Source organism: Actinomyces succiniciruminis, assembly GCF_900002405.1.
Lineage (GTDB): Bacteria > Actinomycetota > Actinomycetes > Actinomycetales > Actinomycetaceae > Actinomyces > Actinomyces succiniciruminis.
This window is the reverse complement of the sequence record NZ_LK995460.1, coordinates 704-54,890: the sequence shown is the minus strand read 5'-3', so window position 1 is coordinate 54,890 and position 54,187 is coordinate 704. Positions and strand designations below refer to the sequence as shown.

General features: G+C 69.1%; 34 protein-coding genes. 16 read left to right on the top strand and 18 right to left on the bottom strand.

What is annotated here, in order from left to right:
• The 3 genes from BN1056_RS00285 to BN1056_RS00275 all read right to left on the bottom strand — a co-directional run.
• On the bottom strand, positions 1 to 234 hold a 234-nt coding region (locus BN1056_RS00285), incomplete at its 3' end, for a hypothetical protein (RefSeq protein ID WP_210578175.1).
• A gap of 12 nt (positions 235 to 246) precedes the next feature.
• Positions 247 to 3,210: an alpha-L-rhamnosidase gene (locus BN1056_RS00280; RefSeq protein WP_210578169.1), complete on the bottom strand. Its 2,964-nt coding sequence runs from the start codon at positions 3,208 to 3,210 to the stop codon at positions 247 to 249.
• A gap of 513 nt (positions 3,211 to 3,723) precedes the next feature.
• Entirely contained in the window at positions 3,724 to 4,545 is an 822-nt protein-coding gene (locus BN1056_RS00275) for a hypothetical protein (RefSeq protein ID WP_210578167.1), read from the bottom strand.
• Positions 4,546 to 5,366: 821 nt separating this feature from the next.
• Between BN1056_RS00275 and BN1056_RS00270 the strand changes: the two genes are divergently transcribed.
• Complete coding sequence (locus BN1056_RS00270) at positions 5,367 to 7,700, top strand: PKD domain-containing protein (RefSeq protein WP_210578165.1); 2,334 nt, start codon at positions 5,367 to 5,369, stop codon at positions 7,698 to 7,700.
• Positions 7,701 to 7,811: 111 nt separating this feature from the next.
• Here BN1056_RS00270 and BN1056_RS00265 read toward each other — a convergent pair whose 3' ends face one another.
• Positions 7,812 to 8,867: a LacI family DNA-binding transcriptional regulator gene (locus BN1056_RS00265; RefSeq protein WP_210578163.1), complete on the bottom strand. Its 1,056-nt coding sequence runs from the start codon at positions 8,865 to 8,867 to the stop codon at positions 7,812 to 7,814.
• A gap of 267 nt (positions 8,868 to 9,134) precedes the next feature.
• Between BN1056_RS00265 and BN1056_RS00260 the strand changes: the two genes are divergently transcribed.
• The 9 genes from BN1056_RS00260 (at position 9,135) to BN1056_RS00220 (ending at position 23,323) form a co-directional block, all read left to right on the top strand.
• A complete protein-coding gene (locus BN1056_RS00260; protein ID WP_210578162.1) occupies positions 9,135 to 10,670 on the top strand; it encodes an ABC transporter substrate-binding protein in 1,536 nt (511 codons plus the stop codon).
• A 40-nt stretch (positions 10,671 to 10,710) separates the two neighbouring features.
• On the top strand, positions 10,711 to 11,658 hold the full coding sequence (locus BN1056_RS00255) for an ABC transporter permease (protein WP_210578161.1): 948 nt from the start codon (positions 10,711 to 10,713) through the stop codon (positions 11,656 to 11,658).
• On the top strand, positions 11,655 to 13,457 hold the full coding sequence (locus BN1056_RS00250) for a dipeptide/oligopeptide/nickel ABC transporter permease/ATP-binding protein (protein WP_210578160.1): 1,803 nt from the start codon (positions 11,655 to 11,657) through the stop codon (positions 13,455 to 13,457). The genes BN1056_RS00255 and BN1056_RS00250 overlap by 4 nt, the downstream gene beginning before the upstream one ends.
• Positions 13,454 to 14,305 (top strand): ABC transporter ATP-binding protein, encoded by an 852-nt coding sequence (locus BN1056_RS00245; RefSeq protein ID WP_073329026.1) that lies wholly within the window; start codon positions 13,454 to 13,456, stop codon positions 14,303 to 14,305. Before BN1056_RS00250 ends, BN1056_RS00245 begins: the two co-directional genes overlap by 4 nt.
• Before the next feature lie 100 nt (positions 14,306 to 14,405).
• Complete coding sequence (locus BN1056_RS00240; RefSeq protein ID WP_210578159.1) at positions 14,406 to 17,357, top strand: alpha-L-rhamnosidase; 2,952 nt, start codon at positions 14,406 to 14,408, stop codon at positions 17,355 to 17,357.
• Entirely contained in the window at positions 17,354 to 18,562 is a 1,209-nt protein-coding gene (locus BN1056_RS00235) for a family 43 glycosylhydrolase (RefSeq protein ID WP_210578158.1), read from the top strand. Before BN1056_RS00240 ends, BN1056_RS00235 begins: the two co-directional genes overlap by 4 nt.
• A 60-nt stretch (positions 18,563 to 18,622) precedes the next feature.
• A complete protein-coding gene (locus BN1056_RS00230; RefSeq protein WP_210578156.1) occupies positions 18,623 to 21,067 on the top strand; it encodes a glycoside hydrolase family 3 N-terminal domain-containing protein in 2,445 nt (814 codons plus the stop codon).
• Positions 21,068 to 21,112: 45 nt separating this feature from the next.
• The gene (locus tag BN1056_RS00225) at positions 21,113 to 22,924 is read left to right on the top strand and encodes a DUF5605 domain-containing protein (RefSeq protein WP_210578154.1); all 1,812 of its coding nucleotides are present in this window, start codon (positions 21,113 to 21,115) and stop codon (positions 22,922 to 22,924) included.
• 60 nt (positions 22,925 to 22,984) lie between these two features.
• The gene (locus BN1056_RS00220; protein WP_210578152.1) at positions 22,985 to 23,323 is read left to right on the top strand and encodes a CopG family transcriptional regulator; all 339 of its coding nucleotides are present in this window, start codon (positions 22,985 to 22,987) and stop codon (positions 23,321 to 23,323) included.
• Positions 23,324 to 23,400: 77 nt separating this feature from the next.
• Here the strand turns inward: BN1056_RS00220 and BN1056_RS00215 are convergent, their stop codons facing one another.
• The 4 genes from BN1056_RS00215 to BN1056_RS00200 form a co-directional block, all read right to left on the bottom strand.
• Positions 23,401 to 24,975 (bottom strand): glycoside hydrolase family 43 protein, encoded by a 1,575-nt coding sequence (locus BN1056_RS00215; protein WP_210578150.1) that lies wholly within the window; start codon positions 24,973 to 24,975, stop codon positions 23,401 to 23,403.
• Positions 24,976 to 25,119: 144 nt separating this feature from the next.
• Positions 25,120 to 28,131: an alpha-L-rhamnosidase gene (locus tag BN1056_RS00210; protein WP_210578148.1), complete on the bottom strand. Its 3,012-nt coding sequence runs from the start codon at positions 28,129 to 28,131 to the stop codon at positions 25,120 to 25,122.
• 164 nt (positions 28,132 to 28,295) lie between these two features.
• Positions 28,296 to 29,075, bottom strand: a complete 780-nt coding sequence (locus BN1056_RS00205; RefSeq protein ID WP_210578147.1) for an NADPH-dependent F420 reductase — start codon at positions 29,073 to 29,075, stop codon at positions 28,296 to 28,298.
• Positions 29,076 to 29,459: 384 nt separating this feature from the next.
• Complete coding sequence (locus BN1056_RS00200) at positions 29,460 to 30,068, bottom strand: TetR/AcrR family transcriptional regulator (RefSeq protein WP_073329043.1); 609 nt, start codon at positions 30,066 to 30,068, stop codon at positions 29,460 to 29,462.
• Positions 30,069 to 30,380: 312 nt separating this feature from the next.
• Between BN1056_RS00200 and BN1056_RS00195 the strand changes: the two genes are divergently transcribed.
• Both BN1056_RS00195 and BN1056_RS00190 read left to right on the top strand, forming a co-directional pair.
• A complete protein-coding gene (locus BN1056_RS00195; protein WP_210578145.1) occupies positions 30,381 to 31,757 on the top strand; it encodes an MFS transporter in 1,377 nt (458 codons plus the stop codon).
• A gap of 124 nt (positions 31,758 to 31,881) precedes the next feature.
• The gene (locus BN1056_RS00190) at positions 31,882 to 33,171 is read left to right on the top strand and encodes a glycoside hydrolase family 1 protein (RefSeq protein ID WP_210578144.1); all 1,290 of its coding nucleotides are present in this window, start codon (positions 31,882 to 31,884) and stop codon (positions 33,169 to 33,171) included.
• A gap of 595 nt (positions 33,172 to 33,766) precedes the next feature.
• Here BN1056_RS00190 and BN1056_RS00185 read toward each other — a convergent pair.
• The 8 genes from BN1056_RS00185 to BN1056_RS00150 form a co-directional block, all read right to left on the bottom strand.
• A complete protein-coding gene (locus BN1056_RS00185; RefSeq protein ID WP_210578143.1) occupies positions 33,767 to 36,694 on the bottom strand; it encodes an alpha-L-rhamnosidase in 2,928 nt (975 codons plus the stop codon).
• Between the two features lie 203 nt (positions 36,695 to 36,897).
• Entirely contained in the window at positions 36,898 to 37,713 is an 816-nt protein-coding gene (locus BN1056_RS00180) for a class II aldolase/adducin family protein (RefSeq protein ID WP_244671412.1), read from the bottom strand.
• 95 nt (positions 37,714 to 37,808) lie between these two features.
• Positions 37,809 to 38,933 (bottom strand): alpha/beta hydrolase, encoded by a 1,125-nt coding sequence (locus tag BN1056_RS00175; protein WP_210578141.1) that lies wholly within the window; start codon positions 38,931 to 38,933, stop codon positions 37,809 to 37,811.
• Positions 38,934 to 38,987: 54 nt separating this feature from the next.
• Positions 38,988 to 40,547, bottom strand: coding sequence for a rhamnulokinase (locus BN1056_RS00170; RefSeq protein ID WP_210578140.1), 1,560 nt, complete (start codon positions 40,545 to 40,547; stop codon positions 38,988 to 38,990).
• 14 nt (positions 40,548 to 40,561) lie between these two features.
• Positions 40,562 to 41,752, bottom strand: coding sequence for an L-rhamnose isomerase (gene rhaI / locus BN1056_RS00165; RefSeq protein ID WP_210578139.1), 1,191 nt, complete (start codon positions 41,750 to 41,752; stop codon positions 40,562 to 40,564).
• A gap of 85 nt (positions 41,753 to 41,837) precedes the next feature.
• On the bottom strand, positions 41,838 to 43,127 hold the full coding sequence (locus BN1056_RS00160; RefSeq protein WP_210578138.1) for an MFS transporter: 1,290 nt from the start codon (positions 43,125 to 43,127) through the stop codon (positions 41,838 to 41,840).
• 45 nt (positions 43,128 to 43,172) lie between these two features.
• On the bottom strand, positions 43,173 to 43,577 hold the full coding sequence (locus BN1056_RS00155; RefSeq protein WP_210578137.1) for an L-rhamnose mutarotase: 405 nt from the start codon (positions 43,575 to 43,577) through the stop codon (positions 43,173 to 43,175).
• A 221-nt stretch (positions 43,578 to 43,798) separates the two neighbouring features.
• Positions 43,799 to 44,311, bottom strand: a complete 513-nt coding sequence (locus BN1056_RS00150) for a flavodoxin (protein WP_210578135.1) — start codon at positions 44,309 to 44,311, stop codon at positions 43,799 to 43,801.
• 187 nt (positions 44,312 to 44,498) lie between these two features.
• Here BN1056_RS00150 and BN1056_RS00145 point away from each other — a divergent pair, with 187 nt between their 5' ends.
• Positions 44,499 to 45,509 carry a LacI family DNA-binding transcriptional regulator gene (locus tag BN1056_RS00145; protein WP_210578133.1) on the top strand — a complete coding sequence of 337 codons (1,011 nt, stop codon included), beginning with the start codon at positions 44,499 to 44,501 and terminating at the stop codon, positions 45,507 to 45,509.
• A gap of 71 nt (positions 45,510 to 45,580) precedes the next feature.
• Here BN1056_RS00145 and BN1056_RS00140 read toward each other — a convergent pair whose 3' ends face one another.
• Positions 45,581 to 46,111, bottom strand: coding sequence for a SprT-like domain-containing protein (locus BN1056_RS00140; protein ID WP_210578131.1), 531 nt, complete (start codon positions 46,109 to 46,111; stop codon positions 45,581 to 45,583).
• Positions 46,112 to 46,218: 107 nt separating this feature from the next.
• On the opposite strand from BN1056_RS00140, the gene BN1056_RS00135 reads away from it, so the two are divergent.
• From BN1056_RS00135 to BN1056_RS14485, 3 genes are all read left to right on the top strand, one after another.
• On the top strand, positions 46,219 to 47,271 hold the full coding sequence (locus BN1056_RS00135) for a hypothetical protein (RefSeq protein WP_244671410.1): 1,053 nt from the start codon (positions 46,219 to 46,221) through the stop codon (positions 47,269 to 47,271).
• A gap of 57 nt (positions 47,272 to 47,328) precedes the next feature.
• On the top strand, positions 47,329 to 48,846 hold the full coding sequence (gene cls, locus BN1056_RS00130; protein WP_210578128.1) for a cardiolipin synthase: 1,518 nt from the start codon (positions 47,329 to 47,331) through the stop codon (positions 48,844 to 48,846).
• A gap of 411 nt (positions 48,847 to 49,257) precedes the next feature.
• Positions 49,258 to 49,740: a hypothetical protein gene (locus BN1056_RS14485; RefSeq protein ID WP_244671409.1), complete on the top strand. Its 483-nt coding sequence runs from the start codon at positions 49,258 to 49,260 to the stop codon at positions 49,738 to 49,740.
• 90 nt (positions 49,741 to 49,830) lie between these two features.
• Here the strand turns inward: BN1056_RS14485 and hrpA are convergent.
• Positions 49,831 to 54,187 (bottom strand): ATP-dependent RNA helicase HrpA (gene hrpA / locus BN1056_RS00120; RefSeq protein ID WP_210578126.1); only part of this gene is annotated, 4,357 nt, incomplete at its 5' end.

Here is a 54,187-nt window from a genome sequence, read left to right as displayed (position 1 = left end):
GGCGACGGCCCCCGCCCGGTCGGCGACGGCCCCCGCCCGGTCGGTGACGGCCCGGCCGGGCCCGCCGGTGCCGGTGGCCGCGCCGTCGCCGCGGGCGGATGCAATGCTGCGCCACACCCCGCGCACCGCCCCGCAAGGCGCGTCGACGACGGGACCGGGCCCGCCCTGCGGGACCGCGATCGGCGTGGAGGCGGGGTGGGCTCCGGGGGACGTCGACTCGCCGTGCGTTCGCATGACGGCAGGACCTCAGGCCACCAGGTGGTGGCGGCCGTGGGACAGTTCGAGGGGCGGCTCCCCCTCGCGTCCCGGCAGGGTCACCCGCGCCCGTGCCCCGACGGGGACGACGACGTCGAGTTCCAGGCGGCCCTGGCCGGCGGCGGCCGCCTGCGGCGTGACCTCGCGGCCGGACTCGTCCACCAGGCGCCAGGAGGAGACCGCCCAGCCGTAGGGGGTGCGGTGCATGGACTCGGCGTGGGTCAGGCCCCCGCCCGGTGCCGGGGCCACCTCGATCACCCGGTAGCCGGGCTCGGCCGGCGCCAGGCCCGCGACACTGCGCTGCAGCCAGGCCGCGACCGCCCCCAGGGCATAGTGGTTGAAACTGGTCATGTCGCCGGGGTTGATGGTCCCGTCCGGCAGCATGGAGTCCCAACGCTCCCAGGTGGTGGTGGCCCCCATGGTGACCGTGTACAGCCAGCTCGGGCAGGAGGTCGTCAGCAGCAGCCGGTAGGCGGCGTCGGCGTGACCGGTCGCCGTCAGCGCCCCGGTGAGCACGGGCGTGCCCGCGAAGCCCGTGGACACATGCCCGCCGGAGGCCTCCACCAGCTCGGCCAGCCGATCCCCGGCCACCTGGCGGTGCTCCTCCGAACCGGTCAGGTCGAAGGTGATCGCCAGGGCGTAGGCGGTCTGCGTGTCGGAGGTCATGTGCCCGGCGCCGTCGGTGAAGCGGGCGCGGAAGCCCTCCCCGATCGCCTCCGCCAGGGCGGTGTAGCGAGCGGCGTCGTCGTTCTTGCCGAGGACGGCCGCCCAGCGGGCGACGATCCGGGCCGACTGGGCGAAGAAGGCGGTGGCCACCAGGTAGGGGTCGGTCATTGCCTGCATGGGGTTGTCCGGCGGGGCGGAGGGGTCCAGCCAGTCGCCCAGCTGCATGCCGGAGTCCCACACGTGATCGTCCGCGGACAGGGAGTCCACCAGGTCCACCCAGGCCTTGGCGGAGTCGTACTGCTGGGCCAGCAGGCCGCGGTCGCCGGTGGCCCGGAACAGCTCCCACGGCACCACGGTGGCGGCGTCGCCCCACACGGCCGCCGGCCGCGGCGGGGTCCAGAGCCCGCCCGGGATCACGGGCACGTACCAGGTGACGGTGCCGTGCGCGGCCTGCTCGAGCGCCAGGTCCGCCAGCCAGGAGGACAGCAGCCCGGTGCAGCCGTAGTGGAAGGCTGCGGTGGGGGCGAAGGCCTGGATGTCGCCGGTCCAGCCCAGGCGCTCGTCGCGCTGCGGGCAGTCGGTGGGCAGGGCGACGAAGTTGTCCCGCATGGACCACCGCGAGTTCTCGTGCAGGCGGTTCACGCGCGCGTCCGAGCAGTCGAAGGCGCCCAGCCGTTCCATGGAGGTGTGTACGACGACGGCGGTGATCGCCCCGGCCTCAATGTCCCGCTTGGCGGCCGCCGCCCCACCCGGCCAGCCGGCCACGTCCGCGTAGCGGAAGCCGTGGATGGTGAAGGCGGGCTCCCACTCCTCCACGCCGTCGCCGGCCAGCGTGAAGCGGTCGGTGGCGGCGGCACCGCGCAGCGGGCGCGTACCCAGCCGACCGTCCTCCAGCACCTCGGCGTGCCGCAGGGTGATGGTGGTGCCCGCCGGGCCGGCCACGCGGATGCGCAGGCGGCCGGACAGGTTCTGCCCGAAGTCGATCAGCACGCGCTCCGGGGCGGTCTCGATCTCCGCCTCCCCGATCGACATCACCTGCCGCTCCTGCACCGTGACCGCCACCGGAAGCAGCGTCTCCTGCGCGCGCACCGGGGCATCCAACGGCATGATCAGCTGCTCGGCGTCCGAGGCGCCCACGGCCACCGGCGACCATTCGGCGTCGTCGAATCCGGGCGCCGACCAGCCCGGAGTGAGCAGACGGGCGTCCACCGTCTCGCCCTCGTACAGGCCGGTGAACAGGATCTCGCCGGCGCCCGCCCGCCAGTCCGGGCCGGTGGCGACCGTGGTGCGGGTGCCGTCTGCGTGGGTGAGCTCGAGCTGAATGATGGCGGCGACGTCGTCGCCATACAGGTTGCGGTAGCCGCCGTCGAAGCCGATGTGTCCGCGGTACCAGCCGTCGGCCAGCTGCGCGCCGAGCGCGTGGCGGCCGACGCCGTCGCCGGCGGGGGATGAGTCCAGCAGTTGAGCGGTGACGTCGTAGGCGCGGGCCACCAGGCGCTGCCCGTATACGGTCCAGCCGGGCACCAGCTCGTCGGTGCCGACGCGGCCGCCGTCGAGCTCGGCGCGGATCAGGCCGTGGGCGCTGACGTAGGCGCGGGCGGCCACCACCGGGCGGTCGACCGTGAACTCGTGGCGCACGCGCGGCGGGCGGCGGTCGCTCTCCGGGTTCTCCGGCCAGGCGGGGCCGACGGGCAGCGCCTCCCAGTCGGCGGCATCCAGCAGGCCGGCCTCGTAGACAACCGGCTCGGACCATTCGGTGGTGGCGGGCACCGCCGTCGACGGCGCGGTGGCGGAGGCGGCCACGGCGACGCTGCCGGTCACGCGCACCCGCACCACCACGCGCTCGCGGGAGACGAGCGGGGCGGCGGGCCAGTCGGTCAGGACGCCGTCGGCTGTGGCCAGGGGAAGAGTTTCAGGGGTGGCGATCGGGATCCCGGCCGGGTCGGTGCGGGTGAGCTCGACCTCGGCGTCGGTGGGGGTCCAGCCGGCGGGTGCGGTGGCGATCTCCCAGGACAGGCGCGGCGCGGGAGCGGCACCGCCCAGGACATCCCCGGGGAGGTATTGCTCGAACTTGAGGTGAGTGGGGGCGGCCAGTTCGCCTACGGGGTCGGGCAGGGCGGCAGCGGTAATGGCGGGCTCGGGGACGGCGGGCCGGGCAGATGGGAGGACGCCGTCGGGCTTGGAGACTGAGACCTCGGGGAGTGGGCCCGGCGCCGGGGGAGACGGGGGCTGGGGCGCGGTGGCGGGCTGCTGCGGTGCGTGAGGTGTTGGTGTTGTCTGCGTTGACACGGTGTGGCTCCGTCTGCGGTGACGTGGGGCGGGCGTTGAAACGACTCAAAGGTTAATTGGAGGGGTGGGGCTGAGTCAATGGGCGGCAATAGGGGGTGATGGGCGGCAATGGGGGTCGCCCCGCGGGCCTCCTGGTTGGCGGCAGCCCGGCAAGCGGTGTCCGAGGCGCGCGTCGAAGGCAACCGGCAGACCCGAGGACGACCTTGGGCGGGCGAACGCGTCCCCTTCGGCTCGAGAACGCCGTCGCAAGCCTCAGAACGGCCCCGCTTGGACGCTAGAGCACGTCGTCCTCATCCCGGGCGCGACCCTGAACGGGCGAACACGTCCTTTTCGTCCCGAGATCGACCTTCACCCGTGCGGGTGTTCGCCGTGCTTGAAACTCGAGCCGCACTACTCCCACAGGCCGGGAACGCGGCGGGCGTGCAGCGTCACGCTTGGCGGCATGTGCGCCATGACTCTTGACGTCAGTCGGGCCTCGTCATTGAGGTCTGCGTACGTCACTCGCATGAACGATCAGCCCATGGCGCCGATGGCGTCCTGCCGGAGCTTCTCCTCCCAGACGTCGTCATTCACGCTGTACTTGCTGCGGCCGTCGAACTCGATCGCCAACCGCAGATCCGACCAGGCGAGGTCGAGGAAGCGCCGGCCGCCGGCTCCGAGCAGGATTTCGTATTGCAGCTCCGGTGGCGGCAGCCCGAGTGCCACAACCAGCCGCCGGGTCAGGCTTTCACCGGGTGACTCCGAGAAGGGGCTCGCCATGGCGACGACGGCGCGGGCGCGCACCGCTCCCCGCCGTGGTCCTTCGGCCTCCACCGCCGCCAGCAACTGGGGGCGAACGTGCTCCCACCGGGACTGGGCCTGCTGCGGGTTGAAGCGATCGGGGCGGCACAGCGCCCGCATGGCCGAATCGACGATCGTGATCGACTCGCGCGCAGGCAGGTCGAAGGCACAGTCGACCGCCGTTCTCAGCAGGGTCGTGACCGGTAGCCCGTTGACCACCTCCACATCTTCGGGCCGCAGGCGGGAGCGACGGCGTCTCAGACTGACGGCACGACCCGGCCCGGAAGGGTGTGGAAGGCTCGCATCCGCGAAGTCGATGGGAGCCAACGGTTGTCGGGCACGCTTGGGATTCGTAGGTACCGCGATGCGAATATCGGTTTCGCCGCGACGCAGCCACAGGCCGTGTACGAGTGCCGCGGCCTCATGGGTGAGTACGACCGCGGATCTGGCTGAGTGAACGGCAGCGACACAGCGGGCCAGGCCAACCTCGCGCTGCTGCGCCCACACCGCCTGCCCGGGAGTCGGAAGCAAGGCGACGCCGGGAGAGATCTGCACGCGGGCGTCCACGGCCCGAGCTCTGCTGGGGCGCCCGGCGTAGGCGAACTCGATGGTCGGTAGCGGAGGCGGTGCGGGTGCGCTGCAACTGAATTGGCAGGTGTTCTTGCACGCAATAGTCGTTGGGGTGAACCCACCCGATACTGAGTTTTCGTTGGTATTATGCGGAATTGTCGGTTGGGTTGGAGTTGGGTGGTGTGGCTCCAGTGTGCAACGGGCGCCTCGTTGCACACTGGAGGCGGCTCATGGCTGCTGGCGGTCTCAGTAGAACCGCGGAATCGTGCGGATTGTGAGATCGGACTCTGAGGAGAAGTGTGCAATGCGGCGGGCTACGGCGCGAGCGCGCACTGTTCCCCGTCACGGCCATCACCGCATAACCAGGTCTACGCCACATCAAGAGACTTGACTCGAGGAGATCGCAGCTTGTCCACGGGCGGCCGGTCGGTCCTGTGGCGAAGAATCGATGCGGGCGGCAGATAGTAAGCAGGTGGCGCCGGAGATAAATCGGGATCGCTAGCGATGGTGCTCCCGTCACTTGCGGTTGACGCATGCCCTAGGTGTTGACAGTATCGCACGGACGGTCTACCTTCCGTATGTAGAACGGTCTACGAACAACTGAAGGGGCGCTGGTGCCTCCTCCGGGTCGACCGTTCACGGTTCGCGCCGTCGATGACGGTGTGCGCGTCTAGGGCCACCCGGCGGGGTGATTGCATGAAGGAAGACCAATGACAGAGAAGCCAATGCCGCCCTCTCAACTACGACCGACATCGTCGCGACGGCGTCGCCCGCTCTGGGGCGGCTGGCGTAGAGGGATACGCCGCATGATTGCGCCACCGGGGCGTCTGCTGTGGCTGGGGGCATTCCTGTGTTGCGCATTGTCGTTGATGGCCGGCGGTATGCCGGTCGCCCGCGCCGCCGCGGCGCCTCTGGGGAGTGGCGAGTTGTGTGCTACTTCGACTACGGGTGCGGTTATTGTCACTGCCGAGTGCCTCGACGCTACCTACGCCGATGCCGTCATCGAATCGGAGGAGGATGTTACCTCGCCGACAACGTTGCACATTGTGCGGGGCTACTTCGAGGGGACGTCATCGCGGTTCGCCGTTTACCTGCCTCCCGCTGGGCAGTGGCAGGGCCGCTTCTTCCAATACACCTACCCGCTCACCGATGAGAACGCCGCGGATGAGACGATCCTGTTCGGTGTTAACTCCGGCGGATACACCGTCCAAGCCTCCGGCTCAAGCGGCTACAGGCACGCGGCGGCGGCCGCCAAAGTGTCCCGTGAGATCGCCGCCTCCTACTACGGCGACGATGGGCGCCATATCTACGGCTACCTGTATGGGCCCTCTGGTGGTTCCTTCCAGACCGTCGGTGCCGTCGAAAACACCACCGGCGTCTGGGACGGCTTTGTCCCCACGGTAATGGGCACGCCCGTGTCCATCCCCAATAACTTCTTCATCCGCGCGATGGGAAGATTGGTTCTCGGTGACGTGCGCCAGCAGATTTCCGGCGCCGTACTCAACGGCTCCGATCCGTACGCCGGTCTGAACGATGCGCAGACCCTGATGCTGGAGGAGATGACTGCCCTGGGCGTCCAGCTCGAGGGCTGGGAGGACCCCGACTACCTTCTTGGCTACAGCTTCGATGACGGTCTGCTCGGTTATGTCGCAATGGTGAAGAGGATGGACCCGACCTACGCCGACGATTTCTGGAATGAGTCCGGCTACCTCGGCACCGAAGACTCCCCGTTGGGTGAAGTCGTCAGAGCGGCACTGGTGGATACGACTCTTTCCGTCACTGCTGTGGAGCGCGACGGTGCCGGGTCCCCGGCCGCGCTCATGACGGAGGGTTTTCCCGCTGGTGCCTTGGATGAAGGCCTCGACATGCAGGTACTGGATAACGATGGCGCCCCCGTGGGAGAGCTTGTCGGCACGCTCGACGCTACAACCGGACGCATTCACCTGGATGAGGGGAGCGATGCGGCGGCGTTGGCGGCGCTGGCGGAAGGTATACAGATCGCTGCCGACAACCGCTGGTCGATAGCGGTGCGCTCTTATTACCGCCACCAACTTCCGCCCCAGGAGGAGGGCTTCACGGTATACAACCGCTTTTACGACGACGCCGGTGAGCCGCTCTATCCGCAGCGGCAGTCGCGCATTGCAGGCATGATGGCGAGTTCAATCTCGGGTGGTGCCACCTACTCGGGCCTGTTCCAGGGGAAAGTCATTCTGATGTCGAACTTGCAGGACGTCGACGCCTACACCTGGCACGCTCCCTGGTATGTCGAGCGCGTGCGTTCAGCCCAGGGCGATGCCGGGGTGGATGAACGGTTGCGGATCTACGTAAACGAGAACGCCGATCACCTTGAAGGCCCGGTAACCGGCGAGAAGTCGACCCGGATCGTCTCCTACGATCCCATGGTGCAACGAGCCCTGCGTGAACTGGTGGCGTGGGTGGAGGAAGACGTCGAGCCGGCGTCTTCCACCTCATACACCGTTGCCGGCGGTCAGGTCGTCCTGCCGTCCACAGCGGCGGAGCGGGCGGGTGTGCAGCCCGTGGTGACTCTTGCTGCCGACACCACCACTGCTGAAGTCGGGCAACCGGTCCGATTCGAGGTGAGTGCCGATATGCCGGCGTCCGCAGGAGAGGTGGTCCGTATCGACTGGGAGTTCACCGGAACCGGTGATTACGTCGAGGCCATGCAGACGTCCGAGGAAAACGTACGTGCGAGTGTCGAGCACGTATTTGCTGAGCCGGGTGCCTACTGGGTCACCGTGCGGGCGACGTCGGCTGCCGCAGAAAACTCCGATTCTTTCGCCCAGGTGCAGAACCTCGCCCGGGTCCGCGTGGTTGTGCGGGAAACCGGGGGCCAGTCGGACCCGACTCCGATGTCGACACCCTCGGCCACCGATGCGGCGCCTACGCCGCTCGCGACCCGCCCCGCAGTGCAGTCGGCCTCCACCATCGCGCCGAGTACCGCAGTGACTGCGAGCGCGACAGTGCCCGGCGCCGCGGTGTCGGCGACCCCGACGCCATCTGCGGCGAGTGGCTCGGCGAAGACATTGGCCCGGACCGGTGTACCGGCAGTAGCGCTGATGGCAGGTGCTGTATCCGTTCTCGCGCTCGGCGCGCTATTGGTGGCTCGACGACGCGCCTGACTGCGTCCGGTCCGGAGGCGTGCCGAGGTCGTTCGCACGCCTCCGGGCCGTGCTGTGGGTGTCGCAGGTCGGGGCTGCCGCGCGCGAGAACAGGATGGCCCCGGCGAGGCGTCACCGGCGGGCAGGGGGAGGCGCGGTTGTGCTACGAGTCACCAACGTGGGCTCGATGATGCGCCGGGTCGGCTCAGCGCGCCCGTTGATCCGTTCCAACAGTAGGTCGATCGCTGCTTTGCCGGTCTGCTCCCCCGATTGGTCGATGGTGGTCAATGAGACGCGCCGCAAGGCCGTGGTGTGGACATTGTCGTAGCCACTCACGCTCATGTCCCCGGGGACGGTCAGGCCTTGTTCTTCGATATAATCAAGTACTCCGAAGGCGACGGCGTCGGTTCCGGCGAATATGGCGGTAGGGCGATGCCGTCGTGTGAGTGCACGTTCGGCGGCGTCACGTCCCCCGGCTTCCGAGTAGTAGGTCTCAATTACGTCCGGGGTGAGCCCGTGGTTTTCCATCGCTCGGACGAATCCTCGGCGCCTCATCGTTTGCGACAGTAGATAACCGTTCTCAACGCTGGAGAGCGGCATGGCGGTGTGAGCGATCCACTCATGTCCCAGCGACACCAAGTGGTCGACCATGAGCTGTGCGCCATGATGCTCGTCGGTGACGACGGTGTCGAAGAGTTCCGGCTCCCCGTGGAGCGCCACCGTGGTCAGGGGCATGGTCTTGGCCAGTCGATTGAGAGACGCCATGTCGAGCCTGGGGGAGATCAGAATGATGCCGTCGACTTGCAGATCCACAAGCGAATCGATGCGTCTGCGGTAGCCTTCAGGTGAAGTGCCGGCGATTGTCAGGATGTCCTGGTACTGGGTCTCGTTGAGTCGAGAGGCGATGGCCTCGGCCACCTCGAATTGGAAGGGTGAGGCGAAGTCGGTCAGCACCAGACCGATCGTCTGCGAGCTGCCACGCATGGTGCGAGCTCCGGTGCGTGGGCGGTAGTCCAGTTTCTCAATCGCTGCCTCTACCCGCTGCCGCATTTGGTCGGAGACACCGTAGGCGTTCCGGAGCACTTTTGAGACGGCGGCGACCGAAACCCCGGCCTCGGCCGCAACATCCTTGATGGTGGCGCGCTTGCGGGGCTCCGACTGGCCTGATGGTAAGGGAGATGCGGACACGTGGGCATTCTAGATGTAGTGCACCGTTCTACATAGCGTGAGATGGTGGCGTGGCTGTCGCGGTCGTTGCGCGAGATGGCAGGTCTGGGGGCTTGAGTGGCCGACTCTCGTGTATGTTGCGTCGCGAGACCATCTCCTTGACAACCGTCTTCGGAGGTTCTATCGTCGTCGTAGAACGTTGCACAGTCCGGTTGTGCAAGGTTCCGGCCGACAGTCGACGCCGACTCGGCCAGGAGTTCGTATCCCATCCGTCCAAGGGAGGACATCATGCGACTCGTCAACCGTCGCTCCATGCTCACCGGCTCCGCTGCTGTTACTATCGGTGCGATACTCACCGCCTGCACCGGAGGAGCCAACAATACCGGCGGCGGTGCGGCCTCCGGAGGCGCCAAGGACACTCTCACCCTTGGCATGACCGCCGATATCGAAGGCTGGGATCCCAACAATCAACCCGGTTATCAGGGCTGGCCGGGAGAGGCGATTTGGGGGCTGGTGTGCCGTCCGAACGAGTTCGGCGAGCTCGAGCCCAGCCTGGCTGAATCCTGGGAGATCAGCGACGACCGCAGGAGCTTCACGGCGCACCTGCGCCAGGGCACCACCTTCTCCGACGGTGCTACAGCTGACGCCGAGGCCGTCAGAGCGAACTTCGAGTTCGCCGCTACCAATGAGGCCACGCGCAGCCTGTACGAGGGCATCACCTTCGATGTTCCTGATGCCCAGACCATCACGCTCACCTGGCCCGAGCCGCAGCCCCTCATGAATGACCGAGTCTCCCGGGTCAAACTCACCTCGCCCGATTTGATCGACTCCGGCAACCTGAACGACAAGCCCGTGGGATTCGGCCCCTATCTGCTTGATGAGGCAGGAACCACCCGCGGATCCGTGTACTCCTTCACCAAGAACGAGGAGTACTGGGAAGCCGACGCCTACCCCTACGCCAAGCTCGTCTGCAAGGTGTACGCCTCCGAGACCGCCGCGCTGAACGCCCTCAAGACCGGTCAGATCGACGGCACCCTGGTTAACGCCCAGTCCTACGACGAGGTCACCAGTTCCGGGTTCGAGGTCAAGGAAATGAACGGTCAGACCACCCGGCTGCTGCTGACCGACCACAACGGAGAGATCATCCCCGCCCTCGGAGACGTCCGTGTCCGCCAGGCCATCAACATGGTCTTCGACAAGCAGGCCATGGTCGACAACCTGTACGCAGGCCACGGTGAGGTCTCGCACCAGATCTTCCGCCCCGGTTCCACTGCATACCTAGATGACCTCGCCGACCCGTACCCCTTCGACGTAGACAAGGCCAAGTCCCTCATGGTCGAGGCGGGCTACGCCGAGGGTTTCGAGCTTGAGCTACCCACCATGGATGGCCAGAACCACGACGTGCTCATGCCCTACGTGACCCAGCAGCTCGCCGAACTGAACATCACCGTCAAACAGGTGCCGCTAACCGGAGCCAACGCCATCGGTGACCTGCTCTCGGGTACTTACCCGGTGGTGCTGTGGCAGTTGGGCAATATCGGCGACTCTGTCCAGGACATCGACATCGTGGTACGCGACACCGGCTACTGGAATCTTGAGCATCAGAAGGACGAGTACGTCGACGAACAGTGGGACATCATCTGCACCGGCACCGACGAGGAGGCCGAGGCCGCGCAGAAGGCCATCAACCAGTACATCATCGACCAGGCCTGGTTCGCCCCCATGGTCAACCCGACCTCCTTCTACGCCCACACCGCCGACGTCGTGATCGACAACGTCTCCGACCTTGAGGGCCTGGCCCCCAAGCTCCGCGACTTCCAGTGAATCGCCGCACAGGCTGAAAACCAGACAGGAAGTATTGATCATGCTTACCTCGGTATGGAGGAACCTGCTGCGATCGGTGGTCGTGCTCGCGGTCGTCACCTTCGTGGTCTTCTTCCTCATGTACGGCAACGGCCCGGGCATCGCCCGCGCCGTCATGGGGATGCAGGCCGAAGTCACCGAAGAGAATGTGGCCGCCAAGATGGTCGAACTAGGGCTCGACCAACCCCTCCTGGTTCAGTACGGGCATTGGGTGCAGGGGCTGTTCACCGGAGACCTCGGCCGCTCGTTCTACACCGGTCAGTCCGTGACCGAGGCCCTGGCCACGCGCGTGCCCTTCACCCTGGCCATCACCGCTGTCGCCCTCGTCCTCACGGCGCTGCTCAGCGTACTGCTGGGAGTCACCGCGGCGGTCAAGGGCGGTCGGATCGACCGGGTCCTCCAATTCCTTTCAATCCTCGGAACTGCGGTGCCCTCATTCATCACCTCGATCGTCTTGGTATTCCTGTTCGCGATCTTCTGGCGGGTGCTGCCCGCCACCGGCTATGTATCCCCGGACGTTTCTCTGGGAGGGTGGGCCGCGTCCATCACCCTGCCCGTGTTTGCCCTGCTCATCGGTGCCGTGTCCAGCGCTGCTCAGCAGTTCCGAACCGCCACCCTCGATCAGCTCGGTAAGGACTACGTGCGCACGTTGCGCGCCCGCGGCGTGAGCGAGCGAGCCGTCGTCTTCCGCCACGTGCTGCGCAACGCCGCCGCACCGGGGCTGACCGTCCTCAGCCTCACCGTCTTCTCCCTCCTGGGCGGGGCGGTATTCATCGAGCAGGTCTTCGCCCTCCCGGGTCTGGGACAGCTCGCCAACTCCTCGGCGCAGATATTCGACGTACCCATGGTCATGGGGACCGTCCTGGTCACCGCTGTCATCGTACTGGTCGTCAACTTCCTGGGCGACCTGGCGATCACCCTCCTCAACCCGAAGGCGAGAACACGATGAGCACGCCAACCACTCCCACAACCGAAACAAACGTCTCAGATACTGTTACAGACACGTCCGGCGGCGATGGCAGAGAGAGCGCGGATAGCAGCGTATTACTCCGACTCCTGCGCAACCCCCTCGCGGACATTTGTCTACTCATTGTGGCAGCGGTCGTCCTCACCGCCGTCTTCGCCCCGCTGCTGGCTCGGTACGGTCCGAACGTCACCGACCTCGCAGCCACCAACGCCGCGCCAGGTACCCCCGGGCACCCGCTCGGCGGTGACGGCTCGGGACGTGACATCCTCTCCCGCCTCATCTGGGGGTCCCGGCAGACCGTCATCTCCTGCCTGCTGATGCTCGGCGTCTCCCTACTGGTGGGCGTGAGCAGCGGACTCGTGGCCGGCTTCTACCGCGGCCGCTTCGAAACCGTGGCCGGCTTTGTCACCGACGTGCTGATGTCGTTGCCCTCCATCATCCTGCTCATCGCCTTGTACGCGGTCACCGGCCCGAACATCCCGGTCATGATGGCCGTCTTCGGCCTGCTGACCGCGCCGACCTACTACCGCCTGGTGCGCTCTGTGGTCGTCTCGGTACGCAACGAGCTCTACGTCGACGCGGCCCGCGTTGTCGGGCTGTCCGACGCCCGCATCATCGGTCGCCACATCCTGTGGGCCGTGCGCGCCCCCATCGTCATCCAGGGCGCCTTCATCCTCGCCTCCGGCATCGGCACCGAGGCGGGAATGTCGTTCCTCGGGCTCGGCGATCCGGCCGGCGTCTCCTGGGGCGTCATGCTCCAGGTCTCCTTCAACGGCATCTACAACAACCCCGTCGCCGTCCTCTGGCCGGCTCTGGTCATTTCGGTGACCATCCTCGCCCTCATCCTCCTGGGTAATGCCCTGTCCGATGCGCTTCAGGCCTCCGCCCGGGCGCGCGTCGTCACCCGCCGCCAGCGCCGCGATGCGCTGGAGGTCACCATCGCCGCTCACCGGGACGACGTCGTCGCCGCCCCGGACCCGCAGGCCGCCGTTTCCATCCGCGGTCTGCGCGTCGGCTACACCACCGACAGTGGTTTCCGGGAGGTCGTCCACGGTATCGATTTGGATGTGCACAAGGGAGAGATTCACGGGCTCGTCGGGGAGTCTGGATCCGGCAAGTCACAGATCGCCTTCTCCGTGCTGGGCATCCTCCCCAAGGAGGCGCTCAAACTGGGCGGCACGATCATGATCGACGGCGTCGACGTGCTTGCCGACGAGGGCGCCATGCAGACCACCCGCGGACACAAGGTCGCCTACGTGCCTCAGGAGCCCATGAGCAACCTCGACCCGTCCTTCACCATCGGGAAGCAACTCGCCTACGGCATGCGTGCCGTTACCGACCTGTCGAAGGATCAGATACGGGAGCGGACCATCTCCCTGCTGCACTCCGTCGGCATCGACGATGCCGAACGCGTCATGGGCCTGTATCCGCACGAGATCTCCGGCGGTATGGCCCAGCGGGTGCTCATCTGTGGCGCACTCGCATGCGACCCGGATGTCATCGTCGCCGACGAGCCGACCACCGCCCTGGACGTCACCGTACAGGCCGAGGTCCTGGATCTGCTGCGTGAACTGGCTCGTCAGCGTGGCCTCGCCCTCATCTTCGTCACCCACAACCTCGGCGTCGTCGCCGACCTGTGCGACACCGTCTCGGTCATGAAGGACGGCGAGATCATCGAGACTCAGGACGTCGAATCCCTGTTCGCCCACCCCCGCGAGGAGTACACGCGCGACCTGCTGTCCTCCTCCCTCAGCGTCGAACTCATGGAGGTCGAGTCATGACCAGCACGAACGCCCAACCGCCGTCCACCGGTACTCCGCTCCTGGAAGTCGATGAACTCGTCGTCACCTTCCCGGGTGCCAAGCGGGGCGCGGGGACCACCGTCATTCACGGCGTCAGCCTTGACCTGCACGCAGGCGAGACCCTTTCCGTGGTCGGCGAATCCGGTTCCGGCAAGACCACGATCGGCCGTGCCATTCTGGGCCTGGCCCCTGTCTCCGCTGGGGAAATCCGCTTCCGCGGCAGACGCATCTCCAATGTCTCCCGTGCCGAGCGCCGCGCCATCGCCCGAGACATCCAGGTCGTCTTCCAGGACCCGTACACCTCACTGAACCCCGCCATGCGAATCGGCGACATTCTCACCGAGCCCCTGCAGGCCGCCGGCATTGAGAACTCCCGAAAACGGGTCCTGGAGCTGCTCGACGCCGTCAACATGCCTGCGGACACCGCGGGCCGTTACCCCCGCGAGTTCTCCGGTGGTCAGCGCCAACGTATCGCCATCGCTCGGGCGCTCGCACTGGACCCCGCCGTGATCATCTGTGACGAGCCCACCTCCGCCCTGGACGTCACCACTCAGGCGCGCGTGCTCACGCTCTTCGAGGACATACAGCAGGCCACTGGCGTCGCCTACCTGTTCATCAGCCATGACCTCGGCGTGGTCAATCGCGTGAGCGACCGCATCGCCGTCCTGTACCAGGGACGGATAGTCGAACTCGGCGATGCGCACCAGGTAGCCACGGCACCGGCGCACGAGTACACGCGTCGGCTACAGATGGCGGCGCCCGTCGCCGACCCCGTCAAACAGCGGTCCCGCCGCCGGGCGCGCCTAGCCCTGGCACACACCGCCTGACCCCGACGTCCTACCCGGTGGTCGTTCCTCCTCACGACCACCGGGTAGGACGTTGCCGCCCACAGCCCATTCATCCACCAAACCCTCCGGAGACTCCGCAATGTCCGCTCACACCGCCCCGTCCGTCGTCGACCTGCGCTTCGAGCATCATCGCGCCGCCGCACGACTGCTAGCCGTCGAAACCGCTACGCCGCGCCTGTCATGGCGGATCAGCAGTGCTCCCGACGGGTGGCGTCAGGAGGAATACGAGGTGGAGGTCACCCGCGGAGGAGAGGAGGGGCACGAAATCGAACTGGTGACGGTCAAATCTGCGGAGCAGATCCTCGTGCCCTGGCCGACGACGCCGCTGGCCTCCCGCCAATCCGCCACCGTCCGCATCCGCGTGCGCGGGAGAACGGAGGACGTCGGTCATGCCGCTGTTCCCATCGGCGCGGAAGCCGCCTCGCAACCCGGGGCAGACGCAACGCCCGTGAGCGCCGACGGTTCAGCGTGGTCACCGTGGTCCGCCCGGGTCGAGGTCGAGGCCGCCCTCCTCGATGCGGCTGACTGGGAGGCCGCCTTCATCGCCCCGGTCGACATCGGCGGCGTCGGCGAGCGGGCGCCCGTAATCTCCCGGACGGTCGAGGTACCGGAAGGCCTGCTCGCAGCCCGTCTACGGGCCACCGCCCACGGCGTCTGCGAGCCCCGTATCAATGACGTACGTGTGGACGACTCCGTCCTCAACCCCGGCTGGACCTCATACACCCACAGGCTCCAAGTGGTCACCTGGGACGTCACCGAATTGCTGCACCCCGGCACCAACCGGGTCGATGTGCTCCTCGGCAACGGCTGGTGGCGCGGACACCTCGGCTACCTGGGTGACGCGGCGGTATACGGCGACCGGCTCGCTCTGGCCGCCCAGCTCGAGCTCACCACGGCCGACGGCACCCACACCGTCATCGCCACCGACGAGTCCTGGACCGCCGCCGAGTCCGCCGTCGTCGCCGACGACCTCTACGACGGGCAGAGTACGGACCTGCGCCTGGCGGGCCCCAGCGCATCCGCCCACCGTGTTGAGATCGTGTCCGCCGCCCCGTCCGGCGCCGCCCGTGGCGCCACATCTCCAAAGCTCGTTCCCCAGGTCGCGCCCCGCATCCGTCCCACCGGCGCTCTGCCCGCCCAGCGGGTCTGGAACTCGCCGAGCGGCAAGACTCTGGTCGACTTCGGACAGAACGCCGTCGGCGTCGTCCGCCTGACCGTACGCGGACTGGAATCCGGCACCGAGATCACCATCCGCCATGCCGAGGTCCTCGAGGACGGTGAACTCGGTATCCGCCCCCTGCGAGCGGCACGCGCCACCGACACCTGGATCCTGCCCGACGCTGGAGAACATGTTCTCCAGCCCACGCTCACCCTCCACGGTCTGCGCTACGCCGAGGTCTCCGGTATTCCGGACTTGGCCGCCCAGGATGTCGAACTGGTAATCATCGGCTCCGACCTGGAACCGGCCGGCGCCTTCCGCTGCTCCCATCCGCTCCTGAACCAACTGCATGACAACGTCGTGTGGTCGACACGTGGCAACTTCGTTTCCATCCCCACCGACTGCCCCCAGCGCGACGAACGGCTCGGCTGGACCGGAGACATTCAGGCTTTCGCACCCACCGCCGCCTACCTGTTCGACACCACCTCGTTCCTGCAGTCCTGGCTGATCGACCTCGCTGCCGAGCAGTACGCGGACGGAGGCGTGCGGCACTTCACCCCCACCTTCGAGCCGACCGTGAAGCATGCTCCAGCTGCCGCCTGGGGAGACGCCGCCACCCTGGTGCCCTGGGCCGTCTACGAGGCCACGGGCGACCCTGAGGTGCTGCGTGCCCAGCTGCCCTCTATGCGCGCCTGGGTGGACCGCGTTGCCGCGCTGGCCGGGGAGGACCGCATCTGGTCTGGTGGTTTCCAATTCGGCGACTGGCTGGATCCGACCGCCCCGCCGGACCGTCCGGCTGACGCGAAGGCCGACCCCGACGTGGTCGCCACCGCCTATTTCGCCCGCTCAGCCCGCGTCGTCGCCGACACCGCAGACAGGCTTAACGAGGCCGTCGTCGCAGCGCATTACCGGCGTCTGGCCGATGAAGCACGTGCCGCCTTCAACCGCGCCTTCGTCACCCCCGCCGGCCGGATCCACTCCGACGCCCAGACCGTCTACGCGCTCGCCATCTGCTGGGGCCTGCTTCCGACCGCGCAGCAGCGGGCATTCGCTGGGGAACGCCTGGCCGATCTGGTGCGCCTGTCAGGATTCCACATCGCCACCGGCTTCGTCGGCACCCCGCTGGTCATCCCGGCCCTGGTCGCCACCGGGCACGCCGACGTAGCCGGCCGTCTGCTGCTCCAGACCGAGTGCCCATCATGGCTGTACCCGGTGACCATGGGGGCCACCACTATCTGGGAGCGTTGGGACTCCATGTTGCCTAACGGGGACATCAACCCCGGGGAGATGACCAGCTTCAACCACTACGCGCTGGGCGCCGTCGCCGACTGGCTGCACCGGGGCCTGGCGGGACTGTCGCCCGCAGTACCGGGGTGGGGGCACGTTGAGATCGCGCCTGCGCCCATCGACGGCGTCACCTCCGCCGCCACCAGCCACCTGAGTCCCTACGGTCGGATCGCCGTGAGTTGGGAGGTTCACAACGGCGTCCTGGAGCTCACGGCGGACCTGCCCGTTGGCGTGACCGGTACGGTCCGCCTGCCCGACGACTCACCGGACACTGCGGCCGTGGACATCGGCCCCGGCCATCATGCCTTCGCGGCGCCGCTGCCCGCCCGCGAGCGGCCGCGCCCCCGGACCGTGCGCGAACTCATGGACGACCCCGCCGCCTGGGAGGCGCTCATCGCAGTAATGGCGGACGCCGGGGACCTCACCGTCGACTCCGCCGGTCTGGCTCGTCGCATGCGACCGCTGCTCGACCGGCCGCCGTCGACTATCGCCCCCGAGTTGACGCCCGACCCCCGTTTCGCCCCACCTGGCCTGCGGGAGCGGATCGAGACCGTGATAGGTGCTGCCATCAAGGAGCTGCGATGAGCATGAACGTTCCGAACCCCCCGCCAGTGGCCGGCACGAATGATGCGGATGCGTCACCTTTCCACCTCGCAGCATTTCCGCCCATTCACCCGGAGTCCCTACCGGATGCGGGGCGTGTGTGTCGCCGCACCTGCTTCACTCCCGGACGTCCCTGGTACGACACCGAGGGCAAACGCATCCAGGCCCATGGCGGATCAATCATCGTCGTCGACGGCGTCTACTACTGGTACGGCGAGAACAAGGAGCGCACCACCCCCGACGGTTCCACCTGGCACTGGGGTGTGCGCGCCTACCGCTCCACCGATCTGTACAACTGGGAGGACTGTGGGCTGATCATCCCGCCGGAGCCGGACGATCCCTCCTCCCCGCTCCACCCGGCCGCGAAGCTGGACCGTCCACACATCGTCTTCAATGCGGAGACGGGATTGTTCGTATGCTGGGTCAAGGTCATGAGCCGACACGGGCAGCGCTCCAGCGTGCTGGTTGCGGACAATCTGCTCGGCCCCTACCGGATGGCACACCGAGACTTCAAGCCGTTGGGCATGAACGCCGGCGACTTCGACCTGGTCGTGGACCCCACCGACGCCAAGGGCTACTACTACTACGAACGGGTCCACTCCGAACTGATCTGCGCCGACCTCACCACCGACTACACCGACGTCACCGGCTACTACTCCACCCACTTCCCCCGGCTGCAACCTCCCTACGTGCGTGAGGCCCCCGCATACTTCGAGCGGGGAGGGCACCACTATTTGATCACCTCTGGGACCACCGGCTACCTGCCCAACCCATCCATGGTCGCAACCGCTCCCAGCTACCACGGGCCGTGGAGTGAGCAGGGCGATCCACACGCCGGTGATATCACCGGAACCTCTTACCGTTCGCAGATCTCGTCGGTCTTCCGGCATCCGGGCAAACAGGACCTGTACATCGCGTTGGCCGACCGTTGGCTGCCCGCCTGGAACGGTGACGCCCGCCTGGTGCAGCAGGGCTTCGCCGAGCGGTTCAGGCCCATGGGCGGGCAGCGCGCCGACGCCGAGACAATCCTGGACCCCGCGCCCAGCCCCGCCGTCGAGGCCTCTCTCTATGAACTGAATGGCGCCGACACCGCCGTGGCCGACTATGTCTGGCTCCCGATTCGCTTTGACGACGACCGCGTCCGGATCGACTGGCACGACGAGTGGCGCGTCGAGGACTTCGACTGACCGCCGACTGCGGCCGCAACAGATTGCCTGCAAATACACGACCCGATAAGGAGACCCCGAATGCACAGCGCACCCTGGTTGGACACCAGCCTCAGTCCGGCGCAACGCGCCGACCGTCTACTCGCAGACATGCCCACGGCCGAGAAGCTCAGCCAGCTGCAATGCGTGTTCCCCCGCAGCTGCGACGCCGACACGGACATCCAGGCCGTTGTCGCGGGGACGCCGCTCGGAGTCGGTCACGTCACCACCCTGGAAATGCGACGAGTCACCGATCTTGCCGAGGTGGCGGCGTTCCAGCGCCGTCTCCAGGCCGAGATCATTGCCCGTCAGCCCCACGGCATCCCCGCGGCCTTCCACATGGAGGCCGTTTGCGGCGCGTATCTGCCCGGTGCCGTCTCCCTCCCCAACGGAATCGGTCGCGGCGCCTCCTTCGACCCGGAGCTGGAGAAGGAACTCGGACGGATCGTCGGCGCTCAGGAACGGGCTGTCGGCATCACTTATTCCCTTGCCCCAGTACTCGACATCGCCCGAGACCCCCGCATGGGACGTTTCGGCGAGGCCTACGGCGAGGACCCCACGTTGGCCGGTGCCCTGGGTGCCGCCTTCACCCGTGGCCTTCAGGCCGACGACGGCACCGGCCGGCGCACCGAGGCGGTTGCCAAGCACTTCGTCGGCTTCCACGGCTCAGAGGGGGGTATCCATGGTGCTCACGCACCCGTGACCGCCCGCCTCCTGCGCGAGGTCTACGCCAAGCCCTTCCAGGCTGCTATTAATGCCGGGCTCGGGGGCGTCATGCCCTGCTACAACTCGATCAATGGCGAAGTCGCATCCGGATCCCGCAGCCTGCTCACCGGCCTGCTCCGCGAGGAGATGGGATTCACGGGTGTGGTCGTCTCCGACTACGGCGCCATCGGCAACATGCACGCATTCCAGAAGGTCGCCGCGACCTTCGCCGACGCGGGGCAACGCGCCCTTACCGCCGGCATGGATGCCGAATGGCATGAAATCCAGGGGTTCAACGATGAGCTTGCCGCCCGCTTCGACTCCGGCCGGGCGGACATGGCCGCGCTGGATCGTGCAGTGCGCCGAGTGTTGGAGGCCAAGTTCCGCATGGGACTGTTCGAGGATCCCTATGCCCGCGAGGGGGCCGGACTGACGGTCCCCTTCACCGGAGTCGCTCGCGAGCGGGCCCGTGAGACCGCCCTGCGCAGCGCCCGCGAGTCCATCGTGCTGCTGCGCAACGACGGTATCCTGCCGCTCCCCGCGACGGGCGACCGCGCCCCCGGACGCGTGCTCGTCGTCGGCCCCCAGGCCGTGAATGCCCGCTTCCACTTCGCCGGTTACACGCACGAGTCCATGGCCGAGGGCGTGCTGGCCGCGCGTGCCTCCATGGCCGGCACCATCGATGCCGACGCCGAGACGACCACCGGATACGACACGATTCCCGGAACGCCCGTCCAGTCCGACGAACGGGAGGAATTCGACGCCATCCTGGGCGCCTTCCACCCCGACGCCCGCTGTATCCTCGATGAGTTGCGTGAGCGCCTGGCCAACAGCGAGATCGATTGGGTACGTGGATACGAAGTCGCGGGAGACTCCGACGCCGGGTATGAGGAAGCGCTTACGGCGGCAACGGATACAGACCTCGTCATTCTCATGCTCGGCGGCAAGAACGGGACGGGTTCCATTGCCACAATGGGTGAGGGAATCGATTCGACGGAGGTGGGTCTGCCCGCCTCGCAGGAGGGGCTGCTGCGACGGATCGAAGCGCTCGGCGTTCCCGCCATCGGCATTCACATGGATGGTCGGCCCGTCTCCTCCGATGCCGCCGATGGGCTCAGCGCCCTACTTGAGGTGTGGAACCCGGCCGAGGTCGGGGGACAAGCCATCGTTGACGTCCTGACCGGCGCCGTCGACGCTACCGGGCGCCTGCCCGTGTCCGTCGCCCGCAGCGCCGGACAAGTGCCGGTCTACTACAACCACCCCAACGGTTCCCAGTGGCATCAGGGCGAGTCGGTGGGTTTTCCCGAGTACGTCGACATGCCTCACACTCCGCGTTATGCGTTCGGATACGGCCTGTCCTACACGTCTTTCGCATACTCCGAACTTGAGTTGGACGCTGAGTCCATCGCGCCCGACGGCACTGTGTCGGCACGCGTCGCGGTGACCAATACCGGGGAACGGACCGGCACCGAGATAGTCCAGCTCTACGCCACCGACCGCTACGCCACGACGACTCGTCCCGTTCAGGAACTAATCGGCTTCCAGCGCATCGAACTTGCGGCCGGTGAGTCTGCCATCGTCGTTTTCGAGGTGGCTCCGAGCCTGCTGGCCCTGCTGGACGGGGACATGCACTGGATGGTCGAGGCCGGAGATGTGGATCTGCGGGTGGGCTCCTCCAGCGATAATGTGCGTGCAGAGGCATCCTTCCGAGTCACCGGGTCCGACGCCGTCGTTGGGCGCCACCGCACTCTGCGCGCACCCGCTCGCATCGAGCAGCCGTGACGGATGCGGCTGTCATCCTCATTCACATCGTCGGAGGCGATTGCTATGAACCACTTCAGCCCGCAATCCACCCTGGGGGCGGTCCTCAGCGTGCCGCAGGCACGCGCTCTCCTTCAACACGGCATCCCGTGGCTTACCGACCTCCAGGTCGCCGTCGAACACCCCGAGTTTCCCATCGGCGGGCTGCTGGGGATCACGCTCGGCTGGGACAACCCCGCGCGTGCCGAGCTCCTCGCCGAGCTCGCCGAACTCGAGGATCCCACTGTGCTGCCCGTGCGCCGCGCGGCCCGCCCGCTCGCCGCGCCAACGCTAGAACAGCAGGCGCGAGCACGATTGAGCGCCCCGGTGTCGGCCCGCTGCTACGAGCCCGTGGAGGTAACCGTTACCATTCCCGGCGCGGGAGCCCTACTGCGTGCCGTCGAGATCGCTGGAAGTGTCACCCTCACCGCCACACTCGTTGACGTCGACGCGGCCGATGTGGAGTCCGCCGGCCCGGGCGCCGATACCGGAGATACGACCGGAGGCAGCCGTATACGGACGTCCGTGAGAGTCTTCTATCGCCGCGGCGACGAGCTGGCCGCCCGCTTCCTGCCCGAGGTGTCCGGCCACTGGCGCTTGCGTGTCGACGGGATCGCTGCGGTCGCTCCGCTCGAGGCGGAAGTCGATGTCCACCCGGCGGGCATAGGTGAGCACGGGCCTGTGCGCGTCGTAGCCGGGCACTTCGCCCATGCCGATGGCCTGCCTTTCACGCCCCTGGGCACCACCGCCTACGCCTGGATTCATCAGGGTGCCGACATGCGCCGCCGCACCTTGGAGACGCTGGCGTCCAGCGGCTTCAACAAGCTCCGCATGTGCATCTTCCCTAAGCATTACGACTACAACCACGCCGATCCGGAATCCGTCCCCTTTCGCTCGGCCGGCCCGGGAGAGCGCGAGTGGGACTGGGACGCGTTCGATGCAGACTTCTTCGACAGGCTTGAGCAGTGCGTGCGGGAACTGGGGCACCTCGGGATCATCGCCGATCTCATCCTTTTTCACCCCTACGACCGTTGGGGCTTCGCGGAGATGACTCCGGACGTCGACGACGCCTACCTGAGGCACGTGGTCCGGCGTTTGGCCGCCTTCCCCAACGTGTGGTGGTCCATGGCCAACGAGTACGAGCTGCTGACAACTAAGCGCCTCTCGGATTGGGACCGTCTGGGGCGGATTGTGGTGGAGGAGGACCCGGTGGGGCACCCCATCGGCGTACACAACATCTTCGAGCCCTTCGACGCCTCCGCCGACTGGGTCAGTCACGTGTCCTTCCAGGGCGGAGGCTACGAGATGGGACGGAAGGTGGACGAACTGCGAAACCGCTTCGGCAAACCGGTCGTCATCGACGAATACGGTTATGAGGGCAACCTGGAGCACGAGTGGGGAAACCTCACCGCTGAGGAGGAGCTGCGTCGTTTCTGGGAGGGCATTATTCGCGGCGCCGGCATGACCCACGGTGAGACCTACTTCCATGAGGAGGGGATCTGGTGGGCCCACGGCGGTGTCCTGCGGGGTGAGAGCTGGAAACGCATTGCCTTCCTGCGCCGGCTCATCCAGGAGGCCCCGCGTGGGCGGCTGCTGCCTGCGCCTCCCGGCCTGGGTATGAAGACTGCGGTCGATGGGGATGGCTACCTGCTGACCTTTTTTGGTGGTGCGCAGCCCTGTCGGACCACGGTCACGGTGCCGGCGGGGCGTACCGGGGCGATCGATGTCATCGACACGTGGAACATGACGGTGGAGCAGGTCGCGTCTGGGGTGAGCGGCGAGGTCGAGGTGCCGTTGCCGAGCCGTCCGTGGATGGCGGTGCGGGTGCGCTGCGACTGATAAGCCTTCCCCTCCACAGGATTTTCGTCTAACATATTTGTGACACAAAAGGTGGGGTTCATGGCTGACGGCGTCCTGGTACACCCGCGGGTGGCGGAGCGGCACCCGGACGTGGAGGAACCGGTGAAGACATACACAACCAAGTCCGGCAGGACGCTCACAGAAGGGGACATTGAGGCGCTCGCGCGGGCGGCCGAACGCGGAGACTTTCCGGGGGAGCCGGGTGCCTTCGTCGTGGGTCCGCCTGGGCGCCCGCGGCTATCTGAGGAGGAACTCGTGACAGTCGCCTTCAAAGTGCCGCGTTCTCGGCGCGAGGCGCTTGACCGCAGGGCGCAGTCGCGTGGGGAGACCCGAAGTCAGCTACTGCGTGAGATCCTCGAACGCGAACTCGCCTCCTGAACGATGATGTGCCAATCCGCGTCTTCCCTCTGGTGAGCTCGCGGGCGACGCACTCCTTCCGCCCGCATCCTGTGCACTTACATCGGCTGGTAGTCGAAGCGCCCAACGGTCGCGGTGCCGCGGATGGCGCGCACGCCCACGACCCGACCGGTGAAGCCACCGGCCACCTCGGTGGACAGGTAGCGGCCGTCGAGCCGCCCCAACTCGACGTCCCGTCCGGCCATACTCACGCCCAGCACCAGCTCGTCGGGTAGGCGCTGCCCGAAGAAGCCCGACTCCGGTAGCTGCGCGCTCACCCACAGTCGCAGCGCCCGCCCCCGTGGCGCTTTCAGGTCCTCTGCCGCCAATTCGCCGAGAACCTGCTCGAACGGCGCCGAGGTCGCCACGCCCACAACGCGGTTCCCGTCCCAGCGCACGGCGGCCCGGTGATCGGGGTCTAGATACACGCAGAGCTCGACGACGGCGCCCGGCTCCACCGCCAACTCCGCCTCGGCCCGCCAGTCGGTGTCGCGGCACCGGGTCGCCAGCAGTGGACGCGGCGCGGCGTCGTCGTCGGGCGCGGTGATCGCCAGCGCCCCGGCGGCGTTGCGCGTCAACGCGGTACGGGCGAGCCCGCCGGGGGAGACCCACCGGTCGGGCAGGTCCCAGGGGGCATCGCCGTCCGCGACCGGGCCGGGGTGCCCGCGCAACTCATCGGTGAAGGCGTGCGTAGAGGCGGCGTCGCGCGCGGCGATCGCCTCCGCATAGCGGTCCTCAACGACGACCGGCCAGTCCCCCTCCCAGTCGACGCCGACCAGGAAGGTCTCCCGGCCGTTGACGTGGTAGCCGGGGAAGGGCTCCAACTGGCGGATGCCCAGGTGCACCATGGCGAAGCGAACTCCGTCCCAACCGGCGTCGTCGAGCGGGACGAGGTCGGCGTGCCCGGTGGCCTGCACCGGATGGTCGGTGGAGCGGTGGGTGAGGATCGGGTTGCCGGGGTGCTGCTCCCACGGGCCGGTCAGCTCGCGGGCGCGCGCCATGGTCACGCAGTGCCCGACGCCGGTGCCGCCCTCGGCCAGCAGCAGGTACCACCAGCCTCGGCGCCGGTACAGGTGCGGTCCCTCCGCGTCGCGCATGCCCGTGCCCTGCCAGAGATCCACCACTTCGCCCAGACGTTCGCCGGTATCCGGGTCGATCGGCACCGAGCGCAGCGTGGAGACTGCGGTGCCGGTCTCGAAGGACACCCCGCGCCAGCTCAGGTGGCAGATGCCCTCCTCGTCCCAGCACAGGTCCGAGTCGATGCCCGGGGTGTCGGGCACCTCGACCGGGTCAGACCAGCCAGCGGCCGGGTCGGTGGTGCGCACGATGCGCTGACCCAGTGGATCCTGACCCATATTGGTGACGATCACATAGAAGGTGCCGTCGTGGTGGCGGATGGTGGGGGCGAAGGTGCCCTGGGAGCCGGCGTCGCCGCCGGGCAGCGGCAGGGCGGTCGGACGCGTGTAGGCGTGGCCGACCTGCTCCCAGTGCACCAGGTCGATGGAGCGGTGCACCGGCACGCCGGGCAGGTACTCGAAGCTGGAGTTGACCAGCCAGAACGTGTCCTCCGCGCGGCAGATGGACGGGTCCGGGTAGTAACCCGGCAGGATCGGGCGAGTGGAGCGGTTGGACATAGCGCTTTCCTTCTGAGACCGGGGCAGTGGCCCGTGAGCGCGGGGCGCTCCCGGACCACCGCCATAACGACCGACCTCGGTACGTAAGATCTACCGACCTCGGCGCGTAAGATCTACCGACCTCGGTGGAGGGGGAGGTGGGGGTCAGCCTCGCTGGGCGGAGGGGACCTCCGGCGCATCCGGCGCCACCTCCGCGATCACGACATCCAGCGCGGCCCCGGCCTCCTCCATGCCGGGGATGAAGCCATACATGGTGGCTGCGCCCGGGATCACCTTCGCGGTCGAGTCGAGCTCGTGGGTGAGGAAGCCGGTGAGCGTGGATGCCGGGTCCGCCATGTAGGCGCCGTGCTTGCCGGACACCGCCTCCACCACGCGTGCCCAGGCCGCGTCATCGTCCATGAGCTCCCGCACCGTGCGGATCGTCCGGCCGCCGTCGCGCAGCTGCTCGGGCAAGCTCACCGTGCGCTCGTGCACGCCGTGCCCGAGCGTCTCCGGCGCGGACCCGGGCAGCACCAGCTCGGCGCTCGCCCCCACCGGCACCTGCACGCTCACGTGCAGCACATCGCCGTCGATCTCCCAGGCGGTGCGGGCGGTGCCCAGCGGCAGCCGCCGCACCACGCTCGCGGAGGTGAAGCCGTGCCCCACCTGCGGGGCCACTCGCAGCGCCCGGCCGCCGGCGCCGACGACGTCCAGGCCCGCCAGGTCGGTGATCAGCCACTGGGCGACGGCGCCCAGCGCGTAGTGGTTGAAGCTGGTCATCTCCCCGGGATTGATGTCCCCGTTGGGAAGCATGGAGTCCCAGCGCTCCCAGATGGTGGTGGCCCCCATGGTTACCGGGTACAGCCAACTGGGGCACTCCCGCTCCAGCACGAGGCGGGAGGCCGTGGCGGCCTGGCCGCCCCTGACCAGCGCGGTCGGCACCAGCGGGGTGCCGACGAAGCCGGTGGAGATCCGGAAGGACCGCAGCCGCACCAGGTCGGCCAGGCGCTGTCCGGCCCCGTTCACGCGCCGCGGCGTGTCCAGCAGGTCCCAGGCGAGTGCCTGGGCGTAGACGGTGGCGCAGTCGGACAGGATCAGCCCGTCGGCGGTGACGTAGGCATCCAGGTACGCCTCCCGCACGCTCGCGGCCAGCGCCTCGTAGTGGGCTGCGCGCTCGGCGTCGCCGAGGATCGCCCAGGCGCGGGCGGTGATGCCGGCGCTGCGGGCGAAGTAGGCAGTGGCCACCACATCCGGGTCGGCCTTGGCGGCGCCCGGGTTGTCCGGCGGGGCGTCGGGGTCCAGCCAGTCGCCGAACTGGAAGCCGCCCCGCCACAGGTGGGAGGCCCCGGCCACGGCGTCGACGCCGTCGACGAAGCAACTCATCGCCTCCACGCTCGCCGCCAGCACGGCGGGGTTCCCGGTGGCCTCGTAGACCGCCCAGGGCACGAGGGTGATGGCGTCGCCCCAGGCGCAGGTCAGCTTGTTGCCGTCGAGCACGTCGGGGGAGACCACCGGCAGGGCGCCGTCGGGCGTCTGGGCGGCGGCCAGGTCCTTCGTCCAGGAGTTCAGGAAGGCGGCGGCGTCGTACAGGCTCAGGGAGGTGGGGGCGAAGGCGCCGATGTCGCCGGTCCAGCCCAGGCGTTCGTCGCGCTGCGGGCAGTCGGTGGGCACGGTGATGAAGTTGTCGATCGTGGACCAGCGGGTGTTCTCCACCAGCCGGTCCACGAGCGGCTGGGAGCTGGCGAACCAGGCCGCCCGCTCCATCCCGGCCGATACCACGCGTGCGGTGACGGAGGCGAGCAGAGCGTCGTCGTCGCCGGGGAAGCCCTCCACGTCCACGTAGCGGAAGCCGTGCTGGGTGAGGGTGGGGGTGAAGACCTCGGGCCGTTCGACGGTGCCGGTACCCGCCAGGGTGACACGGTCGGTGCACTCGGCGTGGCGCAACGGGCGCGTTCCCAGCTCGCCGTGCTCGAGGACCTCGGCGTGACGCAGGGTGACCACGTCCCCCACGTGGCCGCCGGGGACGGTCAGGCGCAGGTGCCCGGTCAGGTTCTGCCCCAGGTCCACGATGCGCCTGCCCGACGGCGTGGTTATGACCTCCACGGGCCGCACCTCGCCGACGACGGTGGGCAGCGGCAGCGTGGTCGGTTCCAGTGCCGCTTCGGGCAGGTCGAGGGTGGCGACCGGGGATTCGGCCTCCGCCTCGCCCAGCGCCGGCAAGCGCAGGTCCGTGGACTGGCCGTTGTACAGGTCGTTGGCGGTGACGTTGGAGGGGCGCCAGGTCCACGCCTCATCCGTGCCGATGACGGTGGTGTCCTGCCCGTCGCTCAGCTCCACCTGGGCCAGCAGCCACAGGTTCTCGCCGTAGACGGCCTCGCGCATCGCCCAGGTCAGGTGGCCGCGGTACCAGCCATTGCCCAGGACGACGGCGAGCTCGTGCTCGCCCGGCGTCAGCGCGGTAGTGACGTCGTGTGTCTGCACGAGGATGCGCCGGGAATACTCGGTCCAGCCCGGGGCGAGCTCGTCCGCGCCGACCTTGACGCCGTCGATGAAGGCCTCGTAGATGCCGCCGGCGGTCAGGTGCAGGCGGGCGGCGGTGGTGCCGGCGGGGACGGTGAGGCGGCGGACCATCACCGGTGCCGGATCGGTGCGTCGGTTGCCGGGGGCCGTGATGGGGCGGGCGGTCCAGTCGTCGCGGCCCAGCAGGCCGGTCTCGACGACGGCGGGTGCCGACCAGGGCGACCAGATTCCGTCTTCCCAGGCAACGCGCACCCGCCAGGCGGCGCTCTCGCGTGAGTTCAGCGGTGTGGTGGGCCAGGGAACGAACAGGGAGTCGGCCCCCTCCAGGGCGAAGGTCTGCGGGGCGGCGGGTAGTGCGCCGACGGTTGCGCGGACGATCTCGATTTCGGCATGTGCCTGGCTCCATCCGGCGGGTGCGGTCGGCACCTCCCATGACAGTGCGGGAGTGGGGCCGGTGCCGCCGAGGACGGGCTTATCGGGGCGGTGGTGGTCCGCGCGCAGCCGGTGTGGGGCGGCCAGGGGGCCGACCGGGTCGGTGGCGTAGGGCGCGGCGGCGGTGAGGAGACCGGCGTTGGGTGCGCCGGCATCGGCTGTGAGCGGAGTGCTTGAGCTTGAACTCTTGGCGGCGGCGGGCTGACTGGGCTGGCGTGTGGTCACGGGTCCTCCGGATCGTCGTTGAACCGTTTCACGGATGGGTGTGAGCGTATTCGGCCCGCGGGCGATTCGTCAACCTTTCCGCGTGCGCGGTCGGGATGGACCGCGAGAGCGGCGTGCCGAAACGCGTGGAGCGAGCACTGCCCGCTCCACGCGTTTCGGGCCGGCTAGTGCTCCGCCGTGGAGTCGTCGGCAGCGCCGGCGGGACCACCGCAGATGAGACGTGCGACGGCGACGCCCCACTGTGCGTCCGGGTTCACGCCTGCGCCGAGCCAGCTCGAGAACACTCCGACCACTAGGTCGCGCCGCTCCGGGGCGCGCTCGGCGTCGGCGCGCCCGAGGGCCCCGGGGAGTGAGTTGAGCGTCAAATCCGTGCCGTATGCGGGTGTCCCGGGCTGCTGGCGCCACGACTCGGCCAAGGAGCCCGCGTCGAAGGCGTCGAAGCCCGTCTCCTCGACCAGTGCCATGGCCCGCTGCTTGTCGATGCTCCGGTCTGCGGCCACGGGCAGGGCGATGCGTCCGGGGGTTCCCGCGGGGGTGCCCTTGTTGGCCAGTGACGCCGAGCCGATGGCGTTCCACGCCTTGGCGACGGGGCGGCCCAGCTGCTCGGACACCCACAGGCTTTCGACCATGCCGGCGGGCAGCAAGTCTGCGCCGTCGCGGCCCGGGTAGTAGTTCGAGGTGTCGACGACGGTCGCATCCTCGGGGAGGTCGGACAGGAGCGGCGCCAGTGTGGGGATCGCGCTGAGCGGCACCGAGAGGATGACCACCTCGGCGCCTTCGACCGCCTGCGCGGGCGTGACGGGACGGGCGCCGTCAACGAGCAGCTCGGCCGGGATGGTCTGCGGGCCGCGGGAGTTGGCGACGGCGACGTCGTGTCCGGCGGCGCTCAATGCGCGCACGATGCTGGCGCCGATATTGCCGGTTCCGATAATGCCGATCCGCATGGGTGTTCCTCTCGTCGGTTGATTCGGGCACGTGGCGCGGCAGTGCTGCCCGCTACGGTATTCAGAGACTCGAGGCACCTCAAGGGGTGTGGTTCTCCGCCAGGTGTTGACGTTGGAGTGGTCGGTGTTGCGGAGCCCGGACCGCCCTGTACCGCCGTCGCTGCCCCGGAAGTCCGCGGTGCTTGCGTCGTCCCGTGTACTGCACGACCCCGGGCGGCGTTTTACGACCTTCGTGCCTATTGCACGACCTCGGGGTGGTCGTGGAATGTACCCCAAGGTCGTGAAGTGTCACCGAGGTCGTGGAATGCACTCCAGGGTCGTGGTAGAGACCGCCGCCAGGACTGCGGAAACTTGGCAGCGGGTGACGGCTCCGGGGCTGGGCGGCTAGGCCTTGCGCAGGTGTTCGGCGAAGTCGCGTACGACGCCGGCCATATCGACGTCGCGGTCCAGCAGCCACTCCGCCTGCACGCCCTCGATGAGTGCCGTCAGTTGCATGGCGGCCAGGTCCAGGTCGACGTCGGTGCGCAGCCGCCCCGCGTCGCGTTCGCCCTCCAGGTCGGCGCGCACCGCCGCCCGGAAACGCCGGGCCAGGCCGACGATGTAGTCGTGTGCGGGGTGCTCGGGGTTGACCGCCTCGGCGCGCATGACGGCGTCGAGCTGGATGAGGCCGGGAATCGTGGCGTTGTGCTCCATGACCAGGGGAAGCGCTTCGAGCAGGCCGTGCTCGGCGAAGAGGGTGGCTCGCCACTCGGACTCGGTCTCCTCGCGCCGCTTCAGAACCGCCTCAAGCAGTTTCTCCTTGTTGCCGAAGTGGTGGCGCAGCAGGGTGTGGCTCACCCCGACGGCGTCGGCGATCTGACGCAGCGAGAGGTTGTTGTAGCCCTGCTCGGCGAAGACCTCCATGGCGGCGTCGGTGATGGCGGCGCGGCGGCGCTCCCCGTTGGCGTAGCGCGTGCGCCCGTCCGGAGGGGCGACGGCGTCTGAAGCGGACACTGTCAACCTCGTCTCTGGCCGGTGGCGTGTGTGGGAGGGGGCCGGGTCCACGCGGGAGCGGTCGGCCCACATGGCGATCCTAGTTGATTGCCGTGTGGGGCGGTCCCCGGTGTGGCGGAGCCGTCCGGTGTGGCACAGGTGCGGGTGATCGGGCGGGCGCGCCGACGAACAGGCGATGTAGACCAAATTGGAAGTGATATAGATCTTGACCAAGGTGGTGCAACTTGAGCTATGGTGGTATCGACAGGCGCTGCGGCTCCCGTGAGCGCGTCGTAGCCGGCACCGCTGCCGGCCGCATATCAAGGACGATCAATGACCACCCCACCCAGCACCAGGTATGAAGGTGCCGAAGATCCCCACGCCTCCGCCGTCGTTGCGGAGAACCACGAAGCCCCTACCGGCGAGGGCACGTACTCCGCTCAGGCCGCCCCCATGAGTCCGGAGGAAGAGGAGGCCGCCCGCATCACCGCCAAGTTCGGCAACCCGCGCAAGACGATCTGGCTGGTCCTCGTCGCCGCCATCGGCGGCTACATCATGATGATGGGCATGGGCACGGCTCTGCAGCTGCGCCTGAGTGTCATCGATGAGGGACTGGCCACCCTGGTCTACTCGCGGGCCACGTCCCTGTCCGCCCTGCTCATGCTCGTCGTGGTCCCGATCGTGGGGGCACTGAGTGACCGCACTCTCCTGCGCTTCGGCCGCCGTCGCCCCTGGATCGTAGGCGGCTACCTCGTCGCCTTCGCATGCTTCCTCGTCATCGGATACTCGACGAGCTCCATAGTCATCATCGGCGCCTACATCGTCGGCATCGCCTCCGCCCAGGCCGGATTCAACGCCTATTCCGTCATTCCCGTCGAAGGCGTTCCCGCCAACATGCGTGGACGCATCATGGGCTTCATGGGCCTGTGTGGCGCACTCGCGATGAGCGCCGGGTCCTACATCGCCGGCGCCCTCGTTGACATTTCCACCATCCTGCTCATGACTGTTCCCCCGGCGCTCGCGATCATCAGTGCCCTGCCGCTCCTGCTCCTCTACAAGGACCCGCAGCACAGCCGCGAGGAGATCCCGCAGGGCGGCACCCTGGACATGTTCGCCCACATGTTCGTCAACCCGGTCAAGCAGCCGAACTTCGGCATTGTCTGGCTCGCACGCTTCCTCGCCGGCGCGGGCATGGCGGCCTTCCTCGGATTCTTCGTCCTCTACCTCATCATCGGCCTGCACATGAGCCCCGCGGAGGCGGGTGCCCAGGCCGGGCACCTGTCCCTTATGAGCGCCCCCGTGTCTATCGTCGTATTCATCGGCTCCGGCTGGATCTCCGACAAGCTCGGCATGCTCAAGCCCCTCGTCGCCCTCGCCGCCATCATCATGGCGGTCGGCCTGATCGTCGCCGCCACATCCACCACAGTCGCCGGATTCACGGTTGCCTGGATGATCTTCGCCGTCGGCCAGCCCATGTACCTGACGGTAGACCTCGCCCTGTGCGCCAAGGTCCTGCCCAACGAGGCTGACGCGGGCAAGGACATGGCCGTGTTCGGCCTCGCACTCAACCTCGGAAACGTGCTGGTGCCGGCCGTTGCCCCGACGCTGCTCGGCCCGGCGTCAAACAACTACCCGTTGTTGTGGGGCACGGCTGCTGCGCTCGTCTTCGCGGGCGCCCTGCTCATGCCGTTCGTCAGGGGCGTCAAATAACCGTGCCGACGACGACCGGCCCGCGCCGACCGCCGTCGCCGGTCGGCCGGGCGGGTTCGCGCCCGCCGCCGAACTCGCTGCGGCTTCCCCCAACCACCGACTACACCACGGAGATAATCGCCCCATGACCACCCCTGCATCCTCGCCCGCCCCGACCGCCCCCACCACGCCCTTCCCCGAGGGCTTCCTGTGGGGCACCGCCACCGCCTCCCACCAGGTGGAGGGCGGCAACGTCAACAACGACGTCTGGCTGTACGAGCACGTACCGGGCACCATGTACGCCGAGTCCTCCGGCGACGCCTGCGACCACTACACGCGCTACCGGGAGGACATCGCCCTGCTCGCCTCCCTGGGGCTGAACTCCTACCGCTTCTCCCTGGAGTGGAGCCGCATCGAGCCGGCCGAGGGCGAGTTCTCCGCCGTCGCCATCGCCCACTACCGCGACATGCTGCGCGCCTGCCGCGAGCACGGGCTCACCCCGATCGTCACCTACCACCACTTCACCTCCCCGCAGTGGCTCATCGCCCGCGGCGGCTGGGAGGACGCCGGCACCCCGGCCCTGTTCGCCCGCTACTGCCACCGCGTCACCGAGGAGCTCGGCGACCTGTTCGACATCGCCTGCACCATGAACGAGCCGAACCTCGCCATTCTGCTGGGCGAGATGGGCATGTGCGAGCGGGAGCCCGCCCAGCGGTTCGGTAATCCCACCTGGGAGGGTGCCGCCCGCGCCCTGGGGACGACGGCGGACAAGGTTGCCGGCTTCCAGCTCTCGGCCACGCCGCAGGCCTACGAGATCAAGTGCGCCGCCCACAAGGCCGCCGCCCAGGCCATCAAGGCGGTCAAGCCCGACATGCAGGTCGGCTGGACGCTGGCCAACTCCGACTTCCACGCGGCCCCCGGCGGCGAGGAGCGGGTGGCACGCATGAACGAGGAGAACAACCTGCGCTACCTGCGCGTGAGCGAGGGCGACGACTTCGTCGGGCTGCAGACCTACAACCGCACGGTGCTGGGCCCCGACGGGCCGGTGCCGCCCGAAGAGGGCGCCGTGCTCAACCAGGGCGGGGAGGAGATCTGGCCCTGGGCGATCGGTGCCGTGGTCCGGCAGGCCTGGGACGCTGTCAAGATGCCGATCTACGTCACCGAGAATGGATTGAACACGGAGGACGACACCCAGCGGGTGGACTTCCTGCGCACCGCCATCGGCGAGGTCGGCGCCGCGATCGCCGACGGGGTGGACGTGCGCGGCTACATGTGCTGGTCGGCCATGGACAACTTCGAGTGGATCTTCGGCTACGGTCCCAAGTTCGGCATCATCGCCGTCGACCGGGACACTCAGGCACGCACCCCCAAGCCCAGCGCCCATGTGCTCGGGGAGATCGCCCTGTCCAACGGGGCGTGCCTGAGCCGGGACTGAGGCGAGCGGCACGGCCACCTACGGGGGACCTACGGGTGGATCCGCGGGTGGCCGGGTCGCCCCGCCCCGCCTTCCCCGCCGAGGTCGGTTGATCTTACGTACCGAGGTCGGTTGATCTTACGTACCGAGGTCGGTCGTTATGGTGGTTGCGTCCGTTCTCGGATTGCGCGGTGCAATAGGGAGTTGCGGCGGCGGGCAGCAAGAAGGGCGAGGACCTCTTCGTCCTCGCCCCGTGTGTTCCGTGGCCTTATGGCCGTCGCGGGAGCGCCCGCGGGGTGAGCCGCGTCAGGCGGTCACCGTGTTGCAGTCGCTTTCAGCGCTGCTCGTTCTCGGCGGCAATCGCACGCTCGAGCTCGCGCTCACGGGCGGCGGCGGCGCGGACGGCCAGATCGATGTCGAAGAACATGTTCGGTTCCTTTCGGTTGAGTTCTCCCGGCCGGTTCTTCGACCGGGGCCGGCTGGCTGTTCCTGCCGACGCCCATAAATGTACCGATCGGTCGGCGCCCGAGCCAGTCCCGAGAGTGTGCAGTCTGTCATGCTTTCAGTAACGCCATGAAACAAGTTGCAGCCTGTGCTCCAGGCTCGCCCACGGCGGTTATGCGACCAGCACCGTGCGCCCACTGGTCAGCTCGCGCACGTCGCCGTCGGGCGTGACCAGCTCCCCGGTGACGCCAGACGGCAGGACCACCTCGTAGCGCACGGTGGAGCCGAGGGCTGCGAGCCCCGCGGCTGTGGCGTCAGCGGCAGCCTCCGCGATGTTCGCGTCCGGCACCGCCCGGTCGACGCGCTCCCAGGCGACCACCACCCGGCCGAAGGGCGTGTCCCTGCGTGAGCGCGCCCAGGACACCGGCCCGCCGGTCAGCGGCGCCACCCGCACCCGCCGGTAGCCGGGCTCGGTCGGCACGATCCCGCCCAGGCGGCGGAACAACCAGTCATCCACGCAGCCGAAGGCGTAGTGGTTGAAGCTCATCGCCCCCACGGTCCCGTCCGGGGCAACGGCGTCCCAGGACTCCCAGATCGTGGTCGCCCCCTCGGCCACCTCATACAGCCAGGACGGCACCGTGTCCTGCATGAGCACCGCCCAAGCCGCGTCCACATGCCCGGAGTCGACCAGCACGTCCAGCAGGAACGGCACCGACAGGAAGCCGGTGTCCAGGTGGTCGCCCGCCTCATGCACCAGCCGCACCAGCCGGTCCGCCACGGCCCGACGCCGCGCGCCGCCGTCCGGATCGTCGGCGCCGACGATGTCGAAGGCGAGCGCCAGCACATACATGCCCTGCAGGTCCGGGGTCATGGTGCCGTCGGCACCGATGTACTCCGCGGCCACCGCGGCCCGTACCGCCTCCCAGCGCTCCCGATAGGCGGCCGCGTCGTCCGAGTGCCCGAGGACCTGCGCCACTTGGGCGAGGGCGCGCAGCGCCTCGGCGTGGAAGGCGGCGCCGACGAACTCGCTGGTCAGGTGCGGCGCCGCCATGATCGCGTCCGGGGCGCCACTGGCCAGGGTCGACGGCGCCAGCCAGTCGCCGAAGTGCATGCGCGAGTTCCACAGCAGTCGCTGTCGGGCGGTCGTGGCCTCATCCAGGGCTTCCCAGCCGGAGGTGCGGTCCGTGTCCTCCCATTCGGCGCCGCGCAGGCGGGGCGGCAGTTCGGTGGCGGCCTGCCGCGACTGCATCTCCACCCAGGCTCGCATGGCCGGGTAGTTGGCGCGCAGGGTGTCGACGTCGCCGTAGCGCTCCCACAGGGTAAGCGGTACACGGATGATCGCATCGCCCCAGCCGGCCGCGGCGGTGATGCCGCCGATGCCGGGCTGCCCCTCCATGGCCGCCTGCCGCGGGGCGAAGGGGGAGATGATGACCACGCGGCCGTCGTCGAGCTGGTCGGCGCGCACGTTGCGCAGCCAGCGGGCCAGGAAGGTGTGCACTTGGGCGTTGTTGGTGGCGGCCGGGGCGAAGACCTGGATGTCGCCGGTCCAGCCGACCCGTTCCCGCTGCGGGCAGTCGGTGGGGATGGACAGGAAGTTGGCGCGCTGGGACCACACCGTGTTGGCGTGCAGCCGGTTCAGGCGCTCGTCGGAGCAGGTGAAGTCGCCCGCCGGCTCCAGATCCGAGCCGACGACGACGGCGACCGCGTCACCCGTGCGCAGCTCGCCGGGGTAGCCGGTCACCCGCGCATAGCGGAAGCCGTGGAAGGTGAAGGTCGGCTCGTAGGCCTCGGGAGCCTGCGGCGTGCCCGTGCCGGCCAGGACCCAGAGGTCGCGCTGGTCCTTGTTCGGGCCCTGCACGTTGGAGAAGAAGTTGCCGTCGGCGTCCAGGTGCTCGGAGTGCTCCAGGGTGATCTCGGTGCCGGCCGGCCCGACGGCGCGCAACCGCACCCGCCCGGCGATCACCTGCCCGAAGTCCAGCACCGTCTCCCCGGCCGGGGTGGTGATCACCCGGGCGGCGGGCAGCTCCAGCAGGCGGCGCACGGGTTCGCCACGGAAGGGCTCCAGGGCGGTGGCCGGGTCCAGCTCGGCGGACGGGACGATGCGCACCGGATCCCAGCCCGAGTCGTCGAAGCCGGGACAGTCCCAGCCGGCGACGGCGGCGGCCATCCGGTCGTCGCGCTTCTCGCCGATCATGATGTCGCTGTAGCGCAGCGGCCCGGACTCGGTGCAGCGGGCGGTGCCGTCCGGCCCCCAGGTCTGGTGGGTGCCGTCGGCGCGGGTGATCGACAGTTGCCACCAGCCGCGCAGCAGGGTGCCGTACTGCCCGGACTCCCCGGTGATGGTGGCCCGGCCGGCGAACCAGCCGTCGCCCAGACGCAGGCCCAACGTATGGGGCCGGGGTGCCCCGGCGGGGTCGGTGAGGGCCGCGGTGACGTCGTGGACCTCGAACTCGGTGTAGGTGTGGTAGCTGGTCCACCCCGGTGCCAGCACGGTGTCGCCCATCGCGGCACCGTCGATACTCGCCTCGATCACGCCCTGAGCGCTCAAGTACAGGCGGGCGCGGGTGATGGGGGCGGCGTCGACGTCGGTGCGGGGCAGGTCTTGGCGCACGAGCTTTACCGGATGCAGCTTGTCCCCGGCCGGTACCGGTTCCTGCGGGGTGAACAGGGTGGCGAAGGAGGCCTCCGGCTCCAGCTCCACCGGCGTCTGGGTGGGCTCCACCCAGTCGGAGACGACGTCGGCCCCGCCCAGCAGGGAGGTGGAGAAGGCCGAGTCGGCCCAGGGCGATGGCTCGGCGTCGGCGGAGTCGGTCCAGATGCGTACCCGCCAGGTGTAGTCGGTATCCGAGTCCAGGGGCTCGCCGTCGTAGGGCAGCCAGGGGGAGGCGGGCGGAGCGGGGATCTCCACGCGGCCGGTGGCCCACACCGGCGGCTCGATGACGGCGCCGGTGGCCGGGTCGAGGCGGCGCACCTGCAGCTCGTAGGCGCTCGCGGGCGCCTCGCCCGGCACCTGCCAGGACAGCACCGGCCGCGGCACCGCCACTCCGAGCGGGGCGTGCTGGTGGTCGACGGTCAGGTTGACGGGGGCAGTGGTTTTCACGGGAGTCTTCTTCGCGGTTCTCTAGGAAAAGTGTCCAAATTCGGCATAAACGCCCCCCTGACGCTGAAACGCCATTTGCAGATGGTTGGAATCATGCGGTTCCGGTTCCGGCGTCGCGGGCGCTCGCCGCCGTTTATGCCGAATTTGGACAATCTGGGCGTGTAACTCTTACCGACCTCGGCGGAAGGGCCGCGGTGGAAGGGCTAGAACAGGTCGGTGTCGACGTTGAAGGCCTCGACGACGGCGTGCAGCTCGGCGTCGGTGACGCCCTCGCCCAGGCCGCCGGCCATGATGTTGCGGACCTCGTACATGGCGCCGGTCTCGGCGTACTCGACCTTGTCGACGGCGGCCAGGGGGGCGATGTCGGAGCGCACCATGATGCCGTGCTTGGACCACAGCACGATCACGTGGTCGCGCAGGGCGCGCACATTGTTCTCCATGAGGGTGGCCGACCCGGGCACCATGAAGTCGAGGACCTCGATGCCCTGGGGCAGCTGCACGATCGTCTCGGGCTCCCAGCGCAGGATACGGCGGTTGAAGTCCGCGGTGTTGCGGATGTCCTTGATGTGGGAGAGCTGGACCAGGTAGGGCGGCTGGGCGTGGATGACGGCCTGGAAGTCCACACCGCGCTGAGCCACCTGGTCGTTGTGGACCGCCAGGTGGGAGTTGAACTCGCTGGTGGGGCGCACGTAGGCGCGGTCGGGGTGGGTGTACCAGGTGCCGGTGACGCCGCCCTCGTCCACGACGAAGGCGGATACGTTCGCCTCCGGGGATGCGGCGACGTCGCGCAGGCGGCAGCCCGACCCGGTCACCAGTACGGTGCGGCCGGCCAGCGCCGGGGCGGGCAGCGGCAGCTCGGTGCCGGGGGCGACCTGCGGGAAGCGGTCGGCCAGGCCCAGCTGTTCGGCCGAGGCATTGATGGACACGGAGATGTTGCCGGCGCCGGCCTCGACGGCGCCCATGTGGTCAAGGCGGCGTCCGGCGGCGCCCATCTGGGCGAGGATTTCTGACAGGGGCATGGTGGTCACGGTGGTTGTCCTTTCCGATTGGTGTTCTTGGAAGATTGTGGATGAGTGCGGCGGGGCGCTCGTACCCCGTCGGGGGAGCGACAGCCTCAGGCCGGGCGGCCCAGCCGTGCGGCGAAGCGGTCCAGGCTGGCGGCGGTCAGCGGCGAGCCGACGGCATTGAGGTGCCCGTGGGGCACACCCGCGCAGGTGAGCACCTCGACGTCGGCCTCCGCCTGCCGCAGCTGGCGGGCGAAGGCCTCACCGGAGGCGCGCAGGTCATCGTTCTCGCAGTTCTCGATGTAGGTGGCAGGCCAGCCCGCCAGGCGGTCGGCATCGGCCACATCCCCCGGGAAGGCGTAGGCGGGTGCGCCCGCGCCAGCGTCGAGCCTGGCGCCGAGGTAGTTGGTGTTCATCGCCGCCAGCATGTCGGCGGGGAACCGCAGGATCTGCGGCATCTGCCCCAGGCGGGCGGCCAGTTCCTCGCTGGGGGCGGGCCAGCGCCCGCCGTGGGCCACCGGGTAGGCGAGTAGCGCCTGCCAGGGGGCGGCGGCGTCGTCGATGCCGTGCAGTGTCACCCCGGCGGCCAGGTTCCCGCCCGCGCTCGCACCGCCGACGGCGATGCGAGCGGCGTCGATGCCGAACTCGGCGGCCTGCCCGCGCACCCACTGGTAGGCGGCGTAGGCGTCGTCGTGCGGGACCGGGTAGTGAACGCCGCCGGTGCACAGCCGGTAGAAGACCGAGACGACGCTCGCCCCGGTGCGGGTGGTCAGGCCGCGGGCGACGGCGTCGGCCTCGGGCATGTCCAGGTCGCCGCCCATGAAGGCGCCGCCGTGGTACCACACCAGTCCGGCGCGCAGGCCCGCGTCCGTGGCGGGCGAGGGTGCGGGCGGATTCCAACCGGGTTCGGGGCGGTAGATGCGCACTGGTATCGGCCCGTGCGGGCCCGGCAGCTCGCGGTCCTCGACGAGCGTGTGAGTGGGCTCCGGCTCCCCGAAGGGAGCTTCCCATGCCTCCATGGCTGTCAGGGCCTCCGCGGCGAAGGGCGCCCCGGCGGCCGCGGCGGGGTCGGCGGCGGCCAGATCCTCGGCGCTCGGTGCCGGGAAGTCGGCGATCAGGCGCAAGCGCTCGGCGTAGGGCGGCAGGAAGCCGCCGGCCAGCGGGGCGACGGGCACGCCGTCGCGGGTGGCGGTGGGCTGCGGCGTGGGTGGGGCGACGCCGGGAGTGTCGGTCATGGGTCTTCTCCGTGTGGTTGGCGGATGGTGCGCGGGGCGCGGGCGGGGTGTGGTTCAGCCGTACAACTGCCGCTCGGCGGCGTCCCACCCGGCGGCCGCTGCCGGGTCGGGGGCGTACTCGGTGATGTCGCAGGAGGCGCGCACCAGCTTTCGCAGTGCGGTCAGGTCGCCTTCGATCAGCCCCGCGCCGCGGGCGGCGACGACGATGTTGCCCAGGGCGGTGCCCTCGGCGGGCCCGGCCACCACCTTCAACCCGGTGGCGTCGGCGGCCAGTTGACACAACAGCCGGTTGCTGATGCCGCCGCCCACCATGTGCAGCACGCCGACGCGCTTGCCGGACAAGTCGCTCGCCTCACGCACGGCACGGCGGTAGGCCAGGGCCAGGGAGTCGTCGATGCAGCGCACATACTCGCCGACCGAGCGCGGGCGCGGCTGGCCGGTGCGGATGGCGAAGTCGTCGATGCGGGCGGCCATGTCACCGGGGTCGAAGAAGATCGGATCGTTGATGTCGACGACGGTGCGCAACGGGTCGGCGGCCTCGGCGGCGGCGTCCAGCTCCCGGTAGGACAGCTCCAGACCCTGCTCACGCCAGGTGCGCACGGCCTCGTTGAACACCCACAGCCCCATGACGTTCTTCAGGTAGCGCACGGTGCCGTCCACGCCGAGCTCGTTGGTGAAGTTGGCGGCCCGGGATGCCTCGGTGAGCACCGGCGTGCCCAGTTCGAGTCCGACCAGCGACCAGGTGCCGCAGGAGATGTAGGCGAAGTCGCTTCCGGCCGCGGGCACGGCGGCGACCGCGGAGGCGGTGTCGTGGGAGCCGACGGCGACCACCGGCGTCGGGCGACCGTCAGGGTCGAAGACGTCGACGACGTCGCGGCGTACCGGCCCGACGACGGTGCCGGCCTCCATGACCTCCGGCAGTACGCCGTTCAGGTCCACGCCGAGATTGTTGCGCAGCCGCTCAAGCAGTGGTACGGACCAGGTGCGCGCCCGGGCGTCGACCAGGCCGGTGGTGGAGGCGTTGGTGATCTCGGCGACCGGCCTGCCGGTGAGCCAATAGGTGAACAGGTCCGGCAGCAGCAGCATGGTGCGCTGGGCGGAGCCTGCGCCTGCGGCCGAGGCGGTGCCGCCGTCGGCCGGTGTGACGCGGGGCAGGCCGCCGTCGCGGGACTCGGCCACCAACTGGAACAGCGTGTTGAAGTCCTGCACCTGCAGGCCGTTGACCGAGTACATCTCGGCGGCGGGGATGGCCGCGAAGACCTCCTCGGGCACGCCCCGCGTGCGGGGGCAGCGGTAGGAGGAGACCTGCCCGGCCAACAGGCCGCTGGGGCCGAGCAGTCCGTAGTCGACGCCCCAGGTGTCGATACCGACGGCCGACAGCGGGCCGACGTCGCGCACGGCGGCGAGCAGACCCTGGCGGATCTCATCCCACAGGTGCAGCACGTCCCAGTACAGGCGCTCGCCGCCGGGGCCCGGCAGGGGAATGGGGCCGTTGGCGAAGCGGCGCGTCTCGGTCAGTTCGATGCGGCCGTCGGCGATGGTGCCGACCATGACGCGCCCGGAGGAGGCGCCCAGGTCGACGGCCCCGACGTGGATGGGGCGGGCGTTGGTCATGGTCGGCACCTCTCTCAGGCTCCCCAGCCGGCGGCGGTGCCGCCGACGCGCTCGGAGCGGATCTTGTCCAGGTAGCCGGACTCGAGGAAGGCCTTCATCGGGTCGGGGGCCAGCCCCTGGGCCTCGCGCAGCTCCGCCAGCAGCGGACGCACGTCGGTGTTGAAGGCGTCAACCAGGATGTCGTTGGCGGCCAGGACATCGCCGGCGCGCTGCGCCTGGTCGAGGGCCTCGCGGTCCACCAGGAGCGCCTTGGCGGTCGCCTCCTGCACGTTGGTGGCCGAACGAATCTCGCCGGGGATCTTCTCCTCCAGGTTGTGGCACTGGTCGAGCATGAAGTTGACGCCGGAGTCGGGGGCGAGCGCCCCGGCCGAGACGATCTCGTTCATGATGCGGAACAGCTGGTAGGGGTCGGCGGCACCCACGATCAGATCGTCGTCGGCGTAGAAGCGCGAGTTGAAGTCGAAGGCGCCCAGGCGGCCCAGCCGCAGCAGCTGCGCGACGATGAACTCGATGTTGGTGCCGGGGGCGTGGTGGCCGGTGTCGAGCACGACCTTGGCGCGGTCTCCCAGCGCCAGGCAGTGCACCAGGCTGGTGCCCCAGTCCGGCACGTCGGTGTGGTAGAAGGCCGGCTCGAAGAACTTGTACTCCAGCACCAGTTCCTGGTCGTCGTCGAGGGCGGCGTAGATCTCCGCCAAGGAGTCCGCCAGGCGATCCTGGCGGGCGCGGATGGAGTCCTGGCCGGGGTAGTTGGTGCCGTCGGCCAGCCAGATCTTCAGGGCCGGCGAGCCGGTGGCGCGCATGATGTCGATGCACTCCAGGTGGTGGTCGATTGCCTTGCGGCGGATGCGCTCATTGGAGTTGGTCAGGGAGCCGAGCTTGTAGTCCTCGTCCTGGAAGACGTTGGAGTTGATGTTGCCGATGGTGACGCCCTGGTCCTCGGCGTGCTTGCGCAGTGCCTCGTAGTCGTCCACCTTGTCCCACGGAATGTGCAGGGAGACCCGGGGGGTGATACCCGTGTACTTGTTGACCTGGGCGACGTCGTCGATCTTCTCGTAGGGGTCGCGGGGCACGCCGGCGGTGGTGAACACACGGAAGCGGGTGCCGGAGTTGCCGAAGGCCCAGCTGGGCAGTTCGATCGACTGGGTCTTCAGGAGGCTGCGGGCCTCATCACTGAGGTCGGACAGCGAGGGGACCGATGCGGTCATGGTTTCTCTCCGTTTCTTGAATGCGGTTGGTTCGGATGGTGGTGGGGTTGTTGCGGCCCAGGCCGGTGGACCGGGCCGTGGGTGATCAGGCGTTGGCGTTGGTGACGCGCTCGCCGTAGCGCTCCAACTCGATGTCCTCCAGGGACTTGCCCTGGGTCTTGGGGGCGCCGATGGTGCCCACCAGGGTGGAGACGACGAGGAAGCCGATGAGGATGAGTCCGTCGATCATCAGGCCGCCCTCCCACTTGAGGATGACCGGGAAGATCAGTGAGATCAGGCCGGAGGCGAGGCGGACCGCGAAGAAGACGATGCCCTGAGCGGCCGAGCGGTACGGGGTGGCGAACAGCTCGGGGGACCACACCGAGTAGAAGGCCTGGGCGGACGGGCCGGCGGACAGGCCCCACACGATGGTGTAGCCGAAGGCGGTCCAGGCGGCGTCGGAGGGGCCGAAGACCAGGATGATCCAGGAGACGATGGCCGCCAGTCCGCCTACCAGGAAGTGCCAGCGGTAGGGGACGCGGTCCACCAGGTTCATGAAGACGAAGGTGGAGACGATGACGAAGCCCCACGACAGCATGGAGAACAGGTCGGTCTGGAGGGTCTCGTAGCCCATCGAGCTGAGGATCGTGGGCAGGAAGATGCCGTTCTGGGAGGCGGCCTGGTTCCAGCAGGTGTAGATGACGGCCAGGAAGATGAGCGCGGTGATGTTCACGCGACGGTTGAACAGTTTGCGGAAGGCGGCCCACATCGACGGCGGCTTGGCCTGGGCGCCGCCCTTGGCGTTCTGCCAGGTCTCGGACTCCTCCAGCCCCTGCCGGATGTACCAGGTGACCAGGGCGATCACGACCAGGTGGGCGAAGATGATGCGGCTGCCGAGCAGGCCCAGCGGGGCGAGGGCGGCGGCCAGGCCATAGCCGATGAACGGGCCGAAGGACCAGGCCAGCTGCGTGGCGCCGATGTGCTTGCCGCGCTGACCGGTGGGGGCGAACTCGGCGATGTAGGTCCACCCGGCGGGGACGGAGGCGCCCACGGCCAGGCCGATGATGACGAAGCCGGTGAACAGCATCGGCAGGTTCCCGGTGAAGACGACGATCAGGCCGCCGAGCGCATACAGCAGCAGGTCATAGGTGTAGATGAACTTGCGCCCGTACTTGTCGCATAGCGGGCCGCCGATCAGGGCGCCGATGGCGGCGCCGAAGGCGTTGGAGCTGAAGGCGGCGAGCAGGCCCGCGATGGTGCCGTCGTCGTCGGGGAAGTAGGCGGCGCTCCAGAAGCCGAGCGAGGTGGCGATGGCGATGATGGAGCCGGAGTCGATGTAGTTCGACATGGAGACGGCGGCGGTCGCCTTCCAGCCGGTTAGTGGCTTGCGTGCCACGGGTTCCTCCTTGAATCGTGGGGGATGGGGGTGGGGCAGGGAGCGTCAGGGAAGATAGAAGTACTGGGGCAGGATCTCGTTGGTGCCGCCGTCGGGCTGGACGAAGTACTGGGCCATCTCCGTCTGCCAGCGGGTGTTGACCTCTTCGTCGCCCATGGCGGCCTGGGCGGCGTCGACGTCGTCGGATTCGAAGTAGCCGACGACGAGCCCGTCCTCGGGGCGCAGGAACAGCGAGTAGTTGCGCCATCCGCAGCGGGTCAGGGCCTGGCGCATCTCCTCCCACACGTGCTGGTGGACCTCGACGTACTCGGTGAGCCGGTCCGGGCGTACGTGCAGTAGGAAGCAGCAGCGGTGAGGGGACCGGGCTGTGGTCGTGTTCAGCAGCTCGGTGAGGGCTGCTTGCTCGGTGGCGCCCGCGGTGGGGGCGTCGGTGGTTGGGGAGTCGGTCATGGAACGTCCTTGTTCGAGTCTTGCGCCGCTGGCTTCGCGGCACCACGGTGTGAACCGTTTCAACGCAGGTAACGCTAGTCCGGTCCCGGGCGAGTGTCAAGGGGCGGCATGCAACCGGATCCCGGCCGCCAGCACTGACGGGCGGGCGCCCGGCCACGCCGAACCAGCATTCCGCTGGTCGGCGAACCGGACGCCCGCCCGTCGTCGAGATCCGCTGCTGCCTATGCCTCGACTCCGAGTCGGTCGAGCCAGCGGCGTACGCCCGCGGCGTCGGTGTTCGCCTCCAGGCGGGTGCCGGGCCTCCAGTCGCCGGTGCCGGACAGAGCGGCGAGATCGCGGGCGCTGGTGCCGACCGGGGAGGAGAACGAGGTGCAGAACGGGATCACGGTCTTGCCGGTGAAGTCATTGTGCTTCACGAAGTCGTTCATGACCCAGGAGGCCTCACCCCACCAGATCGGGTAGCCGACCAGCACGACGTCATAGTCGGCGAAGCCCTCCGGGGTGTCCTGCACCAGTTCCACGTGACGCAGGCTGTGGTCGACGTGCTCGCGTGAGACCCGGCTGCGCGGATCGTTGTAGTCCAGGTCCGGTTCGCTGTAGGCGTCGGCGGGCGCGAGCACGAAGGCGTCGGCGCCGAGCGCACGGGTAATGGTCTCCGCCACGCGGCGGGTGTGCCCGTGGGCGGAATAGTGGACCACAAGTGTCTTCGAGTTGGCGGTGCTCTGCGCGGTCATTGGGCGGATCCTCTCTACTGACCCAGGGTGGGTTTTTCTTAAACGTTACCGAGGTTTGCGCGTATCGGTTACGCCTTCTGGCTCAGCGTTCGCGGATAGCGGCAGCCCGGCCGCAGACCTGGGATGATATGCACGATTAGGCGGTGCGCCGCCGTCCCTATCACCGGCAGCGACGGAAGGAGCAGACATGGCACGGCCCTCGGTGCGTGACGTGGCCGAACGGGCGGGAGTCTCGGTCGGCACGGTCTCGCACGCGCTCAACCACCCCGAACGCGTCGCCCAGCCCACTCTCGACCGCGTGCGCGCCGCCATCGACGAGCTCGGCTTCGTCCGTTCCGAGGCGGCCCGCCGCCTGCGCCACGGCGGCTCCTCTCTGGTGGGTGTGCTCGTCCACGACATCTCCAACCCCTTCTTCACCGAGGCCGCCCGCGGCATCGAGGACCGTCTGCGCGAGGACGGCCGCATCCCCATGCTCGGCTCCACCGACTCCGATCCGGAGCGTGAGCGCGAACTGATGACCCTGCTGGCCGGCATGGACGTGCACGGCGTCATCGTCACCCCGTCCGCCTCCACGCTCGACAACCTCGCCGTCCTCGCCGGCCGCGGCATCCGCGTGGTGCTGATGGATCACCCCCCGATTTCCGCGGAGCTGTCCACCGTCTCCGGCGACGACGTCGCCGGCGCACGTGCCGCCGTCACCCACCTGATCGAACTCGGCCACCGCCGCATCGGGTTCGTCAACGGCCCCCTCACGGTGCGCCAGGCCGTGGACCGGCGCGACGGCGTCATTGCCGCGCTGACCGAGGCGGGCCTGGACCCGGAGGAGTCCCTCACGGAGATCGAGGCCGTCAGCGGCGGACAGGGCTTCACCGCGGATGCCGGCGCCGTCGGAGCGGCAGCGCTGCTGGGAGGCGACCCCGCGCCGACCGCCCTGTTCTGCGCCAACGACCAGCTCGCCATCGGCGCCATGCGGGAGATTCGCCGTCGCGGCCTGAGCATCCCGGGCGACGTCGCCCTCGTCGGCTATGACGACGTCTCCGTCGCCTCCGAACTCATCACCCCGCTGACCAGCGTGCGTCAACCCATGCGGGAGATGGGGGCGGCCGCCGCCGACCTGCTGCTGTCCGCCGACGGCGCGGTGCGCCACATCGTCTTCCCACCCGAGCTCGTGGTCCGTGAGTCCACCGCTGGCAAGTGAGTCGTCGGCCGCGCCACCGGGGTGCTAGCGGGGCGCCGACCAGCTCCGTGGCCAAGCGGCGTACCGCGCGGTCACTGGGCCGCGCGGCGGCCGGCGCGGGAAATCCCGGCCAGGGCCCGGGCATAGCCGGCGCCGATCTCCTGCGGGCTGACCGGCACGCCGTCGTAGGACCAGCTCAGCAGGTGCTCGGCGCTGAAGCCCCGCGCGCAACGCGAGCAGGAGCACGGCAGCGCCGGGCGACGCATCCGGTCCACGGTGTGCCCGGCGGGGCAGGTCCCCACCCAGCGTCCCGGCACACGCGGTGCCTCACCGCTGACCAGCCGCCTGCCGGAGGCGCCGATCCGGCGGGCCTCCGCGCGCCACACGGCGTCGTGCCCATGGGCCGCACCCACGCGGGCATGAGCGATCTCGTGCAGCACGGTCTCACGCACCTCGGCCTCGTCGTACAGCGCCATCAGTTGCCGGGACAGAGTGATACGCCGACGGGAGTGGTCGGCCTGCCCGGCCCGCCGCCGCGCGCGGTCGAATGACACCGACCAATCGGCGACGTCGTGCTCCTCCATCAAGAGTTGGGCCAGCGGCAGCACGTCGGGCAGGTTCACGCCCCGAGCGTAGTTGATTCATGTCGGGTCCGGACGCACTGTCGAGGGATGCCCCCGCCGCGTCCGGCTTCGCGCAGTCGGCGCCGGCGTGTGGCAACATTGCTGCGATGTCACGTCCCGCCGACCGGCCGACGCGCCGTTCCCCGCAAAGCCGCACGCGCCACACCGCCGCCGACCACCGGGCGGCACGCGGAACATCCGCCCGCAGCCGTTCAACGCCGCCGCGCGGCACCCGGCTGGCCAGGGCGGCCAGAGCCGGGGCGCGCGGACATGGCTCCCGTCGGCGCCGCGGTGGACGACGCCACCCCCGCCGACTCGGCCCGGTCGGCATCTTCCTGACCGCATTCCTGACCACGCTGCTGGTCGGATTGCTGGTGATAAACGCCGTCGAGACCGCACCGGCCTCACCCACCCCCACGGCGGCCACCAGGCCCACCGCCATCGCTCGCGACATGACCGGCTTCGACGCCGAGCACATCATCGACGACGACGTCTTCTACGACTCCTCCGCCATGACCGCCACCGAGGTCGCCGCCTTCATCGACACCGTCAACGCGGGCTGTCAGAGCGGCGTCGACGGCACCCCCTGTCTGGCGGACGCCACCTTCGACACCGAGGACCGCCAGGCCAGCACCGCCTGCCCCGGCGGTTACACCGCCACCACGGGGGAGACGGCCGCTGAGGTCATCTCCCAGGTAGCCACCTCCTGCGACATCAACCCGCGCGTGCTGCTGGTCCTGCTGCAAAAAGAACAGGGACTGCTCACCGCGTCCGGGCTCACCCTGAACGAGAGCCGCTACCAGGCGGCCACCGGTTACGCCTGCCCGGACGGGCAGGAGTGCGACCCCGAATACGCCGGCTTCTTCCGCCAGTTGTATGGCGCCGCCTCCCAGTTCCAGACCTACCGGCTCGACCCGGCCGGCTTCCAGGTGGTTGCCGGCACGACCACACAGCTGGCCTACTCGCCCAATGCGCTGTGCGGCAGCGGCGAGCTGACGCCCGCCAACCAGGCTACGGCGGGCCTGTACAACTACACGCCCTACCTGGCCAACACCGCTGCGGCCGACGGCGGCGACGACTGCACCAGCTGGGGCAACTGGAACTTCTACGGCTACTACCGCACGCTGTTCGGCGACCCCACGCCGTCGACCGCCGACTGATACGGCGCGCCGTCGGGGCGGTGCGGTGCTGGCCGCAAGCGTGTGAGGATTGCCTGCATGGATTGGCATCCGGTGCTGACGACCGTATGGGTTGTCCTGGAGTATGTGATCAAGTTCGTGGCGCTGGGGACCGTCCCGGAGAACCGTCGTCCGTCATCGTCCACCGCCTGGCTGCTGCTGATCTTCCTGCTTCCCGTGGTGGGCCTGCCCCTGTACCTCTTCCTGGGCAGCCCCTGGGTGCACGGCAAGCGCTACCAGCAGCAGCTCGAGGCCAATGCGGTCGTAAACGAGTTCGCCTCGGGTATGCCCGATGTGCCCGCCGGGGCACGGCCGTCAACGCAGCTCAGTTCGGTGCTGCGGATGAACCGTAAACTCACCGGCCTGCCCTGTGTCACCGGGGAGGTCGTCGCCCTGCACCGGGACTCCGCCCAGACCTATGCCACCATGGCCCGCATCATCGACACGGCCCAGCACCACGTGCACGTCGAGTTCTACATCCAGAGCTGGGACGAGGTCACCGACGTCTTCTACGACGCGCTCGCCCGGGCCGCCGCCCGCGGCGTCACCGTGCGCCTACTGGTGGATCACCTCGGCTCGCGCAAGTATCCCGGCTGGAAGGACTTCGGCCGACGGCTCACCGCCGCGGGTATCCAGTGGCGGCTCATGATGCCGCTGCTGCCGCACAAACGGCGTTTCCGCCGCCCCGACCTGCGCAACCACCGCAAGGTCCTCACCATCGACGGCGAGCGCGCCTTCATCGGCTCGCACAACATCATCGACCCCACCTACCGGCTGCGCTCCAACATCCGGGCCGGACGCACCTGGTCCGACCTGTCCGTGGAGGTCACCGGGGACATTGTGGTGGAGGCCGAGACGGTCTTCGCCATGGACTGGTTCTTCGAGTCCGGCGAGGTGCTTCAGGTACAGGACGCGCTTCCGGGGACGCCCGACGTGACCGAACTACTGGCCCGTAGGCCCTCGGTCGGCACGCCCGCGCCGCAGCCGGACCGGCCCGACGCCGTCGTCAACGCCATGCAACTGGTGCCCTCCGGGCCCGGCTACCCCACCGAACCGAATCGCCGGATGTTCGTATCCCTGATCGAGAACGCCACCCGGCGCGTGTCGATCACCAGCCCCTACTTCATCCCCGACGAGGCACTGCTGGCCGCCATGACAACGGCCGCCTACCGCGGGGTCGACGTAGAACTGTTCGTCGGCAAGGAATCCGACCATCTGATCGTCAACCACGCTCAACGCTCCTACTACGGGGCGCTGCTCGCCGCCGGTGTGCGCATCTACCGATACCCGGCGCCGACGGTTCTGCATGCCAAGTACCTGACGGTCGACGGCGAGGTCGGCGTAATCGGCAGCGCGAACATGGACTTCCGCTCCTTCGCCCTGAACTACGAGATGATGCTGCTTTCCTTCGGCGGCGACCTGGATGCGCTGCTCAGGGACAACGACGCCTACTACCGGCGCGTGTCCACCGAATTGACCGCTGCGGAGTGGGCGAAAGAACCCTGGTGGCGGCGCTACATCGACAACGTGTGCCGGCTGGTTTCCGCAGTCCTGTGATGGCGCCCTGCGCGCATTCCCCACGAGGTCGGGGCTTGCCCCCGGTTCGGCGCCGACGAGCACCTGGAAGGACGCCAGGCCGGTCAGCGGCGGTCGACGAGGCGGGGTGCGGCCCGTTCGGCAGCGGAGCGTCGGCGAGGTCCTTCGGGCGCGGGAGTGACTGCACGCGCCTTTTATAGACAGCGGTGGCCTTCGCAGTGACTCTTTCATTTTTAGGGTGTGGTGGGCTGCTAGGTGACGGTTGGTTGTCGTCGGGTACGCGGGTGCATCGGGACGGCCGGTTGCGGAGGACCGATCCTGGCGTGGGCCGGAGCATCATTTCACTGATGGGTCTGGTCGTCGACGGCGTGCGGTTCCGGCTGTGAGCGCGGCCCGAAGCTGCCCGGAGGTGTTCCGCTAGGCTGCGCTGCCATGAAGGACGCTCCACACACCAGCCTGTTCTCCTGGCTCTTCGGACGCGATAAGTCCAAGGCCACATTGGTGCCCGCACCGACGGCAGGCGGCACAGCCACGGGAAACAATGCCGCTGGGAGCGTGCTCGCCGGGGCAGACGCCGGCATCGGAACAGCCGAAGTTTCAGCCGAAGAACTGGCCCTCATTCTCCATAAGCAACCGATCGCGGCGATCAAGGCCTATCGCGAGCGCACCGGCGCCGACCTGAAAGCGGCAAAGACTGCAATTGATGCGGCAGCCGCCGAAATCGCAGCGGGCCGTGTCCCGGTCGTCGCCTCGTCGTCCGCCGGACCCGTCTCCTCCTTTCCGCAGCCGAACCCGGAGGAGATCGAGTTGGTGACTTCTGGGCGGCCGATTGCGGCGATCAAGGCCTATCGCGAGCGCACCGGCGCCGACCTCAAGACCGCCAAGGCCGTCATAGACACGATCGGCACTGACTGAATACGCGAGCTCCGCACAGAGGAGAAAGCGGAGACCGCCGTGCGGGGCCCCTTCCGGGGCCTCGCGATGACGGCTCCGCGACGGCTCCGCTCAGATCTTGGCCAGCAGCTTGCTGATGCGCTGCACGCTGACCTTGCGGGCGGTGCCGAGCGTCTGGGCGAACAGGCTCACGCGCAGCTCTTCGATCAACCAGCGCGCCTCGACCAGTACGGCTTCCCGCTCGGGATCTGTCGGTAGCGCCGCGGCCCGGGCCCGGGCATCGGCCAACAGCCGCTCGGCCTGCTCCACCTGGTAGGCCAGCGCCGCATCCTGGCTGGGGGAGGACTCCGCCTTACCCACGCGCATTGCCAGCGCCTGCAAATAGCGGGGCAGGTGCCGCAGCTGCTCCGGCGGGGTGTCGGCGATGAAACCGTCGTATACCAGTGCCGCCGCATGCTCGCGCACCTGCTGCAGCGTATTCAGCAGCGCCAATGAGGTGTGGGTCGACACCTCCCGCTCGACCTCCCGCTGGGCGGCGAGCGTCTTGGCGGACACCTGCGCCACGCAGTAGACCTCGTCCTCCAGCTCCTGGCGCATGGTGGTCACCAGCTGCTCGAACACGGTCTGCTCCCGCACACCGGCCAGGGGCGTGCGCCGCGCCGCGGCCCAGCGGTCGGCGATGCTCCGCGCGGCCGTCAGCTGCATGTCCTCCACCAGTGCCTCGGTGCTCCGATAGGGGCTGGCCGCGAGCGTCAGCGTCTCGGTGGGGTTCCACCGGGAGGTGATGCGGGCCGTGGGCAGGGCGGTACGCGCCAGCGCCAGCGCCGTCACCCCGGCGCCGTGCTCGCGTTCCTGGGCGACGGCGTCGGGCAGGATCCGCAGATCCGCGCCTCGCGCCCCCACGGCCACCAGCGCCGGGTAGCCGCGCACCACCAGGCCGGCCGTGCCCGGGGTCTCGATCGTGGCCGGAATCGTGGAGCGCTCCGGACCCTCCAGGCCGGTGACGTCCTTTGGCCAGTCCGTCAGTCCCGCACGCTCGGCCAGTCCCGGCCCGACGGCGCGGGTCCCCTTGTCATTCGCCGCGGGTGCGGCATTGCCCCCGGCATTTCGGGAGGCAAACGCACCCGCGTCCGGGCCGCCGCCCTGGCCGCGCCGCCTGCCGCGTCCGCTGCGACGCCGCCCCTGGGAACGCTGTGCATCGGCCATGGCCTGGGCGATGGCGCCATGCACGGCGTCGCGCACGGCCGCCTCGGTGCGCCCGGCCTGGCGGCGCTGCAACACCACCAGGTCCTTATCCCGGTCGAGTTCCCGGCCGGCCCCATCCACGGCCACGAAGGCGATGCGCAGGTGCTCGGGCAGCCGCGCGGCGGCCTCCTCCCAGTCGGCCTCGGTGATCTCCACCTGCCGCAGGCGCCCCACCGCATCCGTGAAGGCCTCCCGGAGGGGAACCCCAGGCGCTGAAGGCGCCCCCGCGCCTCCGGCCGCACCGGGGACGTCCCGGCGGATCGCCTCCCACACCTGCGCCCCGACGTCGGGCGCCGGCACCAGTGCCCGACGCACCCGCTTGGGCAGGGCGCGGATGGTTGCCACCACGAGCTCGGGGCGCAGACCCGGCACCAGCCAGTCGAAGCCCGTCGGCTCCAGACGGCCCAGCACCTCCACCGGAACCAGTACGCTCACGCCGTCGTTGGGAGTCCCCGGCTCGAAGACGTACTCCAGGCTGAGCGTGAGATCGCCCTGCACCCAGGCGTCGGGGTAACCGGCGGTGTCGTCCCCGCCGGGCAGCAGCAGCTCGCGGGTGAAGTCGAACAGGTCCGGACGGTTGCGGCGCTCGCGCTTCCACCAGGCGTCGAAGTCGTTCGCGCCGTAGACGTCGTCGGGCAGGCGGTCGTCGTAGAAGTCGAACAGGGCCTCGTCGCCGGCCAGCAGCCCGTGCTCGCGGCGACGCTGCTCGACGTCGGCCAGCTCCTCCAGTAGCGCCCGGTTACGCTCCACGAAGCCGTGGCGGGCATGCCAGCCGCCCTCCACCAGCCCGGAGCGGATGAACATCTCCCGCGCCAACTCGCGCGCATCGGCGGTGCCGACCGAGGCGAGCGTGGCCGGGCGGTCGGCCACCAGGGTCATCCCGTACAGCAGCAGCTTCTCGTGCACCATGGCGGTACCGCGGCGCGTGGACCAGTACGGCTCCCCATACACCCGGTGCAGCAGCCCGGCCGCCCCGGCCGCCTCCTCGATCCAACGCCCGTCGACCTTGGCGACCGTCCGCGCGAACAGGCGGGAAGTCTCCACCAGCTCTGCCGTCATCACCCAGTCGTAGCTCTTGCGGCGCAGACCCGAGCCCGGCCAGATCACGAAGTGGCTGCCGCGGGCACCCGCATACTCGCGACGACGCTCGTCCCAGGTGCCCACATTGGACAGCAGTCCCACCAGCAGCGAGCGGTGGATGGCGTCCGCGCTGGGCGTGTCCGCACTGCGACCCAGGGCGACGACGGCTGCCGCCACGTCCCCGTGGGCAATGGTGGCCGCCTGCGTGCCCGGCTCCAGGCCGGCGGCGGCCGCGCGCACGGCGCTCGCGGTGGGCAGGTCGACGGGGGCGGCGGCGAGTCCCAGCGGGCGGGCGAGTTGCCGCAGCTGGTTGTACACGTCCTGCCACTCGCGTACCCGCAGGTAGTGGAGGAACTCGGAGCGGCACATGCGCCGGAAGGCGGAGCCGGACAGGTCGCGCTGTTGGGTGCGCAGGTAGCGCCACAGGTTCAGGTACGTCAGGAAGTCGCTGGTCGGCTCGGCGAAGCGCCGGTGCAGGGCATCGGCGGCCTCCTGATGGTCGGCGGGGCGCTCGCGCACGTCCTGCATCGACAGTGCCGCCACGATCACCATGACCTCGCTGACGCAGCCGCGTTCACCGGCCTCCAGCAGCATGCGCCCCAGTCGCGGGTCGATGGGCAGCCGGGCCAGGCGCCGGCCCACCTCGGTCAGCCGCGGCCCGCCGACGCCGTCGCCCCGGCCTCCCCGCCGCCGCCCCGAGCCCTCGCGGCCGGAGGTCTCGATGGCGCCGATCTCGCCCAGCAGCTGGATGCCGTCGCGTACGGCGCGGGCGTCGGGGGCGTCCAGGAAGGGGAAGTCCTGCACGTCGCCCAGGCCGAGCGCCGCCATCTGCAGAATCACCGAGGCCAGCGAGGTGCGCAGGATCTCCGGCTCGGTGTACTCCGGGCGCGACTCGAAGTCGGACCGGGAGTACAGGCGGATGGCAATACCGTCGGCGACGCGCCCGCACCGTCCGGAGCGCTGGTTGGCGCTGGCCCGACTGATCGGCTCGATCGGCAGGCGCTGCACCTTGGTGCGGTTGGAGTAGCGGGAGATGCGCGCCAGGCCCGGGTCGACGACGTAGCGGATGCCGGGCACGGTCAGGGAGGTCTCGGCCACGTTGGTGGCCAGCACGATGCGTCGGCACGTGTGCGCCTCGAACACGCGGTGCTGCTCGGCGGCGGACAGGCGCGAGAACAGCGGCACCACCTCGACGGCGCCGGGGGTGGAGGTACGCCCGTGCGGGGTGTAGCGCGGGCCCAGGTGGTCGATGAGGGCGGATTCGGTATCGCGAATGTCCCGCTCCCCGGCAAGGAAGACCAGGATGTCGCCGCTACCGGCGGCCATGAGCTCGTCGACGGCGTCGAGGATGCCGGTGACCTGGTCGCGGTCGGTCTCCGCGGGTGCCCCGGGGGCGGCGTTGGCGGAGGACCCGGCATCGGTGTCGTCGGGGTCGATGGGGTCGAGAACCAGCGGCCGGTAGCGGATCTCCACCGGATAGGTGCGTCCGGACACCTCGATCACCGGTGCGGGCACCCGTGTGGGGCGGGCCTGTGTGGCGGCGTCGCCATGTTCGGCGAGGGCGTCCTGGCCGCCTCCGGCGAGCGGGGCGTCATGGCCGAAGTGGGCAGCGAAGCGCTCGGAGTCGATGGTGGCGGAGGTGATGATGACCTTCAGGTCCGGGCGCTGGGGGAGGAGTCGGGCCAGGTAGCCGAGGATGAAGTCGATGTTCAGGCTGCGCTCGTGCGCCTCGTCCACGATGATCGTGTCGTAGCGGCGCAGCAGCGGGTCGGACTGGATCTCCGCCAGCAGGATGCCGTCGGTCATGAGCTTGACCAGCGTGTTGGGGCCGGTCTCCTCGGTGAAGCGCACCTGGTAGCCGACCACGCCGTCGGGGCCGATGGGGGTTGACAGCTCGTAGGCGATGCGTTCGGCCACCGAGCGTGCGGCGATACGGCGTGGCTGGGTGTGGCCGATCATGCCGGTGATGCCGCGGCCCAACTCCAGGCAGATCTTGGGCAGCTGGGTGGTCTTGCCGGAGCCGGTTTCCCCGGCCACGATCACCACCTGGTTCTCGCGGATGGCGGCGGCGATCTCCTCGCGGCGGGCGCTGACGGGAAGCTCCTCGGGGTAGGTGATCACGGGTACGGCGGCGCGGCGGGAC

What these genes read in the sequence shown, in the direction of transcription:
- BN1056_RS00215 (WP_210578150.1), bottom strand. Translation starts at nt 24,975, where the DNA reads ATGTCCAACCGCTCCACTCGCCCGATCCTGCCGGGTTACTACCCGGAC.
- BN1056_RS00230 (WP_210578156.1), top strand. Translation starts at nt 18,623, where the DNA reads ATGCACAGCGCACCCTGGTTGGACACCAGCCTCAGTCCGGCGCAACGC.
- BN1056_RS14485 (WP_244671409.1), top strand. Translation starts at nt 49,258, where the DNA reads ATGAAGGACGCTCCACACACCAGCCTGTTCTCCTGGCTCTTCGGACGC.
- BN1056_RS00145 (WP_210578133.1), top strand. Translation starts at nt 44,499, where the DNA reads ATGGCACGGCCCTCGGTGCGTGACGTGGCCGAACGGGCGGGAGTCTCG.
- BN1056_RS00270 (WP_210578165.1), top strand. Translation starts at nt 5,367, where the DNA reads ATGATTGCGCCACCGGGGCGTCTGCTGTGGCTGGGGGCATTCCTGTGT.
- BN1056_RS00170 (WP_210578140.1), bottom strand. Translation starts at nt 40,547, where the DNA reads ATGACCAACGCCCGCCCCATCCACGTCGGGGCCGTCGACCTGGGCGCC.
- BN1056_RS00250 (WP_210578160.1), top strand. Translation starts at nt 11,655, where the DNA reads ATGAGCACGCCAACCACTCCCACAACCGAAACAAACGTCTCAGATACT.
- BN1056_RS00175 (WP_210578141.1), bottom strand. Translation starts at nt 38,933, where the DNA reads ATGACCGACACTCCCGGCGTCGCCCCACCCACGCCGCAGCCCACCGCC.
- BN1056_RS00260 (WP_210578162.1), top strand. Translation starts at nt 9,135, where the DNA reads ATGCGACTCGTCAACCGTCGCTCCATGCTCACCGGCTCCGCTGCTGTT.
- cls (WP_210578128.1), top strand. Translation starts at nt 47,329, where the DNA reads ATGGATTGGCATCCGGTGCTGACGACCGTATGGGTTGTCCTGGAGTAT.
- BN1056_RS00245 (WP_073329026.1), top strand. Translation starts at nt 13,454, where the DNA reads ATGACCAGCACGAACGCCCAACCGCCGTCCACCGGTACTCCGCTCCTG.
- BN1056_RS00255 (WP_210578161.1), top strand. Translation starts at nt 10,711, where the DNA reads ATGCTTACCTCGGTATGGAGGAACCTGCTGCGATCGGTGGTCGTGCTC.
- BN1056_RS00240 (WP_210578159.1), top strand. Translation starts at nt 14,406, where the DNA reads ATGTCCGCTCACACCGCCCCGTCCGTCGTCGACCTGCGCTTCGAGCAT.
- BN1056_RS00225 (WP_210578154.1), top strand. Translation starts at nt 21,113, where the DNA reads ATGAACCACTTCAGCCCGCAATCCACCCTGGGGGCGGTCCTCAGCGTG.
- rhaI (WP_210578139.1), bottom strand. Translation starts at nt 41,752, where the DNA reads ATGACCGCATCGGTCCCCTCGCTGTCCGACCTCAGTGATGAGGCCCGC.
- BN1056_RS00155 (WP_210578137.1), bottom strand. Translation starts at nt 43,577, where the DNA reads ATGACCGACTCCCCAACCACCGACGCCCCCACCGCGGGCGCCACCGAG.
- BN1056_RS00220 (WP_210578152.1), top strand. Translation starts at nt 22,985, where the DNA reads ATGGCTGACGGCGTCCTGGTACACCCGCGGGTGGCGGAGCGGCACCCG.
- BN1056_RS00150 (WP_210578135.1), bottom strand. Translation starts at nt 44,311, where the DNA reads ATGACCGCGCAGAGCACCGCCAACTCGAAGACACTTGTGGTCCACTAT.
- BN1056_RS00235 (WP_210578158.1), top strand. Translation starts at nt 17,354, where the DNA reads ATGAGCATGAACGTTCCGAACCCCCCGCCAGTGGCCGGCACGAATGAT.
- BN1056_RS00195 (WP_210578145.1), top strand. Translation starts at nt 30,381, where the DNA reads ATGACCACCCCACCCAGCACCAGGTATGAAGGTGCCGAAGATCCCCAC.
- BN1056_RS00190 (WP_210578144.1), top strand. Translation starts at nt 31,882, where the DNA reads ATGACCACCCCTGCATCCTCGCCCGCCCCGACCGCCCCCACCACGCCC.
- BN1056_RS00205 (WP_210578147.1), bottom strand. Translation starts at nt 29,075, where the DNA reads ATGCGGATCGGCATTATCGGAACCGGCAATATCGGCGCCAGCATCGTG.
- BN1056_RS00180 (WP_244671412.1), bottom strand. Translation starts at nt 37,713, where the DNA reads ATGCCCCTGTCAGAAATCCTCGCCCAGATGGGCGCCGCCGGACGCCGC.
- BN1056_RS00135 (WP_244671410.1), top strand. Translation starts at nt 46,219, where the DNA reads ATGTCACGTCCCGCCGACCGGCCGACGCGCCGTTCCCCGCAAAGCCGC.